Genomic DNA, 55,751 nt, shown 5'->3' with positions numbered 1-55,751 from the left:
TATGCGGAAAATTTGGCTTATATCCACACGAAATCCTTTTTGTCGGCGATTCTAAAAATGACATTTTAGCCGCTAAAAATGCAGGCTGTACCAGTGTCGGTTTAACCTACGGCTATAACTACAACATCCCAATCAGTGACTCTAATCCTGATTTTGTGTGTGATGATTTTGCAGGGATCTTAGAAATTATTAAGTAAGAGCTAATTGTCATAAGGAAGATAATCGTTGATTAAGTATTATAAAAATATGGATATATTTTGATAGATAAAGATCAGGGATGATCTAGTCTTGGAATTACAAAGAGTATTTGTTCTACTATTTGGTTTTTCGAATCTGTTAATGTTATATGAAAAGTTATACCAATAATTTATTTACAAATAGATCAATGATAGATTAAATTAAGCCTAATACTTCATTAGGTAAAATATTCTCCATTCCCTTAGCACTTAAATAAATCTGATTCTTACCGTAAGCTCCAATTAAATTCGGATCCGTTGCTCCATATAAAATTATATTAGATTTATCTAAGGCTGCAGTAAGGTGGCTTAAACCCGTATCAACAGAAATCACACTCTCCGCATTTGCAATTTGATAAGCTAACTCAGTTAGCGTTAATTTAGGTAAGACTTGAATGTAGTCTGGATTATGTTGTGCAAAACGTTCAGCTCGCACTTTTTCTTCCGTATTTCCCCATGGTAAGCGAATATTAACCCCTTTTTTGATTAACTGAGAAAATAACTCCACCCAATAATTTTCTGGCCAATGTTTATCTGCACGAGTAGTCGCATGAATAGCAATAATATAGGGTTTATAAGCGGTGAGTTCTTCGCCTTTTTTTGCAAAATATTGGGAGAATCTATCCGCTATTCCATAATCACCTAGTGAAGATTCTATACTGTATCCAAGGGATTGGGAAAAAAGTTGGCGGATACGTTCTACTGCATGTTGCTGATAAGAGATCGCATAGGTTTTATCATAAAAGAGTGAGGCAAGAGGTTCACGGATTGAATGGCGGTTATAACCATGTTTCACTCCATTTGCTAACCGGGTGGCAAATAAAGCACTTTTAATAAGCCCCTGTGCATCAATCACCGCATCATATTTTTCAGACTGTAATGATGCTTTGTAGGCATTCCACTCTTTTCTTGTATTTGAAGATACGGGGGATTTTCGCCATTTTCGTAAGGAAAGAGGAATCACTTTATTTACAGCCGAATGCCATGAAGGAATTTCAGCAAAAGCTGATTCCACTACCCAGTCTACTTGTAAATTAGGGATAGCCTGTTGTGCATCAGTTAATGCAGGTAGTGTATGGATAACATCTCCCATAGAGGAAGTTTTAATTAGACAAATTTTCATCTTGTAATAGTTGTGCTAATTTTTCTAATACTAATTCAGGTTTAATATCAATTAAACTTTGATGATAGCCTTCTGCGCTATCTTCCCCTTTACGAATTTTAATAAGCCCACCTTCAATTAAGCGAATGATAATCGCCTTATCAGATAGAGGAGGTGTATATTGTGGACTCGTTGGTCCATAAAGTGCAACAAGAGGTCGATCAAGCGCAGCGGCAATGTGCATTAAACCAGAATCATTACTTACCACAGCCACACACTCAGAAATAAGGTCAACCGCTTGATTTAAATTAGTTTTCCCTGCTAAATTCACACAATATTGTTGTAATGATTGAGGAAGTAAGTTACGGATAGATTCACCGACTGCTGCATCTTTTTGTGATCCAAAGATCTCAATTGCATAACCTTTTTCAATGAGCATTTGCGCTAAACTCGCATAGTGATAATGAGGATAACGTTTAGCGGGACCAAACTCAGCACCAGGACAGAAACCAATCACTTTACGACTCTCGGTACTATTCAATAATGTCTCAAATTGTTTGCGACTTTGAGCAACCTCAGCTGAGTTTACTTTTAATTTTGGATAAATAATCGGTAAATCTGTCGCACTTGGGATATTGCTTTTTTCATAGGCTAAGGTTAAATAGCGTTGTACCATCATGGGATAATCTTGCTTATTGCTACGAATATCATTCAATAATCCGTAGCGCATTTCTCCTTTCCAGCCTCGTCTGTAGGGGATCTTTGCAAAAAAAGGGATAAAAGCTGATTTCAGTGAATTCGGTAATACAATTGCCATATCATATTGATATTGCAAACTTTTTCCCAAATTATACCGCTTACCTAGGGCAAAACTACCATGGCCGATTGGCATTGTAATCGATTGACGGATTTCTGGCATACGAGACAATAATGGACGACTCCAGTCGGGTGCCATTACATCAATTTGAGAGTTTGGGTATTGAATTTTAAGTTGTTGATATAGAGCGTGAGACATCATCATATCCCCTACCCAGGAGGGGGCAATCACAAGAATATTCACATTAATCTCCTTTTTTAACACAACCTGTTGCTAAGATATTATTGCGATTATCGCTTAATGTTCCAATGCCATTTAAATCTTCAGTCCATATCCAACGAATATTGCTATAACGTTTCCCCTTACTTGTTACAGTTGGTGATAAGGTATGTGTTATGCGATTAAATGTAATTCTTATTAAATTATCTCTATCTGGTGTGGCTTGGATCCTTAAATTTTGAGATTTTTCACATAGATAGGAAGTAACAACTTGTTTTTTTATAACATGTCGGCTCGATTCAATTTTATTTTGTAGTTGAACTTGTTTCTGCTCAATTTTTATTTTTTGTTGTAATTGTTCAGCTGGAGCAATGATAGCTAAACTGCAAGCACTCAGATTAATACAACATAAAAATAAGCTAATGTTTTTATATTTTAGCGAATGCATGAAGGAGACCCTGTTATATAGTGTGTTAGAAAAAAGAGCAACTGAATAAGTTGCTCTTATCTATTGTTACTAGATTATTTGTAATTAGCAAGATATTTATAACTACCATCTGTTTGGCGAACAAATCTACCTGCAGAGGCAATTTGCATTTCAACTACACGATTATTTTTATCTAAATATACGGTAATTTCTTCCCCTACGTGAAGGTGGCTTAAAATATCGTTTTCTTTATTCATGGCATTTACATCAGAAATATTCAGATCATTATCTCTGAACATTTGCATCAATGATACACCTTTAGGCACAATTAGTGTTTTAACTGATACGATTTCTGGAGACAGCGCTGTACTAGTTGTTGTACTCGATGCAGCAGTATTAGTAGATTTATTTCTTGTTTGAACTGTCTGTTGAGAACGTGTATTTCGTTGTTGAGTTTGTGATTGTGTTTGAGAACTTTTTCTTACATTAGCTTGAGCTTGGCTTGTTTGGCTTACTCCTCGAGAAATAGTTCTTTGAGAACTTCTACTTGGCACGCTAGCTTCTTCACGATAAATGACACTACCACTATCTAAACTTGGTTTTTGTACTGGTGCTGGTGTTACATTTACATGATCATTCGGTATTGATGTTGAACTATTTGATACCGTTGATGTTTGAGATATTGATTCTTTATCTTGAGTATTAATAGCATTGTCATTATCAGTATTTAGAGTAATTTCTTGAGCGTTAGATGAGTCATTTAATTGAGTATTTTCTCGATTAATTGTTTGTTGCTGTTGTTGTGTGATTTGTAATGCTTTAGCTTCTTCTTCTGCTCTCCTTGCCTCTTCCTCATCAACAGGGCGAAATTCAATTGGTAAACTTGTACCTTGATCTTGTAGAGATTCCACTGTTTCTGGTGTTTGTGGTTTTAATAAGAAAAATACAAGTAATAATGCCAATATAATTAAGATCACAATGAATAAGCGACGGTATTTAGGCGGTATTTTTGCATCATTTGGTACTTGTTTGTTTTTATTGTTTGCTGATGACGTTTGTGGAATAACTCTCTCTGCACCTAACGTTGGTGGAATATTTTGTTCTGCTGTATTTTCTTTTTCTAGAGATTCTTCGGGTGTACTTGTCGTCAAGCGAGGATCTGTAGTTAAATCTGGTTGCTCTGTATGAGGCTGTGTTTCATTTTCTGATACAGGTGGGAAAGCAAAGCCTGTAGTTTTCGATGTAACGGTTTCTGTTGTAGTTGATGGAGTTTGATTGTTTTCTTTTAACATAGTCAGTTGTTCTTCTAAAATGGATAATTTAGGGTTGATATTTTATTTCACTTATATTGATTCATTAACTATTTAATATTAATGAACACGAGTAGAATTATTTATATTCTAAAGGATTTCTATAAATTCATCACGTTCTTTCTGAATAAAAGTATCACTATTTAATTTAAAAATTGCTATAAATGTAACAATTTTTACTATTCCATATGATTTTTTCGAGGTGGATCGTGAAAATTACATGACATTATTGCTGATTGGCTCCTACATAAATAGAGTGATTAAGTGATTTCACATAACCACTAACACAATGATTAAGGAGCCAAATCTATGAAAAAAATCACACGCTATGTATTAAGTTTATTATTTTGTTCTTACGCAGCTGTTTCCGTTGCTAAAGATACTCCAAAGTTGGATATTGCCAAATCAAAAGCAGAAATACATACAATAAGTGAAGCGAGCAAGAAAAATATAAATCCAAATGTGGTGAATATTAATACTGCTACAGTTGCGGAAATTCAAGATAAGTTGGTAGGTATTGGTACTAAAAAAGCACAAGCGATAGTGGAATATCGTGAAAATAATGGACAATTTTTAGCTGTGGAACAAATTACCGAAGTCTCAGGTATTGGACCTGCTACATTGGACAAAAATCGTGATCGTATTATTCTAAAATAATCCAATTATCTATTTAAATAAGGATTTATCAACAAATCCTATTTGATTGTAAACTATGTGGCATTTGTTATACTGTTTCGTCTGTACAACAAGGGAAAACAGGATAATTCAATGCCATTAAAATCATATACTTCACCTACTTATATCCAACGCTTAAAAATTGCTTTTCAATATATCATGCCACAATTCGGTCTCACTCAAGTAGCTGGTTGGTTTGCTGAAAAGGAATTAGGGGCTGTAACCCATTTTGTAATTAAAATGTTTGCTAAGAAGTATCAGGTTAATCTGGATGAAGCAGAAAAAACAAGCCCAGATGATTATGCTACATTTAACGAATTCTTTATCCGTCCTTTAAAAGAACATGCGCGACCAATTAATCAAGATAGCCAAGCACTTTGTTTACCAGCAGATGGTCGTGTGAGTGAATTAGGGCAAATTAAAGTAAATCAACTATTACAAGCCAAAGGGCATCAATTTAATCTTGAAACATTACTTGCTAATGATCTTGAATTAGCAGAGAAATTTAAAGATGGTCAATTCATTACAACTTATCTATCACCAAGAGATTACCATCGTGTGCATATGCCTTGTGATGCTACATTGAAAAAAATGATTTATGTACCGGGTGAATTATTTTCGGTTAATCCATTTTTAGCGGAACATGTGCCAAATTTATTTGCTCGTAATGAACGTGTTATTTGTGAATTTGAAACGGAATTTGGTCCAATGGTACAAATTCTTGTGGGGGCAACCATAACAGCCAGTATGAGTACTGTTTGGGCGGGAGTGATTAATCCGCCAAGAGCAAAGGATGTGCTAGTTTACCATTACTTGACGGAAGGTGAGAGTGCAGTACACCTGAAAAAAGGTCAAGAAATGGGTGCATTCCGTTTAGGTTCAACAGTCATTAATTTATTCCCTAAAGATACAGTCACCTTTGAAGATTACCTCAAAACAGGTGAACCACTCAAAATGGGTGAACGTTTAGCCAAGATTAACAAATAATTGATTAAACGCAGTATAACTCTATGTCATTTGATAGATAATGAAGCTATCTTAAACAAAAAATAATAGGCAAATGAAGAAAAAATTATTACTCCCACTCATTATCTTTCTCGGTTTGATTATCGCATTCGTTGTGCAGTTACAACAAAATGCATCGGGTAACGATCCAAAAATATTGGAATCTGTTTTAGTCGGTAAAACGATCCCTGAATTTCAACTGGAATCGTTAAGTAATGCACAAGATGTCGTCAATTCAGATGTCGTTAAAACAGGTTCGCCACGATTACTGAATGTCTGGGCAACTTGGTGTCCAACTTGTTTTGCAGAGCATCAATATCTTACTCAGCTTGAAAAGGAAGGCGTGCAAATTGTTGGTGTCGATTATAAAGACGAAAGAGAAAAGGCATTAAAATTCCTTAATACTTACGGCGATCCTTACCAAGCGATTGTTTACGATCCGAAAGGTTCTTTAGGGTTAGATTTAGGTGTGTACGGTGCACCAGAAACTTTTATCATTGATGGTGAAGGTACAATTCATTATCGCCACGTCGGCGATGTAAATGCAAAAGTATGGAATGAAGTACTTAAACCCATTTATGATGGGCTGAAATAACACAATGAAATTAATTAAACAGATCTACTTTTTTAGCTTACTTTTCATTTCTTCATTCTGCCTTGCCAGTATTGAAGTGTTGGAGTTTGATACTCCACAACAGGAATCTGATTATTTAGCACTGATTCAAGAATTGCGTTGTCCACAATGTCAGAATAATAATATTGCTGATTCTAATGCGACTATTGCCACTGATATGAGAAACAAAGCGTTAGAGCTATTAAAACAAGGTAAAAGTAAATCAGATGTGGTGGATTATATGGTTGAACGTTATGGCAATTTTGTGACTTATGATCCCCCTTTAACTCTAGCAACAATTTTCTTATGGTTAACTCCCGTATTATTACTTATTTTAGGACTCGGAATTATTCTTATGGGTAAACGAAATCGATCACAAGCGGTTAGTTCATCGTCCCAAAATGCAAAAACACTCGATCAAGATCGCCTCAATGCGATCTTGAAAGATAAGGAATAATGATGGATTTTTTTATTACTATTGGCATTATTACATTGGTTATTTGCTTAATTGCCTTCTATCCACTGTTTAAAAATTCGATTCAAACCCATAGTCAAAAACGCAATACATTAAATAAGGCATTTTATTTTGATCGCTTAAAAGAGGTTGAACGAGAAACAGAAGAAGGCGTGATCGATGATCCAGAACAAACCACGCTAGAATTACAACAAAGTTTATTGGACGATATTCCCGAACAACCTGAGCAAGTGCTCACTAGTCAAAAAAGCTTGGGAAAAGCTTGGTTTTTCGCTTTATTGCTTTGCGTAGGTGGCATTAGTTCTGCCGTCTATTTTAACGTTGGATCATGGTTTACTGGCACTATGTTAGAGAAAAGCTATGACAAGCTCGGCTATTTTTATGAACGTTTAAAAACAGAAGAAGAACAACCTTTTACCAGTGAAGAGTTAAATCAATTTGCTATCGCATTGCGGGTTGAATTACAAAAGAATCCTCAAGATGATAAATCGTGGTTCATGCTTGGTCAGATCGGTATGGCATTAGAAAATGGGCAACTTGCCTTAGACAGCTTTACGCAAGCGGTAAGATTAGCCCCACAAAATCTCCAATATAAAGAGAGTTATGCGAGGTTGTTAATGTTTTCTGCTGATCCCACAGACAAAGCAAAAGGGGAAGAAATAGTTAAAGAAATTATTCGTCTTGATCATACCAATACTGAAGCATTAAGTTTATTGGCCTTTTCTGCCTTTGAGCGAGAAGATTATCAAATGGCTGTAATGACGTGGGAGATGATGTTGAAATTACTCCCTGAAAATGATGACCGACGAGAAACAATTCAACGTAGTATTCAATCTGCTTTATCTATGCAGAAAGGCAGTGGAAAGTTAGAAACGTCATCTGAATAATATGTAGCCATAAAGTTATGCTTTATGGCTTTTTATTACCACCCATTAACCTTGTTAGGAAAAAAGCAATGAATCTAATATCAAATTACCTTCCAGATTTTTTACAACAGCCACTATTTTGGGTTATTGCTGTATTAGTCTTTGCAATTTGGCAATTTATGCAAAATAAAATCCGCATGGATATTGTTGCATTGCTAATTATTGCTTTTTTTAGCCTAAGTGGCATTTTAACCACACAAGAAGTCTTTGCTGGATTAAGTGATCCCAATGTCGTGTTGATTGCCTTACTCTTTATTATTGGTGAAGGGCTGGTAAGAACAGGGATAGCCTATCAAGTGAGTGAATGGTTGATGAAAATGGCGGGTTCAAGCGAAACTCGAGTGCTTATTTTGCTCATGTTATCTATTGCGGGCTTAGGCTCTTTTATGAGCTCAACAGGTATCGTTGCTATTTTTATCCCAGTGGTATTAGCCATCTGTTCCAGTATGAGAATTTCTCCTCGTCGCCTGATGATGCCGTTAAGTATTGCTGGTCTTATTAGTGGCATGATGACCCTCATCGCAACGCCACCAAACTTAATTGCTCACTCAGAATTAGTCAAAGAAGGTTTTGAAGGGTTTAATTTCTTTAGTTTTACACCTGTTGGACTCAGTGTATTAATTCTTGGAATGGGTTATATGTTGATTGCACGCCGTTGGTTAGATAATGGAGAAGATATTACGGAAGATCATCAACAATCCGCCTCCATGTCACAGTTAATTCATACCTATCATTTAGAGGGTAGAGCTAAAATGGCGGTAATTAGTGAATCTTCTCCATTGGTTGGTAAAACGATAAAGGAATTAAATTTACGTCGTGAATATGGTTTAAATATTATTGCAATTAAACGTGTAAAATATTTTCGCAGTATCTCTATCAGCGCTTATGGCGACACTATATTGCAAGCAAAGGATATTTTATTCATTGATGTAAATGCAGATATGGAAAATTTTGACGAATATTGCGAACAATTTGAATTAAAACCAATTGAGATTAAGGGTGAATATTTTTCTGATCACGCTAAAGCGATTGGAATGGCAGAGATTTCTTTACTACCCGAAGCGGAAAGTATTGGTAAAACTCTTGTTGAATTAGAGTTTCGCTCTCGTTATGGTCTGTCTGTCATTGGTATTAAACGAGATGGCGAAATCATTCAAGATAATCTTATTAATATTCCTTTGCAGTTCGGTGATATTTTATTGGTTATTGGTATCTGGAAAGATATTGTTGCGATGAATAATAAGAATCGTGATTTCTTTTTATTGAATACACCAGAGGAAAGTAAGAAAGCCTCTCCTGCACTTAGCCAAGCCCCGCACGCTATTTTTTCTGTTTTGACCATGGTGATCTTAATGATCACGGGGATTGTACCAAATGTTATCGCGGCATTAATCGGCTGTTTAATGTTAGGAAAATTCCGCTGTATTGATATGAAGAGTGCCTATGAATGTATTCACTGGCCAAGCTTAATTTTAATTGTGGGGATGATGCCATTTTCGATCGCATTACAAAAAACAGGGGGAATTGAGCTTTTAGTTTCGACTTTATTGGATATTATGCAAGGAATGGATGTGCATATTGTTTTAACTGTGCTATTCGTATTCACAGCAGTAGTCAGTGCATTTATTTCGAATACTGCAACGGCTATTTTAGTTATGCCAATTGCTATCGCCATTGCGAATCAGCTTAATTATTCTCCTATTCCATTTGCGATGATTGTTGCCGTATCAGCATCCGCTGCATTTATGACACCAGTATCATCACCAGTTAATACCATGGTAATGACACCTGGTGGCTATAAATTTATTGATTTTGTAAAAATTGGTGTGCCTTTTACTTTACTTGTTATGGCATTTTCAGTCTTTTTTATACCAATGCTATTTCCGCTGTAATTAGCCACTTAAATCGTAGATTTGTATAATATCGACAAGTAGAAAGAGAATAAAAGGATAAAATATGATTAATAAAGATACGCAACTTTGTATGTCGTTATCAGGCAGACCGGGAAATTTTGGTACACGCTTTCATAACTATTTATATGCAAAATTAGGGCTAAATTTCGTTTATAAAGCGTTCACTACGCAAGATATTGAACATGCTGTAAAAGGCGTGAGAGCCTTAGGTATTCGAGGTTGTGCGGTGTCTATGCCGTTTAAGGAAAGCTGTATTCCCTTTTTAGATGAACTATCTCAGTCGGCAAAAGCAATAGAATCAGTCAATACGATTGTAAATACGGATGGCTATCTAAAAGCCTACAATACTGACTATATTGCGATTGAAAAATTAATTGCAAAATATCAGTTAGATCCTACCGCTAGTGTTGTTGTTTTCGGAAGTGGGGGTATGGCAAAAGCAGTGGTCGCAGCTTTTAAATATGCGGGATTTGAGAATCTTAACGTATATGCTCGCAATAAACAGACGGGGCAATATCTAGCAAATTTATATGGCTATTCATATATTGAAACACTAGATAATACACCAGCGGATATCCTTGTTAACGTTACACCTATTGGTATGGCGGGAGGGGTTGAATCAGACAAACTATCATTTCCTGAAACATTGATTCAACAAGCTAACGTGATATTTGATGTAGTGGCATTACCTGCTGAAACACCATTAATCAACTATGCACAATCACAAGGAAAACAAACGGTGTCTGGTGCGGAAGTTATCGTACTACAAGCGGTTGAGCAATTTGAGCTTTATACTAGCGTTCGCCCAAGTGATGAATTAATTGCTGAGGCAGCAAGTTTTGCTCGACAAAATAGTTAATTGGGTAATGTAAATAATACAAAAAAAGGTGTTTCTGAACTGATCCCCAAAAACACCCTTTTTGCATTTTTATCGGTAGATCTCACCGCTTGTTTTAGCCTTTTTTCTGGATATATTTATGATAATGCAGTTGTAACCATTGGAGACCAACTACTGCAATCACATTATCAATTTTACCTTCTTCCACCCATTGATACGCTTGTTCACGGCTGACAACGTGGACTAAAATATCCTCGTTTTCTTCTTTTAAACCGTGAATACCACCCACTTCAGTGCTATCGACTAAGCCAAGGAAAAGATGCAAACGCTCAACTGCACCACCGGGGCTATCCCAAATACTGACTGCGTGTTCTAGATTGCTGATAGTGATTCCTGCTTCTTCTTTACTCTCACGAATCGCCACTTCTTCTGGAGATTCATCGGTATCAATCATACCCGCAATTAATTCAACCAACCACGGTGAATTTGAACTGTTAGGATCATAAGCGCCAATGCGTACTTGCTCGACTAAGATGACATTATCTTTAACGGGATCATAAGCAATGACTGCCGAGGCAGCCCCTTTAATCATCAGCTCTCGAAGTACTTCACCACTCATGCCGCCAGAAAATAATTTATGGCGGAAAAATATTTTTTTAAGTTCAAAATGCCCTTTATAAACGACTTCTTCACGAATGATCTCTAAATCTTTTTGGGAAAATTGATGAATTTTACTCATATTAACCTCTCTTTAGCTTTTGTGTAAGCGATCGGTATGCACAACATAGAGTGCGATAATCATCACTAAAATTGCGACAGCAAATAATAGCGTATTAATCGCACTAGAGTGATCGACAATAATTAGACGCACCATTGCCGTAATACCGATATACAAAAAATAGCGTAACGGAAAATGGTAGTTATACTTAAAATATTGCACGATAAGTGCAAGAAATTCAAAATAGAGGAAGAAAATCACGATTTTTTCAACAATTTGAAATTTCTCATTAGGATTAATCAATATTTCTATTAATGAATAAGCTTCATAAAATAAGGCATAAGCAAGAAGAAGACCAACGACCAATAAGGAAATATTTAATAGCCACTGAAACCCTTCAGAAACTAGTTTTCCAAAGATTGAATGCCTACCTTCTAAATTTAATTTTGACATAATTAATGATTTACTTGATAAGTGATAGGGGTAATTATAGTTATTGGATGGAATGAGCCATCTTTCCATTGAAATATCTCGGGTAATGATAACATAGTTTCTGACTGTTCAATGAAATAAGCCAAGTAAAAAGGCAACTGATGATAAAAATATAAATACCCTTTAGGGCAATGTTGAGATGCAATTTTTTGTTGGCTAAGTGAATGTTTTACTTCAGATAATTTCACAATTCCTACCCCTTGTGATTTAAGGATTGCCTCCCTTAAGCACCAACTCAAATAAAAACGATCGGTAAGGTCTGTTAACTGAGACAAAATGGTTGGGGTATGAATTTCATCTATCTCTTGCTGTGATGCATAGTAATGCAATAACTCATTATAACGTCTAATTTTTTGCGGATGTTCAATATCAATGCCTACTACTTTTTGTGGCGTAGCGTAACGGAAAATCACCGCCACCCAATCACCTGAATGGCTAATATTGAAATCAATCTGAGGATGTAAAATATAAGGGCGATCACTTGGTGTACGATGGATTTGATCTAACAATTTTGTATCCAACTGATATTTTTTAAATAATTGATACAAAATGAAATGAGCCACTCGACGACTTTTCCATTTCTTTATCTGCTTTTCTGATGGATTGGGCTGAATCGGTTTTGCATAATTCAAAAATTCATCAGGAACAGGCTCATCATAATGAGCAAATATAATCTCCAAGCGGTCAGTTTTATTCATTATTTTACCTATTGATTTGTGTCTTACAGAAACAATCATTAAGATGATCATCAACTAATCCCATCGATTGCATAAATGCATAACAAATCGTCTCGCCAACAAACACAAAACCTCGTTTTTTTAGTGCCTTAGACATTGCTGATGAAATAGCAGTTTTGGTTGGAACTGTAGTCGCATCAGGCACATCATTAATTATGGGGTTATGGTCAACAAAAGACCAAATAAATTGGCTAAAATCTTCGCCGTTTTGTTGCATGGTTAAATAGGCTTTCGCATTTTTTATTATGGCATTGAGTTTTAAGCGGTGGCGTATTAAACCTTTATTTTCCATTAGATTATCTATATCTGAATCTGTCATCATCACAATTTTTGCGGGATCAAACTCATGAAATGCTTGGCGATAATTTTCTCGTTTTTGTAACACAGTGATCCAAGATAGCCCTGCTTGTTGTCCTTCTAAACACAGTTTTTCAAACAGCTTTTGACTATCATATTCTGGTTTTCCCCATTCATGATCGTGATAATCTATATAAATGGGTTGAGATGATACCCACTGGCAACGAGTCTGCATTTTTACAAATTCCTTATACAAAATAACCGCTTGTGATTGTTACAAGCGGCTAGATTATTGAATTATTATTTTAATTTTTCCATCATATCACAAGCCTGTACCAATCCATTTTGGCAAGCGAGAGAAATATATTCTTTACCCTTTTGGGTATTTTGCTTGATATCCTCTCCAATGTAATATGTTACTCCAATTATAAATTGAGCTTCTTTAAGATTCTGATCAGCGGCTTTTTGATACCATTCGAGTGCTTTTTTCTTATTTTGCTTTATTCCATCTCCAACTTGATACATTGTACCAAGCCTGAATTGAGCATCAACATCTCCTTGTTCAGCCGCTTTTTGATACCACTCTGCCGCTTTTTTCTTATTCTGCTTAACTCCTTCTCCACTAGAATACATTATTCCAATCTTACGTTGAGCATTGACATCTCCTTGTTCAGCAACTTTATGGTACCAGTTGAATGCTTTTTCTTTATCCTGTTTTATACCTTCGCCTCTATCATATATTACCGCAAGATTAAGTTGAGCATGCGCATATCCTTGCTCTGCAGCTTTTTCGTACCATTCGGCTGCTTTTTTCTTATCCTGTTCAACTCCTTCCCCATCATCATACATCCAGCCAAGATTATATTGAGCATCTACATATCCTTGCTCTGCAGCTTTTTGATACCATTCAGCTGCTTTTTCCTTATTTTGTATGACACCCTCTCCGTCATCGTATTTTAACCCAAGTGTAAATTGAGACTTTAAATCTCCTTGTTCAGCCGCTTTTTTGTACCAATTAAATGCTTTTTCCTTATCCTGTTCGATCCCCTCACCATTGTCATACATCCAACCAAGATTGTATTGAGCATCTACATATCCCTGCTCTGCGGCTTTTTTATACCATTCTGCCGCTTTTTTCTTATCTTGTGCAACACTCTCTCCTTTGTCATACATTACTCCAAGATTGAAATAAGCTGTTATGTATCCTTGTTTAGCTGCTTTTTGATAGAACTCGAATGCTTTTTTCTTATCTTGTTTAACACCCTCTCCTTTGTCATACATTACTCCAAGATTGAATTGAGCCTCTTTAAGCTCTTGCTTAGCAGCTTTTTGGTACCATTCAAAAGCTTTTACATGATCTTTTTTTATACCTTCACCCCAATAATAACTATTTCCAAGAGCCAATTGAGCTTCTGCATTTCCTTGCTCTGCAAGTTTAAGAGTATCTTCAAGTTCTGTAGCCATTATCGAAGTAGTAAAGCCTAATAAATGTATTATTCCTAACACATATTTTTTGAAAATCATGGCAATTCCTTAATAAAGAAGAATAAATTTTGGTTATTTTATAATAACTTTTATACAAAATAACCGCTTGTGATTACTACAAGCGGTTAGATTATATGGTTATTTTACCAAATCAATTCAGCATTAACGTTTTGGTAAGTAACGTGTTGGATCAACAGATTTACCAAGATAACGAATTTCGAAATGTAATTTGTTGGTATTTGTACCAGTGTTACCAAGAGTAGCAATGGTTTCACCCGCTTTTACATTATCTTGTTCATCAACTTTGATACTATCATTATGGGCATATGCACTTAAGAAATTATCATTATGCTTAATAATAATTAAGTTACCATAACCCTGTAAGGCATTGCCTGCATAAACTACTTTACCTGCCGCAGCTGCTTTAACTGCTTGACCTTTTGTCCCTGCAATATCAATACCTTTATTACCACCTTCAGCTGAAGAAAATCCAGAAATGATGCGTCCTTGAGTTGGCCACTGCCATCTAATTGAGGAAGATGGAGCCGGTGTATTTGTATCTTTTGTTGTGGATGCTGTACTTGCTGGAACAGTAGCTGTAGTTGCAGTAATTGTTGGTGTATTGTTAACAGGTGGTCTAGAAGAAGCGGTACCGGCCTTAATCGGTCCCGTTACTGTACCATCTGAACCATACGCTGTACCATTAGGTGCTTGAGTGTAGGTGACTTGTGGTTGCACAGGTTCAACAACAGCAGGTTGAGGAACTTTTTGTGCTGTTTGAGTAACAGGGGCTGTTGGTCCAGATACAGGGGTTGAATTACCCAGTTTAAGTACTTGTCCTATCTGTAATGGATAAGGTTCTTGAATATTATTAAGTGCGGCGACTTCTTTTACATCCTTACCTGCAATGTATGCTACGAGGAAAATCGTATCACCTTTTCTTACCGTATAAGTATCACCGTTATAAAATCCTTTATCGATTTGACTATAGATTGGCGCATTTTTTTCATCACGAGGGATTGTGAAATCTTGTGATACTGCTGGCTTAGTTGTAGCCATTGGTTGTGTTGATACTGGTTGTGGTATAGCAACTGGTGTCGTCGGTATAGGCTGAGGTACACTCATTGGCTGACTTGTTGAGAGTGGTTGAGGTGGTGCCTGATAAGTTGGTTGCGGCGCAGGTACTGGATAAGTTTGAGTCATTGAGCTTGGCATTGGTGTATTTTGTACATCAGTTTGCCAGCCAGAATTGGCATCTGGTACAGTTCTCATCGGTCCAGAATTTAGCGTGCCATTTGCATCAATAACAGGTGCTGGTGGATTAGAACTACATGCGGCTAAAATTAGCGCTGTAAGAGGCACGAATAAAAATTTTTGCATAGAATTTCCTTTAGTGAAAAATGAAAGTAGAGTTATTTCTACTTCCATTTTCTTCTACTTTAATTATTGTAAACGAAGTACCTGCCCTACTCTCAATTGGTAAGGTTGAGTAAGATTGTTCAAAATTGCAATTTCATTAGGTGTTTTACCTGCAAGATATGAAATTAAGAATAGCGTATCACTTTTTCCTACAGTATAAGTACTTCCAGTGTAACAACCTTTTGTGATTTGAGAATAAATTGGGGCATTATTTGCATCTCTTGAGACTTGGCAATTACCAATAGATTCTGTTTGGTTATATGAATAGTTTGTTGGTGTTGTCGTTTGGTTACCGTAACTTTGTTGTGGGGCCGGTGCCGATGGTTGGTCGTATCCATAACTCGGTTGCGGAACAGTTTGATTTTGAGAATAAGGTTGTGGAGTATAGACTGGTTGATTCATACTGCTTGGCATTTCTGTAGGTTGAACTTCCGTTTGCCATGCTGGTATGTTTGCGTCAGTGACTTCTGCAGAAGATGATTCTGAGCTAGAATTTGTAGTACAAGCAACAAGCACCATTGAAACAATAGGAAGTAGTAAAAAAGATTTTTTCATATTAGAGATTCCTTTTATTTTAAGAATGTGTAAAGCATATAGGCAATTGCAGCAAGAACCACACTTCCCCAACCAATGACTTCAATAGAACGGTGAATTTTCTCAGCGTATTTTTCTCCGCCCCATGCAGATAATTTTGCCACAATAATGAACCGAGCAAAACGAGAAATTGCAGACGTAATCACAAAAGGGAAAAATGCCATTTGCATTACACCTGCACAGATTGTAAATATTTTATAGGGAATAGGAGAAAATCCCGCTAAAAAAATTACGGCAATTCCCCAAGTTTCAAACCACACTACCATACGGTCAAAATTAGCTTGCATTCCCCAATCTACAATAAAACCTTTGATCCAATCAAATGCAAAGTATCCCAATGTGTAGCCAATTATACCGCCGATTGCGGAAGCAATAGTTGTATACACCGCATAACGAACCGCCATTTTAGGTTTACTCATCGACATCGGGATTAACATCACGTCGGGTGGGATAGGAAAAAATATAGCCTCAATGAAACTTACTAACATTAGCCAATATGTCGCAAATTTATGCTTAGACCATCTCATTGTTTTGTCATAAATTGGACCAAAGATCTGCATTTATAGAATACCTTTCAGTGTTTCAATAGATTGATGAGCAGTCATATCAGCATGAATCGGAGTAATAGAAACATAATTATGGTTTATTGCATAAAAGTCTGTCCCTTCTTTTTCATCAATAGGCTTACCACTTGCACCAATCCAATAGATGCTTGCACCTCTCGGATCTTGTTCTTTTATAATTTCTGCAGCAGCTGAGCGTTCTCCTAAACGAGTACTGAGTAATCCTTGTAATTGATCATAAGGTAAATTAGGGACATTAATATTTAGTACTTGATTTGTTGCAACACAGCCAGCATTGAGTTTAGGTAATAGGTCTAAAACTATTTTAGCTGCAGTATCAAAATGACTTTCTCCTGAAAGGAAGTTTGAACCGTGTTTCCCTGTTAAAGAAACAGCAATAGATGGCAGAGGTAAGTGGCGACCTTCTAATGCGGCTGCAACTGTACCTGAATAGATTACGTCATCGCCTAAATTAGAGCCATGATTGATACCCGATACAACTAAATCAAATTTAGTGTCTAATAAGCCATTTAATGCTAAATGTACGCAATCGGCAGGTGTACCTGCAATGATGGCATAATCACCATTCTCAAACTTATGAGCTCGTAACGGCTCCACTAAGGTAAGACAGCTCGATGCCGCACTTCTATTTCTATCTGGTGCGACAATAGTCACGCTGTGACCTGCATCACGTAATGTTTTTGCTAAAACTTGAATGCCTGTGGCATGAATGCCATCATCGTTACTTAATAAAATATTCATTTTTTGTCCTTAAAAATTATTGTTCTTCTAATTGGATTAATTCTCTGACTAACGCCGTTGCATAGCTTCCCGAAGTTAAAAAGAAATGTAAACGTAACCCTTCTTGTTCAAATTGCCATGTTAAATTTTGAGGCTTACAAAGCATAGATCGACGCGTAGCATTAGTCCGCTCTTGAGCCATTAAATTCAATAATAATTGCTGTTCAGCAATGATTTTCTGTTCTAAATAAGATACCACTTGAGTCGATGTATCTTCCCCAACTAATGGTGCAGTAAGTAAAATATCTCCAGAATCTAACCGCTTGTTGAGATCAGATAATTCTTCATTTTGGGCAACAAACCAACTATTTGTTCCCGCTAACTGCATAATATCGTGTTCAGTGACTTGATTGATCAGTTCTGCGGAAATACGCTCAGAGACCACTCGATTAAATATTTCGCTTCGTGCGGCAGAGAGATAAAAACCGCGTTTTTTGCGATCTTTGACTTTAATCTCACCGCTTGCCCATCGTTGAGCTTGGGTTAGATTGTTACCATCTCGTCCAAAGCGTTGTTCAGTAAAATAATTAGGGAATCCCACCGCTTGTAATTGCGTTAAACGAGTGGTCATATCATCCGTTTGTTTTACATCTCTTAGTAATATCTCAAAATGATTACCTAATAAACTGCCTACTCTGATTTTGCGATTGTGGCGAGTCACCTCAACAACTTCAACTCCTTCTAATTGGAATTTATCAAAATTAGGCGTTTCTTTACCTGCTAAATGCAAACAAAACCATTGTTCAGTCACAGCATGACGATCTTTAAGCCCAGCATAACTCATATTTTTTGCAGAAATGCCGACAAATTCTGCTAATTTTTCACCTACAAAGAGTGTGTTTGCGTTGGTTTTACGAATTTTAACCGCAACAAATTCCCCCTCTCCTGTTAAAGGATAACCTAATTCTTCTTTAACAATAAAATCTGAAAATTCTGCTTTTAATTTCCCGGTTTGTTCAGGTTTCCCTAATAAATATGCTAATTTATCCATTCTTTTCTCATTAAAAAAAGCACTCTACAAGTGCTTTTTATGTAGTCAATTTTACCAATTATAACTTAATTTTAAGCCGACAACGTGCTGTTTTCGGATTTCATTACCATTTAACAAACTGGCATGCACATTAATGCCCCATTGATGATATTTTGCAGTGACGCCAAGTTGGTTTTCAAAATATCGTCCAATTTTTTGGTTTAAGCGAATATTATTGACGGTTAAATTGATATTTTTATCTAACGTATCAACAAAATTCAGCTGAAATTCAGGAATAATGGTTAATTTATTAAAATTAAATGTTTTATTGATGCCAAGTCCTAATTGATAAGTTACAACATCTACAGGCTTAATGGCAATTTTAGCCCCAGCCAATTCATAATTTGAATCACTAAGATGGTAGTAGCGTATGCCCATTGAAGGTTTAATTTCAATATCATCAAATAGCCAAGATTTACCTAAAAGCCAGCCAACACTGATAATATCTCGATTAAATTTAATCTGATCTTGAGTGTTGATACGATTGTGTGTTTTTCCATAACTCATATCTAGGCTAGAGAAAAATCTATTTTCCCATATTTTTTTAGCATAAAGATTGAATTGAAGAAGTTTTCCTTTTCCAGAAATATTATCATCAAATGTGTTAGATGAATGGGAATGAGATAATACTCCACCCACTAGCACATTATGATGAACCGCTTTTTCGACTCCAACTTGTGTTAACAAATTCGATTGTTGATATTCTCGATAATAATCAGATGAATTATGCATTTCGGCATGTTGAATATTACTCCAAACACGTAAATTATCCGTGTCGTTATCAATAATTTCTTTCTCAATTGTGCCATTTGTGATTAACAATGTATTCATTTGAGATGATAACTCTGATAACGCAGTATTAGCGTAACGACTAATCATTTCAGCTTGGGTCGAATTATTATCAATTGTTCCGATCTTATCTTCAGTCGTAAGATTTAGACTTTTGAAATCCGCTTCAGGTTTATCTTCCGCAGTCACTCCCTCACCATTTTTAAAATACACTTCTGGCTTATCTTCAGCAGTCACGCTCTCACCATTTTTAAAATAGATTTCAGGTTTATCTTCCGCATTCACACCCTCACCATTTTTAAAATAGATTTCAGGTTTATCTTCCGCATTCACTCCCTCACCATTTTTAAAATAGATTTCAGGCTTATCTTCCGCAGTCACACCTTCACCATTTTTAAAATACACTTCTGGCTTATCTTCAGCAGTCACGCTCTCACCATTTTTAAAATAGATTTCAGGTTTATCTTCCGCATTCACTCCCTCACCATTTTTAAAATAGATTTCAGGTTTATCTTCCGCATTCACTCCCTCACCATTTTTAAAATAGATTTCAGGCTTATCTTCCGCATTCACACCTTCGCCATTTTTAAAATAGATTTCAGGCTTATCTTCCGCATTCACGCCTTCGCCATTTTTAAAATAGATTTCAGGCTTATCTTCTACAGTCACACCCTCACCATTTTTAAAATAGATTTCAGGCTTATCTTCCGCAGTCACGCCTTCGCCATTTTTAAAATAGATTTCAGGCTTATCTTCCGCTGTCATGCCCTCACCATTTTTAAAATAGATTTCAGGCTTATCTTCCGCAGTCACGCCTTCGCCATTTTTAAAATAGATTTCAGGCTTATCTTCTGCTGTCACGCTTTCACCATTTTTAAAATAGATTTCAGGCTTATCTTTTACAATCACACCCTCACCATTTTTAAAATAGATTTCAGGCTTATCTTCTGCTGTCACACCCTCACCATTTTTAAAATAGATTTCAGGCTTATCTTCCACATTCACAACCTCACCATTTTTAAAATAGATTTCTGGTTTGTCTTCCGCTGTCACTCCTTCACCATTTTTAAAATAAATTTCTGGCTTATCTTTTACAATCACACCCTCACCATTTTTAAAATAGATTTCAGGTTTGTCTTCCGCTGTCACTCCTTTACCATTTTTAAAATAGATTTCAGGATTATCTTCTGCTGTCACGCCTTCGCCATTTGTATGTACTAACGGTGGTGCTTTAGGTTTTTCTGTACTGACGGATATGCCATTTTTATGAGCAATGGATAATACATAATCATCATTTTTTCGTTTTAATTGATAGCGATAGGTGCCTAAATCGACAACTTTATTAGGATTCGCCAAGGATACACTTAAATTCAATGCATTTTGTGCAAAGTTATTGACTGTAAATAATGTTAATTCATCAGTTTTAGGTTCTAAACCAGAGTCTTGAACAAATAATTTATGCTCTCCTTCTGCTTTACTGTGAATGATAACTTTGTCGCCTAACGCTTTATTTAAATTTGTGGTATATCTAAAAAATCCATTACCGGTAAGCTTATCTATACTTAACGTATTATATTTTTCAGTACTTGCTGTAGATGCGAGATCATTTAATTGAATTTCTGATCCTGAAGATAAATTTAATTCGCCGACTGTGCTATCTTGGGTAAGTATCCATTTACTCTCCCTATTCAAAGTTGTTTTTGTGGTACTTTTCCCTGCAACACTTCCTGTTAGTATGCTTTTCCCAAGATTTAAATTAGCATTATCAGATAAAATGATATTGCCCTGTATTTGAGTAGTAGGAATAGATCCTAATACATTTTCAGCTAAAGGATTCGTATTGCAATTGATTATGCCAGAATGATCGGTTCTGATACATTCAGGTGTTGTGCCTTGAATAAAGCCAAGATTTAAAGTGGCATTATTATTTGCTTGAAAATCTGAATTTACTGCTGAAACATTACGACTAATATGTAATGTGGCATTATTAGATACAATCATGTTTGTTGCATTAAAAGAGCGGTTTATCCAATCATCAGCAATAACAACTTCTTTATAATGAAGATGATCATAAGCATGTGGTGTCGGTCTGCCTGAAAGAATAACTTTACCCTTATCCAGACTTAAATTTCCGTTTAATTCTGTGCCGCCTGATATCAATAATAAGTGATCGTCTGATTTAGGTTGGAAATTAATATTTAATTTACCATTATGTAAATGTGGATCTCTTTCGCCAAAATATCCATTAAATCCAGAAAGTAAGAGCTGTTTATTTTTTCTTTCAACTGCGATTTCTTTCGCCTTTTCCGCATCTTCTCCTAGATATTCCCAATACTCATTACTTTGTTTATTATTTGGAAAATAAGGATGGCGCGAAGAGCGATCTTTAGTGGGTAAAAAATATAAATGACCATTTTTGATATAAAGATCTTTATTAGCATATTCTCGATCACCAATATTAAGATCTTGTTTAGAAATCGGGTCATTGCCTACAATATTAATTGTGGCAGATTGTGTACTATTATGGTTAACAATAATAGCACCCTCATCTACATTTTTTATATGGTTGAATGTAAGTTCATTACCATTGATATCCAATTTTCCGCCACGAAATCCAAAGTAAATCTGGTTAGGATCGATTTGATCTGCACTATTTAGTATTACAGTTGGGCGACCGCTTACAATTCCTAGCTGATTAAATGCCTGTTTTTTCCCTTGTGGATCCGCGCCTTGATCTAGAATAACTGTTCCATCTCCAATACTAATATTACCGAGGTTTTCTCCTATTCCGTTGATATGTAGTGTACCTTTTCCAATCTTAGAGAGGCGATCATTTTTCGGATTCTTAACTTTCCAATTGACTATCTTACCTTCAGTAACCGAAATTCCTGCGCCTAGCCATGTAGTTGTATTATCTTGCCCTTGCACAGTAAAATTCGCATTAAAATATAATGCTCCAGCCCCTTGATTTATATTTTCAACTAAAGTTAATTTTCCTTCATTGCCCGTAAAACGAACACTTTTACCATGATCTATTGCAGGAATAATTGGGCGAGCATTCTGAGGTTCTTGCAAAGATGGATTATATATATCAACAGAGTGTATTGTGTCTTGATTATCAGTAATGATACTTTTTCCATCAATGTCTGTTAATTTCCAAATTAATGGCGCTGTAGAATCATTATTAATATCTTCGGAGAAATTATTTTGAATAATAGCATCATTCCAATCTTTTCTAATAAGAGCTCCATTGTTAGCCATACTAGTTTCCGTTCTATAGGCTTGTAAAACGCTATGTAAAAGCCATTTATTTTCCTGTTTATCATAGACCCAAATAGGCGATCCGCTGTCGCCAGGCAAGCCATAAGTAATTAATGGCCCATAAGGACTATCAAATACATTACCACCAGAATATGACCATCCTCTTACTCTACCGCCTTGTTTTAATGGAGCTCCTCCAGTCAGATAGTTATACGCATCTCTTTTCCATTCTCGTTCATTTTGTCGATTAATCACTTTTTGTAAGCCAGAACCTACACGTATAAAGGAAACAAATCGCTCGCTATCCAAATAAGTTGCATTATTCAATCCATCAGATATTTGGGTTGAAGGTACAGCCTCTGTAATTAATTTATTTAAACGAGGCAATTGATAGTCCCAATTGAGATTATTTTTGGGATCAGGGGTTGGATAGTTATTTCTATTTACAAGCCGATAATCGTAATCTTGAGTATCAGGATGGAATCCTTGACCACCAAATTGAAGTGAGTTATACCAACCAAGAGGATTATTATGAGCAACGCTAACAACATATTGAGGATTAATTGCTGTTGCAATACCATGAAGACGTTCTGTTGAACTAAAATCGATCATTGGAATATTTTTTAGCATTATTCCGATTGGTTGATCACTCAAATCATAAATTGGTACATTGCTTGCTCCAACATAAAACTTTCCTTTATTTTCAGCAAAATCTCTAAAATATTGGTAATTAACATCATTTCTAACAATAGATGATAGAGAAAGATTAGATAAAGATGTAGTAATCACCACAACTAATAACTTAATTTTAAACTTTTTATGTGACATAGTTGGACTCTTATAAGGCTTAATTTTCGCCGGCGGGGATTTAGGCGTTAAAAAGTTGATAAGGATAAAGTTTTATCTAAAATTTTTCAAAGAGTATTTAGAATAATGATATACTTTTACACAGATTTAATTAATTATTATTAGGAGAAATGAAAATGGCACGTCGTCCTTTAGTTATGGGAAACTGGAAATTAAATGGTAACAAAGCATTTACTAAAGAATTAATTGAAGGTTTAAAAAAAGAACTTGCAGATGTTAAAGGTTGCGGAGTTGCAATTGCACCACCTGTTATGTATTTAGCAGAAGCAGAAGTGGCATTAGCTGGTCAAGATGTGATTGCATTAGGCTCACAAAATGTAGATTTAAATGTAAGTGGTGCATTTACTGGTGATATTTCAACTGAAATGTTAAAAGATTTTGGTGCAAAATATATCATTATCGGTCACTCAGAACGTCGTACTTATCATAAAGAAAGCGATGAATTTATTGCGAAAAAATTCGCAGCATTAAAAACAGCGGGTTTAGTACCAGTATTATGTATCGGTGAAACTGAATCTGAAAATGAAGCAGGTCAAACAGAAGCAGTAGTTTCAAGACAATTAGATGCAGTATTAGACACATTAGGTGCAGAAGCATTTAATGGCGCAGTCATTGCTTATGAGCCAGTATGGGCAATTGGTACAGGTAAATCTGCAACTCCAGCTCAAGCACAAGCTGTTCATGCGTTTATTCGTGGACACATTGCTAAGAAATCACAAGCGGTTGCTGATCAAGTAATCATTCAATACGGTGGTTCTGTAAATGATGCAAATGCAGCAGAATTATTTACTCAACCAGATATTGATGGTGCATTAGTAGGTGGCGCATCATTAAAAGCACCTGCATTTGCGGTAATAGTGAAAGCAGCGGAAAAAGCAAAAGCTTAATTATTTTATCCGTAAGCGGTTAGATTTTTACAAAATTTTGTAATAAACTAACCGCTTGTACTGGTGATATTGTTTGCAAACCATTCAATCAATTTCATTGGTATAAAAAAAAAGTTGATTTGAGGCTTAAAATCGGTATGATATGCCTCCGTTACGCAAGTTAAGGGTCGTTAGCTCAGTCGGTAGAGCAGCGGACTTTTAATCCGTTGGTCGAAGGTTCGAATCCTTCACGACCCACCATTAATTTAGCGAAACTTTCTAAAGGGTCGTTAGCTCAGTCGGTAGAGCAGCGGACTTTTAATCCGTTGGTCGAAGGTTCGAATCCTTCACGACCCACCACTTTAGAAACATTACCTGTTTGGGTCGTTAGCTCAGTCGGTAGAGCAGCGGACTTTTAATCCGTTGGTCGAAGGTTCGAATCCTTCACGACCCACCATTCTCTCACATTTTACCTTTGGGTTGTTAGCTCAGTTGGTAGAGCAGCGGACTCTTAATCCGTTGGTCGAGAGTTCGAGCCTCTCACGACCCACCATCTCTATTTTTATATATTTTTAATTTTTATCCTAATAACCAAATCAATAGATTTACATTTAATACACCTAAAGACACACTAATTAAAATATTCTTAAACCAATGGTAACTTAAGATAACGGTAATTAACGCTAAAACCTGTGCAATCAATAACGTATAACCAGTTCCTTCTTTTGGTAATGCTAAGCTGGTTAAAACTAATAGAATCATAATGATAAGCGGTAAGATTCTATTTAATTTTTGCAAAATGGGATGAGAGATAATTGTTTTAGGCAACACTAATGGAATTAAACGACAAATTTGCGCACCCAGTACTAGTGCGATCAACATATAGATAATATCAATGGTTTCCATTTTTTTGTCCTTTACTATCTATAAATGAACTTGGTAGAAAAATAACAATAACAATCGCTAGAATAATTGCGATAAGTAAGATGCTAGTGCTGCTAATAGATTGAGCAAGTAAGAAACAAACGAAGGCAATAAAAATCGCTTTCCATTGTTTTTGGCTCTTATATTGTTCGTAGGCCAAAATCGCAAACAGACAAGGTAAAGCAAAATCGAGATTAGGAATATATTGCGAAACGGAGTCACCTAAAATCACACCAATAATAGTTGCGAGTACCCAATAAGACATACCCAATAAATTTACTTTTAAAATTATCGATTTTTGATTTTCAGACGGAACAGTGGAAAGTAAAGCAAAACTTTCATCCGTTAAGTAGCTTAAACTCACTAGCTTATGTACAGGATTATCGGGTAAGTTCTGGCGTATATTTAATGTATAAAAAATAAAGCGTAGGCTCATCAATAATGTACTGAGGAATACTGAAACTAAGCTGGCACCAGAAACAAAAAAGGGAATAGCCGCATATTGTGCAGTACCAGAAAATACCGTGAAACTCATCGTAATCGTAAACCATACAGGTAAGCCTGCACTGGTTGCAAGCAGACCATAGGCAATCCCAGCAGCTAAATAGCCCATTAATATTGGCAACGTTAATTTAAAAATACTTTTCCATGTGTTTTCAACAGTAAACGACATTAATTTTCTCATTAAGAAAAACGATAATGTCGTTTAGACTATCAAACCTTATGATAAATGCCAATATCTTGATTACCACTCAATAGTCACTTTAAGCCCTTTGTTATGATTGCTATCAAAATGATGTGAGAGATGAATATGATATTGATGTAATTCAGCAATACGTTTTACGATAGATAAACCTAATCCACTGCCTTTTTCATTTTGTCCTGCTGGACGATAAAAACGCTGACCCAATTTATCTAAATCATCATCACTGACTCCGCCACCATTATCTTCAATGATAAGATTGTGTGTATTAAGAATAACGGTAACCATACTTCCTTCTCTACCATATTTAATTGCATTATCAATTAAATTACGTAGCATTAATGAGAGCAATAATGGCTGTCCTTGATGAATTATTGGCTTATTGATCAAGTTAAATGCTAGTTCAATATTACGTTGTTGTGCGGCAAAATAACGCTCACTAATAAGAGAAGTAATTAATTGCTCCCAATGAATATCCTCAACCCCTTCTAATGATTCTAAATTATCTAAGCGAGATAATGTCAGTAATTGCTCAATTAATTGTGCTGCTCGGTCAATCCCTTTGGTTAAATTACTTAGAGCTTGTTCTCTTAATGCAGTATCTTCCCCTGCAATTTGTGCTACTTCTGTTTGGATTTTTAGAGCAGCTAAAGGGCTTCTTAGCTCATGGGCCGCATCAGATGTAAAACGTCGTTCTCTTAATAACATGGAAGAGGTACGTTGAAAAAACTGGTTTAATCCATTAATTAAAGGATGAATTTCTATTGGTAAATTTCCCGTTGAAATCATAGAATTATCTTCAGGAGTACGATACTTTACTTGCTGACTGACTTGATTGATTGTTCTTAATTCTCTGCTAATCAACCAAACAATTAAGCCAATTAACAAGGGTAAGCTAGCAAACCAAATCCACATTTGGCTTAATACAATTTCTTCTGTAAGATCTTTACGGTAATCAAGTTCTTGTCCTACTGCTACAATTAGCCTTTTATCATCATTCATTGGCGTCCAAAAGATACGCCAAGTATCATCATCATCTTGAATTTGTGATTCAGAAAATCCAGTAGTATTTTGGTAAATAAAATTATCACCATTACGTCCATCGCTTAGAATCATTTTTCCACTGGCAGTAAAAATAGCAAAGGCTAACGCATCATCATCAATATTTTCTTTATCCAATAATCGTTTACTCATTCTTTTGAGGTAGGGGCGAGAGGTTTCGCGTAAAAGCGAGTGTAAATTCGAACTTGCTAACCGTTGTGCAAATATGATTTGTTGAGTATCAAAAACATGATTAATTTCTTTACGCGCTTGTAACCAAGCAATAGTTGTAGAAACTACCCAAATGATAAGAGCTGTGAGTGAAATAATTGAAATTAAACGAAAGCGTAAACTTTTTTGGCTAATTATCTGCATCATTGCTTCCAAGGGTATATCCAACACCATGAACGGTACGAATAAATTTTTTACCGAGTTTTTGGCGCAAATTATAAATATGCACTTCTAATGCATTGCTGCTGACTTCATCATCCCAATTATATAGTTTTTCTTCAATAAGCGAGCGGGCTAATACTTTTTCTTTATTATGCATAAAAAGCTCAAGTAAATTGTATTCTCGAGAAGTGAGGGAAATTTCTTGTCCCCCTAAAAAGACTCTGCGTTGATTAGAATCTAATTGGATTTTACCATGTTCAAGAATAGGGTTGCTTTTTCCATGACTACGACGAATGAGAGCTTGTAAACGTGCAACCACTTCAGCTAAGGCAAATGGTTTGCATAAATAATCATCTGCACCTCGTTGTAGACCTGAAATACGCTCATCTAGAGAATCTCTCGCTGTTAATATTAATACTGGAACATTTTGATTCGTTTTCCTCCATTGTTGGAGAATCTCTAAACCATCTAGTTTGGGTAAAGTTAAATCTAAAACGACAGCGTCGTAAGGCGCGGAAGATAGAGCATTAAGTCCAGTTTTACCATCCGTAAACCAATCGACACTAAAACCCGATTTAGATAGTCCAGCCTTCAATCCTTCTCCAATTAATGGGTCATCTTCAATTAGCAATATTCTCATTTGAGATCCTTATTTAACAAAAAAGTGGCAAATAATTGCCACTCTTTATATTTATCAAGGGGTTATTGTACCTTTTCTATACGATCAATTTCTACTTCTATTTTGTTCCATGATTTGTCAACTTCACCATAAAATCTAACGGTATCATTAGGTGTTACATTCACCCCTCTCCATGCTCTGCCTTCAATTTCAACTTCCATTTGACCACTAGCATCACTAATGATGTAATCATCTTTTCCAACTCGTTTTACGATTTTACCTTGCAATATAATTCGTTGATCATCGGTCCAGTTATCTGCATCAGAAATTTTATTTGTTTCCTGATTTACATCACTAAAACCTCCTCGATTCCCACCGTGGTGATGCATATTATTCATCAACATTTTGTGTGCTTTCATATGAGGATACATCATAGTGTTGTTTGGTGTAATTTGATTCTCTCCAGAATTTTCTGATGCTGCAAAAGAAGCTACACTGAAAGTAGACAAAACTAAAGTTGTCATTACAATGATTTTTTTCATAATTAATTTCTCCATCTATAATTTATCAAATAAACAAATTGCTTTGTTGATGCGTATTAAATCAAACAAATCTTAACAAAAGATTAAGAAGAAAAAATTTTTTAAAAAAGCCTTTGAATATATCAAAAGGCTTCATTATTAAGGGAATGGAGATCATAATTATCTTCTAGCATTGTAGTATTCAAGTGCTTTGGGTAGCCATTTTTCTAAATTAGCTTGTCGATCTGAGTCAGCAGGGTGAGTCGAGAAGAATCCACCGGCTCCTCCTGTTGCTTTACCCATTTTTATCCAAAGTTGTGATGCTGCTCTCGGATTGTAGCCAGATTTTGCCATTAAATATAAGCCTAATTCATCAGCTTCTGTTTCATCTGATCGAGAAAATGGTCTATCTAACCCATATGCTTTTAGCATTCCTAATCCACTATATCCACCTACATTTACATCGCCTACTACTGCTTGGGTAATAGCAAATGCAGTATCTATTACAGCACTACGATTTGCGCCTGCTTTGCTGTGTTCTTTTAAAGCATGAGTCATTTCATGACCCATTACAGTCGCAATTTCATCATCATTTAGATTTAATTTTTCAACTAAACCAGTATAAAACGCCATTTTCCCACCTGGCATTGCCCAAGCATTTAAGTCGTTACTTCGGATTACCATAATTTCCCATTGAAATGGTACGCCTGTGGTATTTTCTTGTTCTGCATAAGGTTTCATTTTATTAAAAACGGCACGAACTCGTCTTGCAGTAGAAGAGGAAGTATCAAGGGCTCCCTGAGCAGATGCTTGTTGTTTTACTTGATTATATTGGCTAGCCGCTTGAGCATTCATTTGCTGCGTAGTTACACAAGCACTTAGAATCAATGTAAAAAAGCTGATTAATCCTACTTTTTTTAATAATTTCATATTGTTACCTTATAAAAATGCCAAAGGAAATCTTTGGCATTTTGAGTTTAGAGAATATTATTTTTTCGCACGTTCGAAAGAATCTAAGATTTCTTGGCGAGCAGATTCAACACCTTCCCAACCATCAACTTTCACCCATTTACCTGCTTCTAATGCTTTGTAGCTTTCGAAGAAGTGTTGGATTTGTGCTTTTAAAAGAGCCGGTACATCATTAATGTCTTTAATGTGATCGTATTCTTTGCTTAATTTTGTGTGAGGAACTGCAATGACTTTCGCATCTTGACCTGATTCATCCGTCATTTTTAATACACCTACTGGACGGCAACGAATGACTGAACCTGGTTGTAATGGATAAGGTGTTGGTACAAGTACATCCACAGGGTCACCATCTAATGAAAGCGTATGGTTAACATAGCCGTAGTTTGCAGGATAGAACATTGCTGTTGCCATAAAACGGTCAACGAATAATGCACCTGATTCTTTATCTACTTCATATTTGATTGGATCTGAATTTGCTGGAATTTCAATCACTACATAAATATCATCTGGTAGTTCTTTACCAGCTGGTACGTTTTCTAAGCCCATTTTGATTTCCTTCTATTATTGATAAGGGGTGAAAAATGAGTTTGATTATAGCTGATCCTTCTTATCTCGCAAAGCAAGCGGTGAGATTCTTACTCTTTTTTGCAAAAAATTATGTGGAATTAACCGCTCTATGTTGCAATATATGCAATTATAAATATCAATAATATCACTTTTTGAAACGTGATATGTAGTTTATACTCTGAACAAATATATCATTATTTTTATACAGAAAAAGGAAACTACAATATGGCTAACTACTTCAACACATTAAATTTTCGTCAAAAATTAGATCAATTAGGGCATTGCCGTTTTATGCAAAGAGAAGAATTTGCTAACGAAGCGAATTTCTTAAAAGGCAAAAAAATTGTTATCGTGGGTTGTGGCGCTCAAGGCTTGAACCAAGGCTTAAATATGCGTGATTCAGGTTTGGATATTAGCTATGCTTTACGCCCAGAAGCTATTGCTGAACAACGTGCATCATACAAACGTGCTACAGAAAATGGATTTAAAGTAGGTACTTACCAAGAAGTAATTCCAACCGCAGATTTAGTCATCAACCTGACTCCGGATAAACAACACTCAAAAGTAATCGCTGACGTAATGGGATTAATGAAACAAGGATCGGCATTAGGTTATTCACATGGACTAAACATTGTAGAAGGCGGTGAGCAAATTCGTAAAGATATTACTGTTGTAATGGTTGCACCAAAATCACCGGGTACAGAAGTGCGTGAAGAATATAAACGTGGATTCGGTGTACCAACTTTAATCGCTGTTCATCCTGAAAATGATCCTAAAGGTGAAGGTTTTGAAATCGCGAAAGCGTGGGCTGCAGCAACAGGTGGACATCGTGCAGGCGTATTAGAATCCTCTTTTGTCGCAGAAGTGAAATCAGATTTAATGGGTGAGCAAACTATCTTATGCGGTATGTTACAAGCAGGTTCACTGGTTTGTTATGATAAATTAATTGCAGATGGTAAAGATCCAGCTTATGCAGGTAAATTAATCCAATTAGGTTGGGAAACCATTACGGAAGCATTAAAACATGGCGGTATCACATTAATGATGGATCGCTTATCTAATACAGCTAAATTGCGTGCCTTTGAATTAGCAGAACAAATCAAAGAAGAATTAACACCACTCTTTCAAAAACACATGGATGATATTTTAAGTGGTGAATTTTCTTCAACAATGATGGCTGACTGGGCGAATAACGATGCGAATTTATTAAAATGGCGTGAAGAAACAGGGCAAACAGCATTTGAAAAAGCACCAAAAGGTGATGCAATCAAAATTAGCGAACAAGAATATTTCGATAATGGCGTATTAATGATCGCAATGGTTAAAGCGGGTGTTGAACTTGCTTTCGATACAATGGTGGCAAGTGGTATTTATGAAGAATCTGCTTATTATGAATCACTTCACGAATTACCATTAATTGCGAATACAATTGCACGTAAACGTCTTTATGAAATGAATGTGGTTATCTCTGATACTGCAGAATATGGTAACTATCTATTTGCTAACGTTGCAGGTCCAATTTTACGTGAAAAATTAGTGCCAACTTTACGAAAAGGCGATATTGGTGAACCAACACCAGCAACAGAAATCGATAATATTACTTTAAGAGATGTAAACGAAGTCATCCGTAACCACCCTGTTGAGCTTATTGGTCAAGAACTTCGTGGTTATATGACTGATATGAAACGTATTTCTTCAGCTGAGTAATTCTGTTGTTTAAGTACTAACAATTTTTCTGTTAGTACTTATTTTATGATATTGCAAGAAATTTAACCATTACATAATTTCGACGATATCCCTTCATTTAAGTATAATGAAGGGATATTTTTATTTATCGCATATTGCATTACGCAAGTGATCTATTTATGCTTAATTTATTCATCTAATCACTAATATAACTCAATGAAAAATATAGAAAATTCTACCCAACACACTCCAATGATGACACAGTATTTGAAAATTAAAGCAGAAAATCCAGAAATTTTGCTGTTTTACCGAATGGGGGATTTTTACGAGTTATTTTATGACGATGCAAAAAAAGCAGCATCATTATTAGATATTTCCCTCACTAAGCGAGGACAATCCGCAGGTGAGCCAATCCCAATGGCGGGAGTGCCTTATCATTCTGTTGAAGGTTATTTAGCAAAATTAGTCGCATTGGGTGAGTCGGTGGCAATTTGTGAGCAAATTGGCGATCCAGCTACAAGTAAAGGGCCTGTTGAGCGAAAAGTAGTGCGTATTGTAACTCCCGGTACTGTGAGTGATGAGGCATTGCTACCAGAACGACAAGATAATTTAGTCGCGTGTGTTTATCAGGAAAAAAATACCTACGCTCTTGCTACCTTAGATATGACTTCAGGGCGATTTTTAATCACCGAATTGCCGAATACAGCCTTATTGAGTGCCGAGTTACAACGTACGCAACCTGCTGAAATCTTATACCCAGAAGATTTTGCCGAAAAAGCAATGTTGGAACATTACAAAGGGTTACGTCGTCGTCCGATTTGGGAATTTGAATTAGTCACAGCAATCCAATTACTCAACCGCCAATTTGGTACACAAAGTCTAGCAGGCTTTGGCGTAGAAAAAGCGACAGTCGCATTATGTGCTGCGGGCTGTTTATTACATTATGCGCAAGAAACACAGCGTACGGCATTACCGCATATCAATTCTATTCATTTATCGCAAAACAGCGAAACCATTTTATTGGATTCCGCAACCCGTAGAAATTTAGAACTCACCACCAATTTAACAGGCGGGCTTGAAAATACGCTTGCCTCTGTTTTGGATAAATGTGTAACACCAATGGGTAGCCGTTTACTGAAACGTTGGATTCACCAACCCACTCGAGATTTCACTAAATTGCATAATCGCCAGCAAACTATTCTTGCTTTACAACAAAATGAACGGGTAGAGGTCTTACAGCCTTTATTGCAACAAGTTGGCGATATGGAGCGTATCTTGGCTCGAGTGGCTTTACGTACTGCTCGTCCTCGTGATCTCACTCGTTTAAAAACCGCATTAGCACAATTGCCCGATATTGCAAAATATACGGGTAATCTTACCGCTTGCTTGGATCAAATGTTGGCAAAAATGGACGATTTTAGCGAACTTCATGAGTTACTTGAGCGTGCGATTATTGATAATCCACCACAGCTGATTCGTGATGGAGGGGTCATTGCCGAAGGCTACAATGCAGAATTAGATGAATGGCGAAGTTTATCCGCTGGAGCAACGCAATTTTTAGAAGATCTTGAAGTAAGAGAGCGTGAAAAAACAGGAATTGATACCCTTAAAATCGGTTTTAATGCGGTGCACGGCTATTACATTCAAATTAGCCAAGGGCAAGCTCACAAAGCCCCAATACATTATGTTCGCCGTCAAACATTAAAAAATGCCGAGCGATATATTATTCCTGAATTAAAAACCTACGAAGATAAAGTTTTAAAGGCGAAAGGGGCATCTCTAGCATTAGAAAAACAACTGTATGATGAATTGTTTGATCTGATTTTGCCACATCTTGCAGAATTGCAATTAACCAGTTTAATTTTGGCAGAATTAGACGTCTTAACGAACCTTGCTGAGCGGGCAGAAAGCCTACATTACGTAATGCCAACTTTTAATACGAAACGAGGTATCAATATCAAAGGTGGGCGACATCCTGTGGTTGAGCAAGTGTTGAAAGATCCCTTTATTGCCAACCCTGTCTATTTAGATGCTCAACGCCATTTGTTGATCGTAACAGGTCCGAATATGGGCGGAAAAAGTACCTATATGCGTCAAATCGCCCTGATTACCTTAATGGCATATATCGGTAGTTTTGTGCCTGCGGACAGTGCGGAAATTGGTCCAATTGACCGTATTTTTACCCGAATTGGTGCTTCTGATGATTTAGCTTCGGGTCGCTCAACCTTTATGGTCGAAATGACTGAAATGGCGAATATTTTGCACCAATCCACTGAAAATAGTTTAGTCCTTGTCGATGAAATTGGGCGAGGCACTTCAACCTATGATGGACTTTCTTTAGCGTGGGCATGTGCTGAATGGTTGGCAAAGAAAACCCAATCGCTCACGTTATTTGCAACCCATTATTTTGAATTAACTAGCTTACCAAATCAGCTCAAAGGTGTGGCGAATGTGCATTTAGATGCTTTAGAGCATAACGATACCATCGCCTTTATGCACGCTGTGCAAGAAGGGGCAGCAAGTAAGAGTTATGGTCTAGCAGTGGCTGCATTAGCGGGAGTACCGAAACCTGTTATCAAATTGGCGAAACAAAAACTCTCTCAGCTAGAACAATTATCGCAACAAACTAATATGCTACACGAAGATCCACAGCAAGATTGGTTATCTGAAAATGTGCAAAATGAACCAGCAAACTCACCGCTTGTTGTGTCTAATGAACCTTCAGCAGTGGAATTAGCACTACAAGATATCGATCCCGATGGGCTAACGCCAAAACAAGCCCTTGAAGTGTTATACAAATTGAAAGGATTGTTGGATTAAGCTACAAAATCAGTGATAGATTGAAACCTATTTTCCACAAGCGGTAAGATTATTAAGACTTTTTGCAAAGTTTTGTTACAATCTCACCGCTTTTTATTAATGATTAATTTTATGCAAAAACCACTCGCAATTTTTTTAATGGGTCCGACCGCTTCGGGTAAAACGGATTTAGCGATTAAGCTACGTCAAACTTTACCTGTCGAGGTAATTAGTGTTGATTCTGCCTTAATTTATCGAGGAATGGATATCGGTACCGCTAAGCCAAGTAAAGAAGAATTGGCTTTAGCCCCTCATCGTTTGATCGATATTATCGATCCCGCCGAAAGCTACTCTGTAGCAAATTTCCGTGAAGATGCGTTACGAGAAATGGCTGAGATTACCGCTCAAGGTAAAATCCCATTACTTGTGGGTGGCACAATGCTTTATTACAAAGGCTTGTTAGATGGGTTATCCCCTTTGCCTTCTGCTGATCCAGAAATTCGCTCAAAAATTGAAATACGAGCGGAGCAAGAAGGGTGGGCTACATTGCATCAAGAATTGTTACGTATTGATCCTGTAGCAGGTCAGCGGATTAATCCCAATGATAGCCAACGGATTAATCGTGCGCTTGAAGTATTTTATATTTCAGGCAAAACAATGACGGAACTCACCGCTCAGCAAGGCGAAGCATTACCTTATGATATTTTGCAGTTTGCGATTGCACCGCAAGAACGTGCTGTTTTGCATCAACGTATTGAGCAACGCTTTCACAAAATGATCGAGCTTGGCTTTGAACAAGAAGTTAAGCGGTTATTTGTACGGGGAGATTTGCATATTAACTTACCATCGATTCGCTGTGTAGGTTATCGTCAAATGTGGGAATATTTAGCGAGCGGAGTAAGTTTAGATGAAGCAATTTTCAAAGGGATTAGTGCAACCCGTCAATTAGCCAAACGACAAATTACATGGTTAAGAGGTTGGACAAGTGAGTTGGAATGGCTAGATAGCTTGGATCCTGAGTCATCTTATCAAAAAATGATCGAAAAATTAGCACAAAAACAAAACAATTTATGATAATATCGGTATGCCTTTGGCAGCTTGATAAATTTTAAAACTATAATTATTAGAAGGATAATAAAATGGCAAAAGGTCAATCTTTACAAGATCCGTATTTGAATGCACTACGTCGTGAGCGTATTCCTGTGTCAATCTATTTAGTCAATGGAATTAAACTGCAAGGACAAATTGAATCATTCGATCAATTTGTAATTTTACTTAAAAACACAGTGAGTCAAATGGTATATAAACATGCGATTTCTACTGTGGTTCCAGCACGTGCGATTACTCATAATAACAATAATGTAAACCAACAATCTCAGCCACAGACTCAGGTTACAGAAGTAAGTGAAACAGCGGAATAGTAGCTATTAACACATTAGAACATAATTTTAATCAGCCAAACGAGAATACTAGCTTGTTTGGCTCTTCTCATTCTTCCTCTCAAGATAAAGCCATACTTGTTCATCTCTATCTTTCACAAGTTAAAGATATTGATAATTTAATTGAATTTCAAACCTTAGCAGAATCAGCGGGTGTAGAAGTCGTTTCGGTATTAACCACATCACGTTCTGCTCCCCACATTAAATATTATGTCGGGCAAGGAAAGGCGCAAGAAATTGCGGATGCGGTCGAGGAATTAGGTGCAACGGTGGTCTTAGTCAATCATCAGTTAAGCCCTGCACAAGCACGTAATTTACAATCCATTTGTAATTGTCGAGTGGTGGATAGAACAGGCTTAATTTTGGATATCTTCGCTCAACGAGCGAGATCCCACGAAGGTAAATTACAAGTTGAGCTCGCTCAACTTCGCCATTTATCGACTCGTCTTGTGAGACGTTTAGGTAACCAAGATCAACAAAAAGGTGGTGCGGTTGGCTTACGAGGTCCCGGAGAAACGCAATTAGAAACGGATAGACGTTTGATTAAAGTGCGTATTCAACAATTGCAGAATCGCTTAGAGAAAGTGAATAAACAACGCAATCAGAATCGTAAAACACGCCAAAAAGCCGATATCCCAACGGTATCCTTAGTGGGATATACAAATGCGGGTAAATCTACCTTATTCAATGCAATTACAAATGCGGGTGTATATGCCGCAGATCAGCTCTTTGCTACCTTAGACCCGACTTTACGTCGCATTGAGGTACAAGACGTGGGTACGACGATTTTAGCCGATACAGTGGGCTTTATTCGTTTTCTGCCCCATGACTTAGTGTCAGCCTTCAAATCGACGTTACAGGAAACGACAGATGCGACGTTATTACTCCATATCATTGATGCCGCAGATGAACGTAAAAACGAAAATATTGATGCGGTAAATCAGGTTTTATCAGAAATTGGGGCATTAGAAATCCCAACATTATTGGTTTTTAATAAAGTGGATCAATTAGAGGATATTTCACCTCATATTGAATATTCGGATGAAAATAAACCTGTTGCGGTTTATGTTTCTGCTCAAGCAAATCAGGGCATTGATTTACTCTTTGAAGCCATGCGATTACTGCTTAAAAATGAGCTTATTACAGAAACGCTCTTATTACCGCCTACCGCAGGGCATATTTATACTCAATTCCGTTTGCACAACTGTATTCAACAAGAAAGCTTTAATGAATTTGGCGATCGAGTTGTTACCGTCAAAGTCGATAAAATCCAATGGCAGAAGTGGCTAAAGCAATTTAATGAATTAAATGATTATATTGAATTCGCCCGATGGGGATAGTTTCTCAAAGAAAAAAACGACATTACCAATGGAGAGTAATGTCGTGTAAAAATGACGATTTTGAGAGATTATTTATAAATCTGTCTTATGCAGTGATAATATCTTTTTTTGTTCTAAAAACGAAGTATTACACCAAAAAAATCTTAGAAATTCGATAAAGATCACAAAATGAAAATTTTCTCGTTTATAGTCTTGACTTGTTTTCTTAGGTATTAAACTATCAGGAATAGTAGTTTAGAAAAGATAAAGCCCCGATAATAAATATCAGGGCTTCAGAATATGGCTCCTCCTGCGGGACTCGAACCTGCGACATATGGATTAACAGTCCACCGTTCTACCGACTGAACTAAGGAGGAATTGAGCTTTGCAAAATGGTGCCTCGAGGCGGAATCGAACCACCGACACGGGGATTTTCAATCCCCTGCTCTACCGACTGAGCTATCGAGGCGACTCGTCGTTTGCGGGGTGCATTATGCTAATTTTCCTTAACCTCGTCAAATACTTTTTTAGAAAAAATAAAAGAAATATGCTCAATAGCCCGATTTTTATTCAAGTTGTATTAAAAACAGCTATTCATCGTACATGTAAGTATTTTTGTTGAGCTGCATTTACTTTGACTAAGTAATTTCTAGCTTGGGCAGAAGGGTGTGCTGTAGTTAAAATACGATACACCGCATCTGGGCTTAAATTACTAATTCTATTCATTGCTGCCCATTTATCACTATCGAAAACACGTAACACTGCACCTGCACCACTGTTATACGCAGAAATCATTGCATAGCGTTTAGAAGTAGGATTAGTGATATCACTTAAGTATTCATCTCTTAAAATCGCTAAGTAATGCGTACCAGCATCGACATTTTGTGATGGATTATATAGATAAGCTTTATCAGGCTGTCCACTGAATCCTTTACGCACAAAAATATCTCGCCCTGCGCTTCTTGGCACAATTTGCATTAATCCGATTGCATTGGCATAACTCACCGCATAAGGGTTAAATGCTGACTCCACTTCCATAATGCCAAGGATCAAGCTCATATCAATGCCATAGGTCTTAGAAGCTCGTCTAGCAATCGGTAAATAACGTCTTGCACGAACAGCAACATGATTTTCTGTCATTGTAATATTAACATAAGTCACAGTATAACCATTTTGCAAACGTCTAGTTTTCATTTTGTTCTGGATAAGGTAGGTTGCAAAGTCATTGGCTACAGAAATGTTCGTTACTGTTCTTCCAAACTGATCGACAACTTGTCCTTCTAAAAATGGTTGGCTACTGATCGGCGTATCGCCAGAGGCGAAAAGGTCAATACCAGAGGGGTCAGATCCCATTAATAATGTATGTATAATAGAATTTCTTAGGTGATTTTGATCGCCGAGTGTTTCAATTAATATTTGACCATCTTCAAAGCTAATATGGCTACGTGTGTAGTATTTATCAGTATATTTTACGTAATCTTTACGTGTTGCAACTAATAATTCATTTACACCCCATATTTGGTCTATATTATGGGAAAATTGTCCAGTCAGAATATCTAGTCCATTTGTATCTTTACCGTATTCTGGGTAAGCTCTTCCCCCACTGCTTTTTTTAGTGGGTTTCGGTGGCGTGCTGCTACATGCGGCAAGGAATGAGATAAGTACGGCAAGAGGAAGAAATTTAGTTACCTTTTTCATGTTAAAACCTTCATTTTGTTTTGGATACAGGTACATAACCTTCTATATGAACATCCTTACCTTCAAATAAGAAGTTAATCATTTCTTGTTCTAGAATTTGGCGATGTTCTGGATTCATCATATTTAATTTTTTTTCATTCACTAACATTGTTTGCTTTTTGATCCATTCAGACCAAGCTTGTTTACTTATAGTGTCAAAAATACGTTTGCCCAACTCGCCAGGGTAGAGTTGAAAATCTAAACCATCTAACTCTTTTTTAAAATATTCGCAAAAAACTGTACGAGGCATTTTGTTTCCTTTTTTATTGTTGGTTATACACTAATTCGTCTAAAATTCGTTTAACTGGTGTTGCTAAGCCAATTTCACTAGGTTGCTGCAAATCATACCAATATTCTCCATTAGATGATACAGAAGCCATGTAATTACCCTTATTTTCTTGGCACTCGTTCACTTCTGTTTGGAACAAGATGGGATAAATATCTAAGTGAAAATGACTAAATGTATGCCTAAATGCAATGAGATGTTGAGAAATTTTCATATTTTTGACTAAATCTGACCGCTTGAGTTCCTCAAGGGATGTAAATTGAGGAAAAGCAAATAAACCTCCCCAAATTCCTTTATCTTCACGCTTTTCTAATAGAATTTTTGTACCCGATTGTAAAATCAAAAAGTAACTTTGGCGGATGGGTAACGCTTTTTTCGGCTTTTTGGTTGGGTATTTTTGCCAAGCATTTTCTGCATTCGCTTGGCACCCTTTTTCTAAGGGACATAATGTACATTTTGGCTTAGATCTCACGCAAATCATTGCGCCTAAATCCATCATGGCTTGGTTAAAATCAGCAACTTGTGTGGTAGGAGTGATACAAGCGGTCAGTTCCCATAATTTATTTTCAATTTTTTTCTCACCTGGCCATCCTTCAATAGCAAAATAGCGAGAGAGTACACGCTTAACATTTCCATCAAGAATAGGATGGGGAGCATTCAAAACAGAGGATAAAATTGCTCCCGCTGTACTTCTGCCTATACCGGATAAGGTTAAAACATCTTCAAATAGTGTGGGAAATTCACCGTTATGTTTATCACGCACAATTTGTGCAGCTTTATGCAAATTTCTTGCTCGAGCGTAGTAACCAAGTCCAGTCCATAAATGTAAAACTTCATCAATAGATGCATTGGCGAGATCAGTAATAGTAGGAAAACGTGTGATAAAACGCTCAAAATAAGGAATCACCGTTGCTACTTGAGTTTGTTGTAGCATGACTTCAGAAAGCCAAACACCATAAAGCGTTTTATTTTGCTGCCAAGGAAGGTGTTTTCGTCCGTATTGTTGATACCAATTTAACACGGATGAAGCAAAAGTATCCGATACTTTTGCTTGTGCTAATGGATAAATAGGCTGTTTTTTCATAACTTCTATTAGCCTTGGCCTTATGGTGATTTGTGTATTCGATATGATTGTAATACATCTTGGCGATCTGTCATAATTTGATTTTATTTTATCTTTTGACAAAAATGTGGAAAAATAGTAAAAATTTAGTGCTGTTTTGTACAGCTAATGATTTTAATTAGTTAGAAAGGAGTATTATGCGTTTATTAATCGCTTTTTTATTACCATGGTTAACCTTTTTTACCATTGGGCGTCCAATCTCAGGAATTATCTGTTTGATTTTACAAATTACCTTATTAGGTTGGATTCCTGCAACCATTTGGGCTGTTTACGCTTTGTCTCAATATAATACCGATCAAAAAATCAAAAATAGTTTTGGTAAATAATTATTTTTGAATTCACTTTGTGCCACATTAATGCATCCATTAGTGTGGCTTTTTATTATTTCAATAAAGATTATGAATCATGCAACTTCCAACCTTATCACAGGGAACATTACTTCGTCGTTATAAACGTTTTTTAGCAGACATACTTTTACCCACAGGTGAAACAGTTACGATTCATTGCCCCAATACAGGTGCGATGACAGGTTGTGCCAATGAAGGAGATACGGTGTGGTTTTCGACTTCTGATAACCCGAAGAGAAAATACCCGAATACTTGGGAATTAACTCAAACAATCCACGGAGATTTTATTTGTGTTAATACTCAAAGAGCGAATCAATTGGTAGCAGAGGCATTAGAAAATAGATGGATCAGTGAGTTAGCAGAATATACGCAGATTTTACCTGAACAGAAGTATGGGGAAGAGAACAGCCGTATTGATTTTTTATTGAAACAATCGGGGATGAATGATTGTTTTGTGGAGGTAAAATCGACCACATTATTGACGGATAATGGGGAGGGGCTGTTTCCTGATGCCAAAACAGAGAGAGGTCAAAAGCATTTAAGAGAACTTGCATTATTACCAAGCCAAAACAAACAAGCCGTCATTTTCTTCGCGGTTCTACATTCAGGTATTACAAGTTTTAAAGTAGCTGAACATATAGATAAAAAGTATGCGGAATTATTAGAACAGGCAATTCAGCAAGGAGTTAGGGTACTAATTTATAAAGCAGAATTTGAATTTAGCGGCAATATACCTACAGGGCTGCAATTGAGACACTCATTGTAAAAAAGTATAGTGTATATTTGTGTAATTATAGGATTTTTTATTGATATTTAGTGAGGGGATTTTATCTATAAATTAGATAAAATCCCCTCACTGTAGTTAGATTTGGTAATTAATTTTATTTTAGACTACCAACCATATCTTCTGGTCTGACCCATTCATCAAACTGTTCTTCCGTCAATAAGCCTAAATTAATAGCTTCTTCTTTTAATGTTGTACCATTTTTATGTGCAGTTTTTGCTATCTTAGCCGCATTCTCATAACCAATATGGGTATTTAACGCGGTAACTAACATTAAAGATTGTTCCAATTGTTGTTTGATTCTTGGATGGTTTGGTTCAATACCTGATGCACAGTGTTCTTCAAATGAAATACAAGCATCGCCTAACAATTGGGCTGATTGTAGGAAATTAAATGCCATAACAGGTTTATATACATTTAATTGGAAATGTCCTTGTGTACCCGCAAATGAGATAGTTGTATCATTACCTAATACTTGTGCACATACCATTGTCATTGCTTCACATTGTGTTGGGTTTACTTTACCTGGCATGATAGATGAACCTGGTTCATTTTCAGGAATTAAGATTTCACCGATTCCAGAGCGAGGACCAGAGGCTAATAAACGAACGTCATTCGCAATTTTATACAGTGAAACAGCTAATTGTTTTAATGCTCCGTGAGTTTCTACGATTGCATCATGAGTAGCTAAAGCTTCAAATTTATTTTGTGCAGTTACAAATGGTAAACCTGTAAATTTAGCAATATATTCTGCAACTTTTACATCATAACCTTGTGGTGTATTTAATCCTGTACCAACAGCAGTACCGCCTAGCGCTAATTCAGATAAATGAGGTAGGGTATGTTCTAGGGCTTTAATGCCGAAAGAAAGCTGAGCTGCATAAGCTGAAAATTCTTGTCCTAGAGTTAATGGAGTGGCATCCATTAAGTGAGTACGTCCGATTTTTACAACATCTTTAAATGCTTCTGATTTATCAGCTAATGTTTTTTGTAAACGTTTTACTGCTGGAAGTGTATGTTCCACTACTTTTTTGTATGCAGCAATATGCATTGCGGTTGGATAAGTATCATTAGATGATTGAGATTTATTTACATCATCATTAGGGTGAATAATTGATTTTTCACCTAATTTTCCGCCATTTAAAACGTGAGCACGATTAGCAACGACTTCATTTACATTCATGTTAGATTGTGTACCTGAACCAGTTTGCCAAATAACGAGTGGAAATTCTCCCTCTAACTTATTTGCGAGGATTTCATCACAAGCGGTTGCAATCAGATCGCGTTTGTCTACAGGAAGCACGCCTAAATCATGGTTTGCATAAGCCGCCGCTTTTTTCAGATAACCAAATGCCTCAATAATTTCTTTAGGCATCGAACCTTCAGGTCCAATTTTAAAATTATTACGAGAGCGTTCAGTTTGGGCTGCCCAATAGCGATTGGCTGGTACTTTAACTTCGCCCATCGTGTCTTTTTCGATACGAAATTCCATGATTTTCTCCTAAGATTTAATAAATAATAATCAAGGGAATGTTAGCACTCACAAAATAATAAAGAAATGATATACAAAAGATTCCCTTCTGTTTTTTATAAATTTTGTGATGTGGATCATAAATTTATGTTAAACCTTTTTCTCAGTCCCGCATGATTTAGGGCTTGATTTGCATCTTTCAGTAGATGCAGCTTTATATTAGTGGACATGGTATAAATAAATTGGTTGTTTATTGCTCCATATAGTTTGAACAAGATAATATGATCTACGTCTATACCAAGTTTGATCAGATCGACAAAGATACAAACTTCCCCTTTGTCAATTAAATCCTCTTTCGTTATTACGTTCACTTTTTTGAGTGTTCTTGCTAAATTTAAATTCATATTAGGCAATGAACTGATTCTATTCCTTTTTTGTAAATAAGATGTATCTTTCGCTTGTTTTATATCAGCAAAACTATCAGTGAACCAATCACTATGTTTTTCTATATTATTTAGAATAATGTTAGGCATAAAATAATATTTACTTGATTGTTTAATATTAGGATCTGATAAACTGGTAATCTCCTGGTATTGATTTAAATCTGAAAAGAATTTTTCCGAAATTTTTAGATAGAATAATCCTTCTTTATAGAGTCCTATCATGATGCAATCTTTGAATATTCCATAATAGGAAAAATAAGTTTTTGCGGTAGTTTGACCAAGTATGGGTAGAAGTAAGTTACGAATTTCTTGTGTTTGCATTTCTATGTAAGTCATTAGAATCCTCATAGGTTATGGATAAATAAGTTAATTAGGTGAGAAAATATCCTCGATAATGATAATTACTTTATGAAATTACATTTGCAATCAATAATGATTAGTTTTTTTGTGAGATATATCGAAAAATTGTAAAAAAAATCCCTTTTGGGTTAAATTTTAACCAGAAATTTGGCGGGTGATGACGTAGCTGAGAATTTTTATGTTTACATATAGTGATTAAATATAGCTTGATTCACTTATCGAATTCTTGTAGAATCCAAACACTATTAAATTAATAGTCTCCTAATGTAATCATTTATTAGGTGGTATTACAGATTTTGTAATACATAAAATGTTCTCAATTAGAGGACTATAACAAGGTATGACTGTGCCCCCTTAGGTATTTTTAAGTGGTGGTTCGGTTTTTTTATTAGCTAAATATTAATGGAGCTCTGGTCTAATGCAGAACCAAAGAATCCGTATCCGCTTGAAAGCTTTTGATCATCGTTTAATTGATCAATCTACAGCGGAGATCGTAGAAACAGCTAAACGTACAGGGGCGCAAGTTCGTGGTCCGATTCCTTTACCAACACGTAAAGAACGTTTCACTGTATTGATTTCACCACACGTTAACAAAGACGCACGTGATCAATATGAGATTCGTACCCACAAACGTTTAGTGGATATTGTTGAGCCAACAGAAAAAACTGTTGATGCGTTAATGCGTTTAGATTTGGCTGCCGGCGTTGACGTGCAGATCAGCCTAGGTTAATTAAGAGGTTATTACAATGATTGGTTTAGTCGGTCGTAAAGTTGGAATGACTCGCATCTTTAATGAAGATGGCGTTTCAGTTCCAGTTACTGTAATCGAAATCGAAGCCAACCGTGTGACTCAGGTTAAAACTCTTGAAAACGATGGCTATACTGCAGTTCAAGTTACAACAGGTTCGAAAAAAGCGAATCGTGTAACTAAGCCTGAAGCAGGTCATTTCGTTAAAGCAGGTGTTGAAGCTGGTCGCGGTTTATGGGAATTTCGTACTGAAGGTGAAGAATTCACTTTAGGTCAAGAAATCAACGTAGACATCTTCACAGATGTTAAAAAAGTAGATGTTACTGGTACATCAAAAGGTAAAGGTTTTGCTGGTGGTGTTAAACGCTGGAATTTCCGTACTCAAGATGCAACTCACGGTAACTCTTTATCACATCGTGTACTTGGTTCTATTGGTCAAAACCAAACTCCAGGTCGTGTGTTTAAAGGTAAAAAAATGGCAGGACATTTAGGTGCTGAGCGTGTAACTGTTCAATCACTTGAAGTTGTTCGTGTAGATGCTGAGCGTAAATTATTATTAGTTAAAGGTTCTGTACCTGGCGCAACTAATAGTGATGTTATTGTTAAACCAGCAGTTAAAGCATAAGTCTAGGAGTTAGAGATGGAATTAGTCGTAAGAGATGCACAAAGTGCATTAGCGGTTTCTGAAACTACCTTCGGACGTGAGTTTAATGAAGCTCTTATCCATCAAGTAGTTGTTGCTTATGCAGCAGGTGCTCGTCAAGGATCTCGTGCTCAAAAAACTCGTGCTGAAGTGTCTGGTTCAGGTAAAAAACCTTGGCGTCAAAAAGGTACGGGTCGTGCTCGTGCTGGTGATGTTAAATCACCAATCTGGCGTTCTGGTGGTATTACATTTGCTGCAAAACCACAAGATCATAGCCAAAAAGTAAATAAAAAAATGTACCGCGGTGCAATCAAGAGCATTCTATCTGAACTTGTTCGTCAAGATCGTTTAGTTGTTGTTGAGAAGTTTGAAATTGAAGCACCTAAAACTAAAGTTTTGGTACAGAAATTGAAAGATATGGCATTAACAGATGCGCTTATCATTACTGCGAGTTTAGATGAAAATCTATTCTTGGCTGCACGTAACTTATACAAAGTAGATGTTCGTGATGTTCAAGCTATCGATCCAGTAAGTTTAATTGCTTTTGATAAAGTAGTTATGACTGTTGATGCAGTAAAACAAATTGAGGAGATGTTAGCATGATTCAACAAGAACGTTTGCTAAAAGTGCTTAAAGCACCTCATATCTCTGAGAAAGCAACAAATAATGCTGAAAAAGCGAATACGATTGTTTTTAAAGTAGCTTTAGATTCTAATAAAGCGGAAGTTGCTAAAGCAGTTGAACAGCTTTTTGAAGTAAAGGTTGATTCTGTACGTACTGTGGTTGTTAAAGGTAAAACTAAACGTCGTGGTACAAAAACAGGTCGTCGTAGTGACTGGAAAAAAGCATATGTTACTCTTCAAGAAGGTCAATCACTTGACTTTGTTGAAGGTGCAACAGAGTAATTCGGAGGAATAGAAAACTATGGCTATCGTTAAATGTAAGCCGACCTCCGCTGGTCGTCGTCATGTAGTAAAAATTGTTAACGCAGAATTACATAAGGGTAAACCTTATGCTCCATTATTAGACTCTAAGTCTAAAAGTGGTGGTCGTAATAATTTAGGTCGTATTACCACTCGTCATATCGGTGGTGGTCATAAACAGCATTACCGTTTAATTGATTTTAAACGTAATAAATTAAATATTCCTGCTGTTGTTGAACGTTTAGAATATGATCCAAATCGTTCTGCTAATATTGCATTAGTACTTTATAAAGATGGTGAACGCCGTTATATTTTGGCTCCTAAAGGTTTATCTGTAGGTGATCAAATTCAAGCGGGTGTTTCAGCGCCAATTAAAGTAGGTAACTCATTACCAATGCGTAATATCCCTGTAGGTTCAACAATTCACAATGTAGAATTAAAACCAGGAAAAGGCGGTCAAATCGCTCGTTCTGCAGGTGCATACGTACAAATTATTGCTCGTGAAGGTAATTATGTAACTTTACGTCTTCGCTCAGGTGAAATGCGTAAAGTTTTAGCTGAATGTTCTGCTACTATTGGTGAAGTAGGCAATTCAGAGCATATGCTTCGCGTTCTTGGTAAAGCAGGTGCAAACCGTTGGAGAGGTATTCGTCCAACAGTTCGTGGTACTGCAATGAACCCAGTCGATCACCCTCACGGTGGTGGTGAAGGTCGTAACTTCGGTAAACACCCTGTTACTCCTTGGGGCGTTCAAACCAAAGGTAAGAAAACTCGCCATAACAAACGTACAGATAAATTTATCGTACGTCGTCGTGGTAAATAAATTTTTAATTAATTAAGAGGTAAGCCATGCCACGTTCTCTCAAGAAGGGTCCATTCCTTGACCTACACTTGTTGAAGAAGGTAGAGAAGGCGGTGGAAAGCGGGGATAAAAAACCAATTAAAACTTGGTCCCGTCGTTCAATGATCATTCCATCAATGATCGGATTGACCATCGCAGTCCATAATGGTCGTCAGCATGTTCCAGTTTATGTTTCTGATGAAATGATCGGTCATAAATTAGGTGAATTTGCACCGACTCGTACATACCGCGGTCATGCCGCAGATAAGAAAGCTAAGAGATAGAGGTAAAAGATGGAAACTATTGCAAAACATCGTTACGCTCGTACTTCTGCCCAAAAAGCTCGCTTAGTTGCTGATTTAATTCGCGGTAAAAAAGTTGCACAAGCACTAGAAATTTTAACTTTCACAAATAAAAAAGCAGCGTCTTTAGTTAAGAAAGTATTAGAATCAGCTATTGCAAATGCAGAGCACAATGATGGTGCAGATGTCGATGACCTTAAAGTTGCAAAGATCTTCGTTGATGAAGGTCCAAGCATGAAACGTGTAATGCCACGTGCTAAAGGTCGTGCCGATCGTATTTTAAAACGTACAAGCCACATTACTGTGGTTGTGTCAGATCGTTAATCAGTAGGAGAATAACAAATGGGTCAAAAAGTACATCCACATGGTATTCGCCTTGGTATTGTTAAGCCTTGGAGCTCTACTTGGTTCGCGAATACACAAGATTTCGCATCTAACTTAGATGGCGATTTCAAAGTACGTAAATTTTTAAATAAAGAGTTAGCGAATGCTTCTGTGTCACGCATCACTATTGAGCGTCCAGCAAAAAGCATCCGTGTAACAATTCATACTGCTCGTCCAGGTATCGTTATCGGTAAAAAAGGCGAAGATGTTGAAAAATTAAGAAATGCAGTTTCTAAAATTGCAGGTGTTCCAGCACAAATCAACATCGCAGAAGTGAAAAAACCAGAGCTAGATGCAAAATTAGTTGCAGATAGCATTGCTTCTCAACTTGAAAGACGTGTTATGTTCCGTCGTGCAATGAAACGTGCGGTACAAAATGCAATGCGTTTAGGTGCTAAAGGTATCAAAGTTGAAGTTAGCGGTCGTTTAGGTGGTGCAGAAATCGCACGTTCAGAATGGTATCGTGAAGGTCGTGTACCTTTGCATACACTTCGTGCTGACATCGATTATAATACTGCTGAAGCTAATACTACATACGGAGTAATCGGTATTAAAGTATGGATCTTCAAAGGTGAAATTCTTGGTGGGATGGCTGCAGTGATTGAATCTGAGAAAGAACCAGCGACACAGCCTAAAAAGCCTGCTCGCAAAGGTCGTAAATAAGGAGATCACTGAATGTTACAACCAAAACGTACAAAATTCCGTAAAGTTCACAAAGGACGCAACCGTGGTCTCGCGGGTGGTACAGAAGTGAGCTTCGGTTCATTCGGTTTAAAAGCAATTGGTCGTGGTCGTTTAACTGCTCGTCAAATTGAAGCAGCTCGTCGTGCGATGAGCCGTGCAGTAAAACGTCAAGGTAAAATCTGGATTCGTGTATTCCCAGATAAACCAATTACTGAAAAACCATTGGAAGTCCGTATGGGTAAAGGTAAAGGTAATGTAGAATACTGGGTAGCCTTAATCCAGCCGGGTAAAGTTCTCTATGAAATGGATGGTGTTTCTGAAGAAGTTGCGCGTAATGCTTTTGCATTAGCTGCAGCTAAACTTCCGTTTAAAACCACATTTGTAACTAAGACGGTGATGTAATGAAAGCTCAAGAACTACGTACAAAAAGTGTTGAAGAGCTGAATGCTGAATTGGTTAACTTGTTAGGTGAGCAATTCAAGTTGCGTATGCAAGCAGCCACCGGTCAGCTTCAACAAACCCATCAGTTAAAACAAGTGCGTCGCAGTATTGCACAAATCAAAACTGTGTTAACAGAAAAAGCGGGTGAGTAATGACTGATAAAATTCGTAAAGTACAAGGTAAAGTAATTAGCGATAAAATGGATAAATCATTCGTTATTGCTATTGAACGTACAGTTAAACATCCAATTTATGGTAAGTTTATCCGTCGTACAACGAAATTACATGTACATGATGAAAATAACGATGCTAAATTAGGTGATGTAGTTGAGATTAAAGAGTGTCGCCCACTCTCTAAAACTAAATCATGGACTTTAGTTCGTGTCGTTGAGAAAGCAGTAGTTGCTTAATTAATGATTGGTATGAAAAGTAAACGGTTTTATACCGTTTACTTTTTTTGTGTTGTCCTTTAGTTGAACGGCGTGTATAATGCTACGCCTGTCCAACTTAGGATGGATTCGTCCCGAAAGGGTGTTTTTTTATTTAACGGAGCACTAATATGATCCAAGAACAGACTATGCTGGATGTTGCTGATAATTCAGGGGCTCGTAGCGTAATGTGTATCAAGGTTCTAGGTGGATCGCACCGTCGTTACGCTGCAATTGGCGATATCATTAAAGTTACTGTGAAAGAAGCAATTCCTCGTGGTAAAGTTAAAAAAGGTGATGTGTTAAAAGCAGTTGTTGTGCGCACCAAGAAGGGTGTTCGTCGCCCAGATGGCGCGGTTATTCGTTTCGATGGTAACGCTTGTGTTATTTTAAATAATAATACAGAGCAACCAATCGGTACTCGTATTTTTGGACCTGTGACTCGTGAGCTTCGTTCTGAGAAGTTTATGAAGATCATTTCTTTAGCTCCAGAAGTACTGTAAGGAGAATGTAATGGCTGCGAAGATCCGTCAAAACGATGAAGTTATTGTTCTTACCGGTAAAGATAAAGGTAAGCGTGGTAAGGTAACTAAGGTGTTACCAAATGGTAAAGTGTTTGTTGAAGGTATTAATGTTGTAACTAAGCATGAAAAACCTGTTCCTGCATTAGGAAAACCAGGTGGTTTAGTTAAACAAGAAGCTGCAATTGAAGTATCAAATGTTGCTATCTTTAACCCTGAAACAAATAAAGCTGACCGTGTAGGTTTTAGATTTGAAGATGGAAAAAAAGTTCGTTTCTTTAAGTCTAACGATAAAACAATTTAATTAACTGGAGTAATGCGATGGCGAAACTGCATGATTACTACAGAGAGCAAGTAGTTAATGAATTGAAAACTAAATTCAACTACTCGTCTGTCATGCAAGTCCCACGAATCGAAAAGATAACCCTTAATATGGGTGTGGGTGAAGCATTGACCGATAAAAAACTACTAGATAATGCAGTAGCAGATCTAGCAGCAATTAGCGGTCAAAAACCTTTAATTACAAAAGCTCGCAAATCTGTTGCTGGCTTTAAAATCCGTCAAGGGTATCCTATCGGATGTAAAGTAACTCTACGTGGTGAACGTATGTGGGAGTTCTTTGAAAGATTGATTACTATCGCTGTTCCTCGTACTCGAGATTTTCGTGGTTTAAACACAAAATCTTTTGATGGTCGAGGCAATTACAGTATGGGTGTTCGTGAACAAATCATTTTCCCTGAGATCGATTACGATAAAGTAGATCGCGTACGTGGTTTAGATATTACTATTACCACAACAGCGAAAAATGATGAAGAAGGCCTAGCTTTACTAGCTGCTTTCAATTTCCCATTCCGTAAATAAGGTAGGTTATCATGGCAAAACAATCAATGATTGCACGCGATGTAAAGCGTGCGAAGTTAGCTGATAAGTTTTACGAGAAGCGTGAAGAGTTAAAGAAGATTATTTCTGGTGTTAATTCTTCAGATGAAGAGCGTTGGGATGCTGTATTAAAATTACAATCATTGCCACGTGATTCAAGCCCTAGTCGTCAGCGTAACCGTTGCGCCCAAACAGGTCGCCCACATGGTGTACTTCGTAAGTTTGGTCTAAGCCGTATTAAAGTTCGTGAAGCAGCAATGCGTGGAGAAATCCCTGGGCTTAAAAAGGCAAGTTGGTAATACCTCTTTTAATTTGGAATCATGGGAGTAAATACATGAGCATGCAAGATCCAATCGCAGATATGCTGACCCGTATTCGTAACGGTCAAGCAGCGAATAAAGTTGCAATCAGTATGCCTTCTTCTAAGTTAAAAGTTGCTATTGCAAACGTTTTAGCTGAAGAAGGTTATGTTGAGAGCTTCAAAATTGTTGAAGGTTCAAAACCTGAGTTGGAAATTACGTTAAAGTATTTCCAAAATAAACCTGTTGTAGAAAGTATTCAGAGAGTAAGCCGTCCTGGTCTTCGTATTTACAAACGTAAAGATGAATTACCAAAAGTTATGGGTGGTTTAGGTATTGCTGTTGTTTCTACATCAAAAGGTGTAATGACTGATCGAGCAGCTCGTCAAGCTGGTCTCGGCGGTGAAATTATATGTTATGTAGCGTAATGAAGGGGTAGGAAAAATGTCTCGTGTTGCAAAAGCACCTGTTAATGTTCCTGCCGGTGTTGAGGTTAAACTCAACGGTCAGCTATTAACAGTTAAAGGAAAAAATGGTGAATTATCACGTGAGATTCATCATGCAGTTGAAGTGAAATATGAAGATAATGCATTAACTTTTTCACCAAGAATTGGTGTTGCTAATTCAGATGCACAAGCAGGAACTGCGCGCGCACTTGTAAATGCAATGGTTATCGGTGTTACTGAAGGTTTTACTAAGAAATTGCAATTGGTTGGGGTTGGTTATAGAGCACAAATTAAGGGTAATGTTGTTGCCTTAAATTTAGGTTTCTCTCACCCTGTAGAACATACGTTGCCAGCTGGTGTAACTGCTGAATGTCCATCTCAGACAGAAGTTGTTCTTAAGAGTGCAGACAAGCAGTTAATTGGTCAGGTTGCAGCAGATATTCGTGCATATCGCCGTCCAGAGCCTTATAAAGGTAAGGGTGTACGTTATTCAGATGAAGTTGTACGTACAAAAGAAGCGAAGAAAAAGTAAAGTAAGGTAACACTATGGATAAGAAAGTAGCTCGTATCCGTCGTGCAAGCCGTGCACGTCATTTAATGAGAGAGCAAGGTGCAACCCGTTTGGTTGTGCATCGCACACCTCGTCATATTTATGCGCAGGTTATTGCACCTAATGGCTCAGAAGTACTAGTAGCAGCTTCAACTGTTGAAAAAGTAATTAAAGAGCAAGTTAAATATACTGGTAATAAAGATGCAGCAGCAGTAGTTGGTAAATTAGTTGCTGAGCGTGCTTTAGCTAAAGGTATTGAAGCGGTTGCATTTGATCGTTCTGGTTTTAAATACCATGGTCGAGTTCAATCATTGGCAGATGCTGCTCGTGAAGCTGGTCTTCAGTTCTAATAGAGGAATTTGAGATGTCAAACATCGAAAAACAAGCTGGTGAACTGCAGGAAAAGCTAATCGCGGTTAACCGTGTTTCTAAAACCGTAAAAGGTGGTCGTATTATGAGCTTTACCGCTTTAACAGTGGTAGGCGATGGTAATGGTCGTGTTGGTTTTGGATATGGTAAAGCTCGTGAGGTTCCAGCAGCAATCCAGAAAGCGATGGAGAAAGCTCGTCGCAATATGATTAATGTAGCCTTAAATGAAGGTACATTACAACACCCAGTTAAAGGTTCTCATACTGGTTCTAGAGTATTTATGCAACCAGCAAGTGAAGGTACAGGTATCATCGCTGGCGGTGCAATGCGTTCAGTATTGGAAGTTGCAGGTGTTCGTAACGTTTTATCAAAAGCGTATGGTTCAACTAACCCAATCAATGTTGTTCGTGCAACAATAGATGCTCTTGCAAATATGAAATCACCAGAGATGGTTGCTGCTAAACGTGGTAAAACCGTTGATGATATTTTGGGGTAATTGAATATGGCAAAAACAATTAAAGTAACACAAGTTCGTAGTTCTATCGCTCGTTTACCGAAGCATAAAGCTACATTAAAGGGACTAGGTCTGCGCCATATTCGCCATACTGTAGAATTGATCGATACTCCAGCAGTACGTGGTATGATCAATCAGGTTTCATATATGGTTAAGGTTGAGGAGTAATAGAATGCGTTTAAATTCTCTATCCCCAGCTGATGGCGCTAAGCATCATGAAAAGCGTCTTGGCCGTGGTATTGGTTCTGGTTTAGGTAAAACAGGTGGACGTGGTCATAAAGGTCAAAAATCTCGTACTGGTGGCGGAGTTCGTCGCGGTTTCGAAGGTGGTCAAATGCCTTTATATCGTCGTTTACCAAAATTTGGCTTTACTTCTCTTAAATCATTACATTCAGCGGAAATTCGTCTGAATGAATTAGAGAAAGTAGAGGGTAATGTTGTAACTTTAGAAACACTTAAGGCAGCTAACATTATTACTAAGGATGTTTTATCAGCAAAAGTAATTTTATCTGGTAAAGTTGAAAAAGCTTTAGTAATTAAAGGGTTACGTGTAACCAAAGGTGCAAAGGCAGCAATTGAAGCTGCTGGTGGTTCTATCGAGGAATAATAAATGGCTAAACAACCAGGATTTCAAGGTAATACTCAAAAAGGAACTGGCGAATTAAAGTCTAGATTGTTATTTGTTTTAGGTGCTTTAGTTGTATTTCGTATCGGTTCTTTTATTCCTGTTCCTGGTATTGATGCTTCTGTATTATCCGAGTTAGTCAATCAACAACAAGGTACCATCATTGATATGTTTAATATGTTCTCTGGTGGTGCTTTGAGTAGGGCTTCTATATTTGCATTAGGTATAATGCCTTATATTTCTGCTTCCATTATTTTACAATTATTGACAGCAATTCATCCTGCATTGGCTGAGTTGAAGAAAGAAGGTGAAGCTGGAAGACGTAAAATTAGCAAATATACACGATATGCCACTTTACTATTGGCTTTTATTCAGTCAATAGGTATTTCTTTGGCCTTACCAAATATGATTCAAGGGCTAGTGCCTAATCCTACTATCCTATTTTATGTAACTTCTGTGATTAGTCTTGTTACAGGAACAATGTTCTTAATGTGGCTTGGTGAGCAGATCACTGAAAGAGGAATTGGCAATGGTATATCTCTCATAATTTTTGCAGGGATAGTTGCAGGTTTGCCATCTGTTATTGGGCAAACAATCGAGCAGGCTCGTCAAGGAGAGATTTCTTTACTTGTTCTGTTGTTGATTGCACTCATAGCTTTTGCAGTAACATATTTTGTTGTTTTTGTTGAACGTGGACAGAGAAGAATAGTTGTAAATTATGCTAGCCGTCAGCAAGGAAGAATGATGGCGCCTGCAAGATCTTCACATTTACCTTTGAAAGTGAATATGGCTGGGGTTATTCCAGCAATTTTTGCATCAAGTGTGATATTATTTCCTGCGAGTATTACTCAATGGTTTGGTCAGAGTGAAGGTTTTGAATGGTTGTTTGATTTGTCACAATTATTGCAACCAGGTCAGCCGTTATATATTGTATTGTTTGCTATGGCTGTTATCTTCTTTGCATTTTTCTATACAGGGATGCAATATAATCCACGTGATACAGCGGATAATTTAAAGAAATCAGGTGCGTTTGTACCAGGTTATAGACCAGGTGAACAAACATCTCGTTATATTGATAAAGTAATGACTCGCTTAACCTTAATTGGATCGTTGTATATTACTTTTGTTTGTTTGGTTCCGTATATCATTACATCATTATGGAAAGTTCCTTTCCAATTAGGCGGTACTTCATTATTGATTGTAGTGGTTGTTATTATGGATTTCATCGCACAAGTTCAGAGTCATTTAATGTCTTTACAGTATGATTCTGTGTTGAAGAAAGCCAATCTGAAAGGCTTAGGGCAATAATAGCCCTTTCATAAAAGGATAAGCAATGAAAGTTCGTGCTTCAGTTAAGAAATTATGTCGTAACTGTAAAGTTGTTAAACGTCAAGGTGTTGTTCGTGTGATTTGCAACGATGCGAAACATAAACAACGTCAAGGTTAATTGATATTCTTTCTTGCAAAGAACCAGCTGAGTAGTTATACTGCTCAGCTAATTTCGTCCTGATATACTGTTTGAGTATCCTGAAACGGGCTTTTCAAGATCAGTATATCAATAACATTAAATAAAAATAGGAGTGCATAGTGGCCCGTATTGCAGGCATTAACATTCCTGATCAAAAACACACTGTAATCGCATTAACTGCTATTTATGGTATCGGTAAGACTCGTGCTCAAGCAATTTGTGCTTCTGCGGGTATTGCTGAAGATGTAAAGATCAGAGAATTGTCTGAAGAGCAGATTGAAAAACTGCGTGAAGAAGTTGGTAAATTTACTGTCGAAGGTGATTTACGTCGTGAAGTGACTTTGAGTATCAAGCGTCTATTAGACCTAGGTTGTTACCGTGGTTTGCGTCATCGTCGTAGTTTACCAGTACGTGGTCAACGTACTAAGACTAATGCGCGTACTCGCAAGGGTCCACGCAAACCGATCAAGAAATAATCGGAGTAGATAAAAAATGGCTAAAACACCAGTTCGTGCGCGTAAGCGTGTAAAAAAACAGATCGCAGATGGCATTGCGCATATCCATGCATCTTTCAATAATACAATCGTAACCATTACTGACCGTCAAGGAAATGCTTTAGCTTGGGCTACTGCTGGTGGTTCAGGTTTCCGTGGTTCTCGTAAATCAACTCCATTTGCAGCT

General features: G+C 36.9%; 68 protein-coding genes and 6 tRNA genes (2 of these 74 cut by a window edge). 45 read left to right on the top strand and 29 right to left on the bottom strand.

The window, feature by feature from the left end; all coding sequences use genetic code 11:
• Positions 1-197, top strand: the final stretch of a protein-coding gene (locus tag A6A10_RS09565; RefSeq protein ID WP_121123735.1) for a phosphoglycolate phosphatase. Its footprint begins 475 nt before the window's first position; the window shows 197 of its 672 coding nt (coding positions 476-672); the start codon falls outside the window, past its left edge; its stop codon occupies positions 195-197.
• A gap of 196 nt (positions 198-393) precedes the next feature.
• Here A6A10_RS09565 and rfaC read toward each other — a convergent pair whose 3' ends face one another.
• The 4 genes from rfaC to A6A10_RS09545 form a co-directional block, all read right to left on the bottom strand.
• Positions 394-1,359: a lipopolysaccharide heptosyltransferase RfaC gene (gene rfaC, locus A6A10_RS09560; RefSeq protein ID WP_121123733.1), complete on the bottom strand. Its 966-nt coding sequence runs from the start codon at positions 1,357-1,359 to the stop codon at positions 394-396.
• Complete coding sequence (gene waaF / locus A6A10_RS09555; RefSeq protein WP_121123731.1) at positions 1,340-2,398, bottom strand: lipopolysaccharide heptosyltransferase II; 1,059 nt, start codon at positions 2,396-2,398, stop codon at positions 1,340-1,342. The genes rfaC and waaF overlap by 20 nt, the downstream gene beginning before the upstream one ends.
• A 1-nt stretch (position 2,399) precedes the next feature.
• Entirely contained in the window at positions 2,400-2,822 is a 423-nt protein-coding gene (locus tag A6A10_RS09550) for an MliC family protein (RefSeq protein ID WP_121123729.1), read from the bottom strand.
• A gap of 74 nt (positions 2,823-2,896) precedes the next feature.
• Complete coding sequence (locus A6A10_RS09545) at positions 2,897-4,093, bottom strand: LysM-like peptidoglycan-binding domain-containing protein (RefSeq protein ID WP_121123727.1); 1,197 nt, start codon at positions 4,091-4,093, stop codon at positions 2,897-2,899.
• A gap of 327 nt (positions 4,094-4,420) precedes the next feature.
• Between A6A10_RS09545 and A6A10_RS09540 the strand changes: the two genes are divergently transcribed.
• The 7 genes from A6A10_RS09540 (at position 4,421) to A6A10_RS09510 (ending at position 10,577) form a co-directional block, all read left to right on the top strand.
• Entirely contained in the window at positions 4,421-4,768 is a 348-nt protein-coding gene (locus A6A10_RS09540; protein WP_121123725.1) for a ComEA family DNA-binding protein, read from the top strand.
• Between the two features lie 111 nt (positions 4,769-4,879).
• On the top strand, positions 4,880-5,773 hold the full coding sequence (gene asd, locus A6A10_RS09535) for an archaetidylserine decarboxylase (RefSeq protein ID WP_121123723.1): 894 nt from the start codon (positions 4,880-4,882) through the stop codon (positions 5,771-5,773).
• A gap of 73 nt (positions 5,774-5,846) precedes the next feature.
• Positions 5,847-6,386, top strand: coding sequence for a DsbE family thiol:disulfide interchange protein (locus tag A6A10_RS09530; RefSeq protein WP_121123721.1), 540 nt, complete (start codon positions 5,847-5,849; stop codon positions 6,384-6,386).
• Positions 6,387-6,390: 4 nt separating this feature from the next.
• Complete coding sequence (locus A6A10_RS09525) at positions 6,391-6,861, top strand: cytochrome c-type biogenesis protein (protein ID WP_121123719.1); 471 nt, start codon at positions 6,391-6,393, stop codon at positions 6,859-6,861.
• Positions 6,862-6,863: 2 nt separating this feature from the next.
• Positions 6,864-7,766 (top strand): c-type cytochrome biogenesis protein CcmI, encoded by a 903-nt coding sequence (gene ccmI / locus A6A10_RS09520; protein WP_121123717.1) that lies wholly within the window; start codon positions 6,864-6,866, stop codon positions 7,764-7,766.
• 68 nt (positions 7,767-7,834) lie between these two features.
• On the top strand, positions 7,835-9,697 hold the full coding sequence (locus tag A6A10_RS09515; protein ID WP_121123715.1) for an SLC13 family permease: 1,863 nt from the start codon (positions 7,835-7,837) through the stop codon (positions 9,695-9,697).
• Positions 9,698-9,761: 64 nt separating this feature from the next.
• A complete protein-coding gene (locus A6A10_RS09510; protein WP_121123713.1) occupies positions 9,762-10,577 on the top strand; it encodes a shikimate 5-dehydrogenase in 816 nt (271 codons plus the stop codon).
• A gap of 94 nt (positions 10,578-10,671) precedes the next feature.
• On the opposite strand, the gene nudF is transcribed toward A6A10_RS09510, so the two are convergent.
• The 11 genes from nudF to A6A10_RS09455 all read right to left on the bottom strand — a co-directional run bounded on the left by nudF (position 10,672) and on the right by A6A10_RS09455 (position 23,570).
• Positions 10,672-11,295, bottom strand: a complete 624-nt coding sequence (gene nudF, locus A6A10_RS09505) for an ADP-ribose diphosphatase (RefSeq protein ID WP_121123711.1) — start codon at positions 11,293-11,295, stop codon at positions 10,672-10,674.
• Between the two features lie 12 nt (positions 11,296-11,307).
• Entirely contained in the window at positions 11,308-11,727 is a 420-nt protein-coding gene (psiE, locus tag A6A10_RS09500) for a phosphate-starvation-inducible protein PsiE (protein ID WP_121123709.1), read from the bottom strand.
• A gap of 2 nt (positions 11,728-11,729) precedes the next feature.
• Positions 11,730-12,467, bottom strand: coding sequence for a 4'-phosphopantetheinyl transferase family protein (locus A6A10_RS09495; RefSeq protein ID WP_418789106.1), 738 nt, complete (start codon positions 12,465-12,467; stop codon positions 11,730-11,732).
• 1 nt (position 12,468) lies between these two features.
• On the bottom strand, positions 12,469-13,035 hold the full coding sequence (locus tag A6A10_RS09490) for a DNA-3-methyladenine glycosylase I (protein WP_121123707.1): 567 nt from the start codon (positions 13,033-13,035) through the stop codon (positions 12,469-12,471).
• Between the two features lie 65 nt (positions 13,036-13,100).
• The gene (locus tag A6A10_RS09485; RefSeq protein WP_121123706.1) at positions 13,101-14,324 is read right to left on the bottom strand and encodes a tetratricopeptide repeat protein; all 1,224 of its coding nucleotides are present in this window, start codon (positions 14,322-14,324) and stop codon (positions 13,101-13,103) included.
• A 123-nt stretch (positions 14,325-14,447) separates the two neighbouring features.
• Complete coding sequence (gene nlpD / locus A6A10_RS09480) at positions 14,448-15,665, bottom strand: murein hydrolase activator NlpD (protein WP_121123705.1); 1,218 nt, start codon at positions 15,663-15,665, stop codon at positions 14,448-14,450.
• 63 nt (positions 15,666-15,728) lie between these two features.
• On the bottom strand, positions 15,729-16,259 hold the full coding sequence (locus A6A10_RS09475) for a LysM peptidoglycan-binding domain-containing protein (RefSeq protein ID WP_121123704.1): 531 nt from the start codon (positions 16,257-16,259) through the stop codon (positions 15,729-15,731).
• Between the two features lie 14 nt (positions 16,260-16,273).
• Positions 16,274-16,858, bottom strand: a complete 585-nt coding sequence (locus A6A10_RS09470; RefSeq protein WP_121123702.1) for a YqaA family protein — start codon at positions 16,856-16,858, stop codon at positions 16,274-16,276.
• The gene (gene surE / locus A6A10_RS09465) at positions 16,859-17,623 is read right to left on the bottom strand and encodes a 5'/3'-nucleotidase SurE (RefSeq protein ID WP_121123700.1); all 765 of its coding nucleotides are present in this window, start codon (positions 17,621-17,623) and stop codon (positions 16,859-16,861) included.
• 16 nt (positions 17,624-17,639) lie between these two features.
• Positions 17,640-18,653, bottom strand: coding sequence for a tRNA pseudouridine(13) synthase TruD (truD, locus tag A6A10_RS09460; RefSeq protein WP_121123698.1), 1,014 nt, complete (start codon positions 18,651-18,653; stop codon positions 17,640-17,642).
• A 51-nt stretch (positions 18,654-18,704) separates the two neighbouring features.
• Positions 18,705-23,570, bottom strand: a complete 4,866-nt coding sequence (locus A6A10_RS09455; protein WP_121123696.1) for a S6 family peptidase — start codon at positions 23,568-23,570, stop codon at positions 18,705-18,707.
• 155 nt (positions 23,571-23,725) lie between these two features.
• Here A6A10_RS09455 and tpiA point away from each other — a divergent pair, with 155 nt between their 5' ends.
• From tpiA to A6A10_RS09430, 5 genes are all read left to right on the top strand, one after another.
• Complete coding sequence (gene tpiA, locus A6A10_RS09450) at positions 23,726-24,496, top strand: triose-phosphate isomerase (protein WP_121123694.1); 771 nt, start codon at positions 23,726-23,728, stop codon at positions 24,494-24,496.
• A gap of 164 nt (positions 24,497-24,660) precedes the next feature.
• A tRNA-Lys gene (locus tag A6A10_RS09445) sits at positions 24,661-24,736 on the top strand.
• A gap of 23 nt (positions 24,737-24,759) precedes the next feature.
• Positions 24,760-24,835, top strand: a tRNA-Lys gene (locus tag A6A10_RS09440).
• Positions 24,836-24,856: 21 nt separating this feature from the next.
• A tRNA-Lys gene (locus A6A10_RS09435) sits at positions 24,857-24,932 on the top strand.
• 20 nt (positions 24,933-24,952) lie between these two features.
• A tRNA-Lys gene (locus A6A10_RS09430) sits at positions 24,953-25,028 on the top strand.
• A 26-nt stretch (positions 25,029-25,054) separates the two neighbouring features.
• Here the strand turns inward: A6A10_RS09430 and A6A10_RS09425 are convergent.
• The 7 genes from A6A10_RS09425 to ppa all read right to left on the bottom strand — a co-directional run bounded on the left by A6A10_RS09425 (position 25,055) and on the right by ppa (position 30,191).
• Complete coding sequence (locus A6A10_RS09425) at positions 25,055-25,381, bottom strand: AzlD domain-containing protein (protein WP_121123692.1); 327 nt, start codon at positions 25,379-25,381, stop codon at positions 25,055-25,057.
• On the bottom strand, positions 25,368-26,072 hold the full coding sequence (locus A6A10_RS09420; RefSeq protein ID WP_121123690.1) for an AzlC family ABC transporter permease: 705 nt from the start codon (positions 26,070-26,072) through the stop codon (positions 25,368-25,370). Before A6A10_RS09420 ends, A6A10_RS09425 begins: the two co-directional genes overlap by 14 nt.
• Positions 26,073-26,144: 72 nt before the next feature.
• Complete coding sequence (gene qseC, locus A6A10_RS09415) at positions 26,145-27,518, bottom strand: quorum sensing histidine kinase QseC (RefSeq protein ID WP_121123689.1); 1,374 nt, start codon at positions 27,516-27,518, stop codon at positions 26,145-26,147.
• On the bottom strand, positions 27,505-28,176 hold the full coding sequence (locus tag A6A10_RS09410; protein ID WP_121123687.1) for a response regulator: 672 nt from the start codon (positions 28,174-28,176) through the stop codon (positions 27,505-27,507). Before A6A10_RS09410 ends, qseC begins: the two co-directional genes overlap by 14 nt.
• A 62-nt stretch (positions 28,177-28,238) precedes the next feature.
• A complete protein-coding gene (locus A6A10_RS09405) occupies positions 28,239-28,697 on the bottom strand; it encodes a YgiW/YdeI family stress tolerance OB fold protein (RefSeq protein WP_121123685.1) in 459 nt (152 codons plus the stop codon).
• 159 nt (positions 28,698-28,856) lie between these two features.
• Positions 28,857-29,606 carry a M48 family metallopeptidase gene (locus A6A10_RS09400; RefSeq protein WP_121123683.1) on the bottom strand — a complete coding sequence of 250 codons (750 nt, stop codon included), beginning with the start codon at positions 29,604-29,606 and terminating at the stop codon, positions 28,857-28,859.
• Between the two features lie 57 nt (positions 29,607-29,663).
• Entirely contained in the window at positions 29,664-30,191 is a 528-nt protein-coding gene (ppa, locus tag A6A10_RS09395; RefSeq protein WP_121123681.1) for an inorganic diphosphatase, read from the bottom strand.
• Positions 30,192-30,437: 246 nt separating this feature from the next.
• Here ppa and ilvC point away from each other — a divergent pair, with 246 nt between their 5' ends.
• The 5 genes from ilvC to hflX all read left to right on the top strand — a co-directional run bounded on the left by ilvC (position 30,438) and on the right by hflX (position 37,476).
• Complete coding sequence (gene ilvC / locus A6A10_RS09390) at positions 30,438-31,919, top strand: ketol-acid reductoisomerase (RefSeq protein ID WP_121123679.1); 1,482 nt, start codon at positions 30,438-30,440, stop codon at positions 31,917-31,919.
• A 195-nt stretch (positions 31,920-32,114) separates the two neighbouring features.
• Entirely contained in the window at positions 32,115-34,718 is a 2,604-nt protein-coding gene (gene mutS, locus A6A10_RS09385) for a DNA mismatch repair protein MutS (protein ID WP_121123677.1), read from the top strand.
• 111 nt (positions 34,719-34,829) lie between these two features.
• The gene (miaA, locus tag A6A10_RS09380; protein WP_195759400.1) at positions 34,830-35,771 is read left to right on the top strand and encodes a tRNA (adenosine(37)-N6)-dimethylallyltransferase MiaA; all 942 of its coding nucleotides are present in this window, start codon (positions 34,830-34,832) and stop codon (positions 35,769-35,771) included.
• A 65-nt stretch (positions 35,772-35,836) separates the two neighbouring features.
• A complete protein-coding gene (hfq, locus tag A6A10_RS09375; protein WP_121123675.1) occupies positions 35,837-36,118 on the top strand; it encodes an RNA chaperone Hfq in 282 nt (93 codons plus the stop codon).
• Positions 36,119-36,171: 53 nt separating this feature from the next.
• Positions 36,172-37,476 carry a ribosome rescue GTPase HflX gene (gene hflX, locus A6A10_RS09370; RefSeq protein ID WP_229583603.1) on the top strand — a complete coding sequence of 435 codons (1,305 nt, stop codon included), beginning with the start codon at positions 36,172-36,174 and terminating at the stop codon, positions 37,474-37,476.
• 280 nt (positions 37,477-37,756) lie between these two features.
• Here hflX and A6A10_RS09365 read toward each other — a convergent pair.
• The 5 genes from A6A10_RS09365 to mutY all read right to left on the bottom strand — a co-directional run bounded on the left by A6A10_RS09365 (position 37,757) and on the right by mutY (position 40,562).
• A tRNA-Asn gene (locus A6A10_RS09365) sits at positions 37,757-37,832 on the bottom strand.
• Between the two features lie 16 nt (positions 37,833-37,848).
• Positions 37,849-37,924: transfer RNA gene (locus A6A10_RS09360), tRNA-Phe, on the bottom strand.
• Between the two features lie 125 nt (positions 37,925-38,049).
• On the bottom strand, positions 38,050-39,153 hold the full coding sequence (gene mltC, locus A6A10_RS09355) for a membrane-bound lytic murein transglycosylase MltC (protein ID WP_121123820.1): 1,104 nt from the start codon (positions 39,151-39,153) through the stop codon (positions 38,050-38,052).
• Positions 39,154-39,163: 10 nt separating this feature from the next.
• Positions 39,164-39,442 carry an oxidative damage protection protein gene (locus tag A6A10_RS09350; protein ID WP_121123671.1) on the bottom strand — a complete coding sequence of 93 codons (279 nt, stop codon included), beginning with the start codon at positions 39,440-39,442 and terminating at the stop codon, positions 39,164-39,166.
• A 13-nt stretch (positions 39,443-39,455) separates the two neighbouring features.
• A complete protein-coding gene (gene mutY / locus A6A10_RS09345) occupies positions 39,456-40,562 on the bottom strand; it encodes an A/G-specific adenine glycosylase (RefSeq protein WP_121123669.1) in 1,107 nt (368 codons plus the stop codon).
• A 176-nt stretch (positions 40,563-40,738) separates the two neighbouring features.
• On the opposite strand from mutY, the gene A6A10_RS09340 reads away from it, so the two are divergent.
• Positions 40,739-40,927, top strand: a complete 189-nt coding sequence (locus A6A10_RS09340; protein ID WP_121123667.1) for a YqaE/Pmp3 family membrane protein — start codon at positions 40,739-40,741, stop codon at positions 40,925-40,927.
• Positions 40,928-41,006: 79 nt separating this feature from the next.
• Positions 41,007-41,714, top strand: a complete 708-nt coding sequence (gene sfsA / locus A6A10_RS09335; protein ID WP_121123665.1) for a DNA/RNA nuclease SfsA — start codon at positions 41,007-41,009, stop codon at positions 41,712-41,714.
• Positions 41,715-41,829: 115 nt separating this feature from the next.
• Here sfsA and fumC read toward each other — a convergent pair whose 3' ends face one another.
• Both fumC and A6A10_RS09325 read right to left on the bottom strand, forming a co-directional pair.
• A complete protein-coding gene (gene fumC / locus A6A10_RS09330; protein WP_121123663.1) occupies positions 41,830-43,224 on the bottom strand; it encodes a class II fumarate hydratase in 1,395 nt (464 codons plus the stop codon).
• 116 nt (positions 43,225-43,340) lie between these two features.
• Positions 43,341-43,982 carry a TfoX/Sxy family DNA transformation protein gene (locus A6A10_RS09325; RefSeq protein WP_170143765.1) on the bottom strand — a complete coding sequence of 214 codons (642 nt, stop codon included), beginning with the start codon at positions 43,980-43,982 and terminating at the stop codon, positions 43,341-43,343.
• Between the two features lie 442 nt (positions 43,983-44,424).
• Here A6A10_RS09325 and rpsJ point away from each other — a divergent pair, with 442 nt between their 5' ends.
• The 25 genes from rpsJ to rpsK all read left to right on the top strand — a co-directional run.
• Positions 44,425-44,736, top strand: a complete 312-nt coding sequence (gene rpsJ / locus A6A10_RS09320) for a 30S ribosomal protein S10 (protein WP_001181005.1) — start codon at positions 44,425-44,427, stop codon at positions 44,734-44,736.
• A gap of 16 nt (positions 44,737-44,752) precedes the next feature.
• Entirely contained in the window at positions 44,753-45,379 is a 627-nt protein-coding gene (gene rplC, locus A6A10_RS09315; protein WP_121123660.1) for a 50S ribosomal protein L3, read from the top strand.
• A gap of 15 nt (positions 45,380-45,394) precedes the next feature.
• A complete protein-coding gene (gene rplD, locus A6A10_RS09310) occupies positions 45,395-46,000 on the top strand; it encodes a 50S ribosomal protein L4 (RefSeq protein ID WP_121123658.1) in 606 nt (201 codons plus the stop codon).
• Positions 45,997-46,302 carry a 50S ribosomal protein L23 gene (rplW, locus tag A6A10_RS09305; protein WP_121123656.1) on the top strand — a complete coding sequence of 102 codons (306 nt, stop codon included), beginning with the start codon at positions 45,997-45,999 and terminating at the stop codon, positions 46,300-46,302. Before rplD ends, rplW begins: the two co-directional genes overlap by 4 nt.
• Before the next feature lie 19 nt (positions 46,303-46,321).
• Positions 46,322-47,143 (top strand): 50S ribosomal protein L2, encoded by an 822-nt coding sequence (rplB, locus tag A6A10_RS09300; protein WP_121123654.1) that lies wholly within the window; start codon positions 46,322-46,324, stop codon positions 47,141-47,143.
• Positions 47,144-47,169: 26 nt separating this feature from the next.
• A complete protein-coding gene (gene rpsS, locus A6A10_RS09295; protein ID WP_077559287.1) occupies positions 47,170-47,445 on the top strand; it encodes a 30S ribosomal protein S19 in 276 nt (91 codons plus the stop codon).
• 9 nt (positions 47,446-47,454) lie between these two features.
• Positions 47,455-47,787 (top strand): 50S ribosomal protein L22, encoded by a 333-nt coding sequence (gene rplV / locus A6A10_RS09290; RefSeq protein WP_121123652.1) that lies wholly within the window; start codon positions 47,455-47,457, stop codon positions 47,785-47,787.
• Positions 47,788-47,805: 18 nt separating this feature from the next.
• Positions 47,806-48,510: a 30S ribosomal protein S3 gene (rpsC, locus tag A6A10_RS09285; protein ID WP_121123650.1), complete on the top strand. Its 705-nt coding sequence runs from the start codon at positions 47,806-47,808 to the stop codon at positions 48,508-48,510.
• 12 nt (positions 48,511-48,522) lie between these two features.
• Positions 48,523-48,933, top strand: coding sequence for a 50S ribosomal protein L16 (rplP, locus tag A6A10_RS09280; RefSeq protein WP_121123648.1), 411 nt, complete (start codon positions 48,523-48,525; stop codon positions 48,931-48,933).
• Positions 48,933-49,124: a 50S ribosomal protein L29 gene (rpmC, locus tag A6A10_RS09275; RefSeq protein ID WP_005539356.1), complete on the top strand. Its 192-nt coding sequence runs from the start codon at positions 48,933-48,935 to the stop codon at positions 49,122-49,124. The genes rplP and rpmC overlap by 1 nt, the downstream gene beginning before the upstream one ends.
• Positions 49,124-49,381 carry a 30S ribosomal protein S17 gene (rpsQ, locus tag A6A10_RS09270; RefSeq protein WP_121123647.1) on the top strand — a complete coding sequence of 86 codons (258 nt, stop codon included), beginning with the start codon at positions 49,124-49,126 and terminating at the stop codon, positions 49,379-49,381. The genes rpmC and rpsQ overlap by 1 nt, the downstream gene beginning before the upstream one ends.
• A gap of 149 nt (positions 49,382-49,530) precedes the next feature.
• Complete coding sequence (rplN, locus tag A6A10_RS09265) at positions 49,531-49,902, top strand: 50S ribosomal protein L14 (RefSeq protein WP_005711998.1); 372 nt, start codon at positions 49,531-49,533, stop codon at positions 49,900-49,902.
• 10 nt (positions 49,903-49,912) lie between these two features.
• Entirely contained in the window at positions 49,913-50,224 is a 312-nt protein-coding gene (gene rplX / locus A6A10_RS09260; RefSeq protein WP_121123645.1) for a 50S ribosomal protein L24, read from the top strand.
• 17 nt (positions 50,225-50,241) lie between these two features.
• A complete protein-coding gene (rplE, locus tag A6A10_RS09255; RefSeq protein ID WP_121123643.1) occupies positions 50,242-50,781 on the top strand; it encodes a 50S ribosomal protein L5 in 540 nt (179 codons plus the stop codon).
• 11 nt (positions 50,782-50,792) lie between these two features.
• Entirely contained in the window at positions 50,793-51,098 is a 306-nt protein-coding gene (gene rpsN, locus A6A10_RS09250; protein ID WP_121123641.1) for a 30S ribosomal protein S14, read from the top strand.
• Between the two features lie 35 nt (positions 51,099-51,133).
• Positions 51,134-51,526: a 30S ribosomal protein S8 gene (gene rpsH / locus A6A10_RS09245; RefSeq protein WP_121123639.1), complete on the top strand. Its 393-nt coding sequence runs from the start codon at positions 51,134-51,136 to the stop codon at positions 51,524-51,526.
• A gap of 16 nt (positions 51,527-51,542) precedes the next feature.
• Positions 51,543-52,076, top strand: a complete 534-nt coding sequence (rplF, locus tag A6A10_RS09240; protein ID WP_121123637.1) for a 50S ribosomal protein L6 — start codon at positions 51,543-51,545, stop codon at positions 52,074-52,076.
• 14 nt (positions 52,077-52,090) lie between these two features.
• A complete protein-coding gene (gene rplR / locus A6A10_RS09235) occupies positions 52,091-52,444 on the top strand; it encodes a 50S ribosomal protein L18 (protein ID WP_121123635.1) in 354 nt (117 codons plus the stop codon).
• A 14-nt stretch (positions 52,445-52,458) separates the two neighbouring features.
• A complete protein-coding gene (gene rpsE / locus A6A10_RS09230) occupies positions 52,459-52,959 on the top strand; it encodes a 30S ribosomal protein S5 (RefSeq protein WP_121123633.1) in 501 nt (166 codons plus the stop codon).
• A 6-nt stretch (positions 52,960-52,965) separates the two neighbouring features.
• Positions 52,966-53,145: a 50S ribosomal protein L30 gene (gene rpmD, locus A6A10_RS09225; protein WP_121123631.1), complete on the top strand. Its 180-nt coding sequence runs from the start codon at positions 52,966-52,968 to the stop codon at positions 53,143-53,145.
• Positions 53,146-53,149: 4 nt separating this feature from the next.
• Positions 53,150-53,584: a 50S ribosomal protein L15 gene (rplO, locus tag A6A10_RS09220; RefSeq protein WP_121123629.1), complete on the top strand. Its 435-nt coding sequence runs from the start codon at positions 53,150-53,152 to the stop codon at positions 53,582-53,584.
• Between the two features lie 3 nt (positions 53,585-53,587).
• Positions 53,588-54,910 (top strand): preprotein translocase subunit SecY, encoded by a 1,323-nt coding sequence (secY, locus tag A6A10_RS09215; RefSeq protein ID WP_121123627.1) that lies wholly within the window; start codon positions 53,588-53,590, stop codon positions 54,908-54,910.
• A gap of 25 nt (positions 54,911-54,935) precedes the next feature.
• On the top strand, positions 54,936-55,049 hold the full coding sequence (gene rpmJ, locus A6A10_RS09210; RefSeq protein WP_121123625.1) for a 50S ribosomal protein L36: 114 nt from the start codon (positions 54,936-54,938) through the stop codon (positions 55,047-55,049).
• 140 nt (positions 55,050-55,189) lie between these two features.
• Positions 55,190-55,546: a 30S ribosomal protein S13 gene (gene rpsM / locus A6A10_RS09205; RefSeq protein WP_121123623.1), complete on the top strand. Its 357-nt coding sequence runs from the start codon at positions 55,190-55,192 to the stop codon at positions 55,544-55,546.
• A gap of 16 nt (positions 55,547-55,562) precedes the next feature.
• Positions 55,563-55,751, top strand: partial view of a 30S ribosomal protein S11 gene (rpsK, locus tag A6A10_RS09200; RefSeq protein ID WP_121123621.1) — the beginning only. Its footprint extends 201 nt past the window's final position; 189 of the gene's 390 nt are visible here — the first part of the coding sequence; the start codon lies at positions 55,563-55,565; its stop codon lies off the right edge, out of view.

It is taken from the genome of Otariodibacter oris (genome assembly GCF_009684715.1).
Lineage (GTDB): Bacteria > Pseudomonadota > Gammaproteobacteria > Enterobacterales > Pasteurellaceae > Otariodibacter > Otariodibacter oris.
Note: the sequence above shows the minus strand (reverse complement) of the source record. Positions and strands in the feature narration are given on the sequence as shown.

What these genes read in the sequence shown, in the direction of transcription:
- rfaC (WP_121123733.1), bottom strand. Translation starts at nt 1,359, where the DNA reads ATGAAAATTTGTCTAATTAAAACTTCCTCTATGGGAGATGTTATCCAT.
- A6A10_RS09550 (WP_121123729.1), bottom strand. Translation starts at nt 2,822, where the DNA reads ATGCATTCGCTAAAATATAAAAACATTAGCTTATTTTTATGTTGTATT.
- A6A10_RS09545 (WP_121123727.1), bottom strand. Translation starts at nt 4,093, where the DNA reads ATGTTAAAAGAAAACAATCAAACTCCATCAACTACAACAGAAACCGTT.
- A6A10_RS09540 (WP_121123725.1), top strand. Translation starts at nt 4,421, where the DNA reads ATGAAAAAAATCACACGCTATGTATTAAGTTTATTATTTTGTTCTTAC.
- asd (WP_121123723.1), top strand. Translation starts at nt 4,880, where the DNA reads ATGCCATTAAAATCATATACTTCACCTACTTATATCCAACGCTTAAAA.
- A6A10_RS09530 (WP_121123721.1), top strand. Translation starts at nt 5,847, where the DNA reads ATGAAGAAAAAATTATTACTCCCACTCATTATCTTTCTCGGTTTGATT.
- A6A10_RS09525 (WP_121123719.1), top strand. Translation starts at nt 6,391, where the DNA reads ATGAAATTAATTAAACAGATCTACTTTTTTAGCTTACTTTTCATTTCT.
- ccmI (WP_121123717.1), top strand. Translation starts at nt 6,864, where the DNA reads ATGGATTTTTTTATTACTATTGGCATTATTACATTGGTTATTTGCTTA.
- A6A10_RS09515 (WP_121123715.1), top strand. Translation starts at nt 7,835, where the DNA reads ATGAATCTAATATCAAATTACCTTCCAGATTTTTTACAACAGCCACTA.
- A6A10_RS09510 (WP_121123713.1), top strand. Translation starts at nt 9,762, where the DNA reads ATGATTAATAAAGATACGCAACTTTGTATGTCGTTATCAGGCAGACCG.
- nudF (WP_121123711.1), bottom strand. Translation starts at nt 11,295, where the DNA reads ATGAGTAAAATTCATCAATTTTCCCAAAAAGATTTAGAGATCATTCGT.
- psiE (WP_121123709.1), bottom strand. Translation starts at nt 11,727, where the DNA reads ATGTCAAAATTAAATTTAGAAGGTAGGCATTCAATCTTTGGAAAACTA.
- A6A10_RS09490 (WP_121123707.1), bottom strand. Translation starts at nt 13,035, where the DNA reads ATGCAGACTCGTTGCCAGTGGGTATCATCTCAACCCATTTATATAGAT.
- A6A10_RS09485 (WP_121123706.1), bottom strand. Translation starts at nt 14,324, where the DNA reads ATGATTTTCAAAAAATATGTGTTAGGAATAATACATTTATTAGGCTTT.
- nlpD (WP_121123705.1), bottom strand. Translation starts at nt 15,665, where the DNA reads ATGCAAAAATTTTTATTCGTGCCTCTTACAGCGCTAATTTTAGCCGCA.
- A6A10_RS09475 (WP_121123704.1), bottom strand. Translation starts at nt 16,259, where the DNA reads ATGAAAAAATCTTTTTTACTACTTCCTATTGTTTCAATGGTGCTTGTT.
- A6A10_RS09470 (WP_121123702.1), bottom strand. Translation starts at nt 16,858, where the DNA reads ATGCAGATCTTTGGTCCAATTTATGACAAAACAATGAGATGGTCTAAG.
- surE (WP_121123700.1), bottom strand. Translation starts at nt 17,623, where the DNA reads ATGAATATTTTATTAAGTAACGATGATGGCATTCATGCCACAGGCATT.
- truD (WP_121123698.1), bottom strand. Translation starts at nt 18,653, where the DNA reads ATGGATAAATTAGCATATTTATTAGGGAAACCTGAACAAACCGGGAAA.
- A6A10_RS09455 (WP_121123696.1), bottom strand. Translation starts at nt 23,570, where the DNA reads ATGTCACATAAAAAGTTTAAAATTAAGTTATTAGTTGTGGTGATTACT.
- tpiA (WP_121123694.1), top strand. Translation starts at nt 23,726, where the DNA reads ATGGCACGTCGTCCTTTAGTTATGGGAAACTGGAAATTAAATGGTAAC.
- A6A10_RS09425 (WP_121123692.1), bottom strand. Translation starts at nt 25,381, where the DNA reads ATGGAAACCATTGATATTATCTATATGTTGATCGCACTAGTACTGGGT.
- A6A10_RS09420 (WP_121123690.1), bottom strand. Translation starts at nt 26,072, where the DNA reads ATGTCGTTTACTGTTGAAAACACATGGAAAAGTATTTTTAAATTAACG.
- qseC (WP_121123689.1), bottom strand. Translation starts at nt 27,518, where the DNA reads ATGCAGATAATTAGCCAAAAAAGTTTACGCTTTCGTTTAATTTCAATT.
- A6A10_RS09410 (WP_121123687.1), bottom strand. Translation starts at nt 28,176, where the DNA reads ATGAGAATATTGCTAATTGAAGATGACCCATTAATTGGAGAAGGATTG.
- A6A10_RS09405 (WP_121123685.1), bottom strand. Translation starts at nt 28,697, where the DNA reads ATGAAAAAAATCATTGTAATGACAACTTTAGTTTTGTCTACTTTCAGT.
- A6A10_RS09400 (WP_121123683.1), bottom strand. Translation starts at nt 29,606, where the DNA reads ATGAAATTATTAAAAAAAGTAGGATTAATCAGCTTTTTTACATTGATT.
- ppa (WP_121123681.1), bottom strand. Translation starts at nt 30,191, where the DNA reads ATGGGCTTAGAAAACGTACCAGCTGGTAAAGAACTACCAGATGATATT.
- ilvC (WP_121123679.1), top strand. Translation starts at nt 30,438, where the DNA reads ATGGCTAACTACTTCAACACATTAAATTTTCGTCAAAAATTAGATCAA.
- mutS (WP_121123677.1), top strand. Translation starts at nt 32,115, where the DNA reads ATGAAAAATATAGAAAATTCTACCCAACACACTCCAATGATGACACAG.
- miaA (WP_195759400.1), top strand. Translation starts at nt 34,830, where the DNA reads ATGCAAAAACCACTCGCAATTTTTTTAATGGGTCCGACCGCTTCGGGT.
- hfq (WP_121123675.1), top strand. Translation starts at nt 35,837, where the DNA reads ATGGCAAAAGGTCAATCTTTACAAGATCCGTATTTGAATGCACTACGT.
- mltC (WP_121123820.1), bottom strand. Translation starts at nt 39,153, where the DNA reads ATGAAAAAGGTAACTAAATTTCTTCCTCTTGCCGTACTTATCTCATTC.
- A6A10_RS09350 (WP_121123671.1), bottom strand. Translation starts at nt 39,442, where the DNA reads ATGCCTCGTACAGTTTTTTGCGAATATTTTAAAAAAGAGTTAGATGGT.
- mutY (WP_121123669.1), bottom strand. Translation starts at nt 40,562, where the DNA reads ATGAAAAAACAGCCTATTTATCCATTAGCACAAGCAAAAGTATCGGAT.
- A6A10_RS09340 (WP_121123667.1), top strand. Translation starts at nt 40,739, where the DNA reads ATGCGTTTATTAATCGCTTTTTTATTACCATGGTTAACCTTTTTTACC.
- sfsA (WP_121123665.1), top strand. Translation starts at nt 41,007, where the DNA reads ATGCAACTTCCAACCTTATCACAGGGAACATTACTTCGTCGTTATAAA.
- fumC (WP_121123663.1), bottom strand. Translation starts at nt 43,224, where the DNA reads ATGGAATTTCGTATCGAAAAAGACACGATGGGCGAAGTTAAAGTACCA.
- A6A10_RS09325 (WP_170143765.1), bottom strand. Translation starts at nt 43,982, where the DNA reads ATGACTTACATAGAAATGCAAACACAAGAAATTCGTAACTTACTTCTA.
- rpsJ (WP_001181005.1), top strand. Translation starts at nt 44,425, where the DNA reads ATGCAGAACCAAAGAATCCGTATCCGCTTGAAAGCTTTTGATCATCGT.
- rplC (WP_121123660.1), top strand. Translation starts at nt 44,753, where the DNA reads ATGATTGGTTTAGTCGGTCGTAAAGTTGGAATGACTCGCATCTTTAAT.
- rplD (WP_121123658.1), top strand. Translation starts at nt 45,395, where the DNA reads ATGGAATTAGTCGTAAGAGATGCACAAAGTGCATTAGCGGTTTCTGAA.
- rplW (WP_121123656.1), top strand. Translation starts at nt 45,997, where the DNA reads ATGATTCAACAAGAACGTTTGCTAAAAGTGCTTAAAGCACCTCATATC.
- rplB (WP_121123654.1), top strand. Translation starts at nt 46,322, where the DNA reads ATGGCTATCGTTAAATGTAAGCCGACCTCCGCTGGTCGTCGTCATGTA.
- rpsS (WP_077559287.1), top strand. Translation starts at nt 47,170, where the DNA reads ATGCCACGTTCTCTCAAGAAGGGTCCATTCCTTGACCTACACTTGTTG.
- rplV (WP_121123652.1), top strand. Translation starts at nt 47,455, where the DNA reads ATGGAAACTATTGCAAAACATCGTTACGCTCGTACTTCTGCCCAAAAA.
- rpsC (WP_121123650.1), top strand. Translation starts at nt 47,806, where the DNA reads ATGGGTCAAAAAGTACATCCACATGGTATTCGCCTTGGTATTGTTAAG.
- rplP (WP_121123648.1), top strand. Translation starts at nt 48,523, where the DNA reads ATGTTACAACCAAAACGTACAAAATTCCGTAAAGTTCACAAAGGACGC.
- rpmC (WP_005539356.1), top strand. Translation starts at nt 48,933, where the DNA reads ATGAAAGCTCAAGAACTACGTACAAAAAGTGTTGAAGAGCTGAATGCT.
- rpsQ (WP_121123647.1), top strand. Translation starts at nt 49,124, where the DNA reads ATGACTGATAAAATTCGTAAAGTACAAGGTAAAGTAATTAGCGATAAA.
- rplN (WP_005711998.1), top strand. Translation starts at nt 49,531, where the DNA reads ATGATCCAAGAACAGACTATGCTGGATGTTGCTGATAATTCAGGGGCT.
- rplX (WP_121123645.1), top strand. Translation starts at nt 49,913, where the DNA reads ATGGCTGCGAAGATCCGTCAAAACGATGAAGTTATTGTTCTTACCGGT.
- rplE (WP_121123643.1), top strand. Translation starts at nt 50,242, where the DNA reads ATGGCGAAACTGCATGATTACTACAGAGAGCAAGTAGTTAATGAATTG.
- rpsN (WP_121123641.1), top strand. Translation starts at nt 50,793, where the DNA reads ATGGCAAAACAATCAATGATTGCACGCGATGTAAAGCGTGCGAAGTTA.
- rpsH (WP_121123639.1), top strand. Translation starts at nt 51,134, where the DNA reads ATGAGCATGCAAGATCCAATCGCAGATATGCTGACCCGTATTCGTAAC.
- rplF (WP_121123637.1), top strand. Translation starts at nt 51,543, where the DNA reads ATGTCTCGTGTTGCAAAAGCACCTGTTAATGTTCCTGCCGGTGTTGAG.
- rplR (WP_121123635.1), top strand. Translation starts at nt 52,091, where the DNA reads ATGGATAAGAAAGTAGCTCGTATCCGTCGTGCAAGCCGTGCACGTCAT.
- rpsE (WP_121123633.1), top strand. Translation starts at nt 52,459, where the DNA reads ATGTCAAACATCGAAAAACAAGCTGGTGAACTGCAGGAAAAGCTAATC.
- rpmD (WP_121123631.1), top strand. Translation starts at nt 52,966, where the DNA reads ATGGCAAAAACAATTAAAGTAACACAAGTTCGTAGTTCTATCGCTCGT.
- rplO (WP_121123629.1), top strand. Translation starts at nt 53,150, where the DNA reads ATGCGTTTAAATTCTCTATCCCCAGCTGATGGCGCTAAGCATCATGAA.
- secY (WP_121123627.1), top strand. Translation starts at nt 53,588, where the DNA reads ATGGCTAAACAACCAGGATTTCAAGGTAATACTCAAAAAGGAACTGGC.
- rpmJ (WP_121123625.1), top strand. Translation starts at nt 54,936, where the DNA reads ATGAAAGTTCGTGCTTCAGTTAAGAAATTATGTCGTAACTGTAAAGTT.